At 70.2% G+C, this 56,915-nt stretch carries 49 protein-coding genes and 5 pseudogenes (1 of these 54 only partly in view); 27 read left to right on the top strand and 27 right to left on the bottom strand.

Going from position 1 to position 56,915, the window contains the following annotated elements:
- From ACFWRV_RS01715 to ACFWRV_RS01700, 4 genes and pseudogenes are all read right to left on the bottom strand, one after another.
- Window positions 1–185 (bottom strand): annotated as a pseudogene (locus ACFWRV_RS01715) (molybdopterin-binding oxidoreductase); its annotated part reaches 28 nt to the left of the window's first position; the annotation flags it as partial.
- Between the two features lie 344 nt (window positions 186–529).
- Complete coding sequence (locus tag ACFWRV_RS01710) at window positions 530–1,057, bottom strand: fasciclin domain-containing protein (protein WP_384327235.1); 528 nt, start codon at window positions 1,055–1,057, stop codon at window positions 530–532.
- An 800-nt stretch (window positions 1,058–1,857) separates the two neighbouring features.
- Window positions 1,858–2,247 carry an ester cyclase gene (locus tag ACFWRV_RS01705; RefSeq protein ID WP_260823668.1) on the bottom strand — a complete coding sequence of 130 codons (390 nt, stop codon included), beginning with the start codon at window positions 2,245–2,247 and terminating at the stop codon, window positions 1,858–1,860.
- 458 nt (window positions 2,248–2,705) lie between these two features.
- Window positions 2,706–3,614: a DUF4394 domain-containing protein gene (locus ACFWRV_RS01700; protein WP_384326798.1), complete on the bottom strand. Its 909-nt coding sequence runs from the start codon at window positions 3,612–3,614 to the stop codon at window positions 2,706–2,708.
- A gap of 542 nt (window positions 3,615–4,156) precedes the next feature.
- Here ACFWRV_RS01700 and ACFWRV_RS01695 point away from each other — a divergent pair.
- Complete coding sequence (locus ACFWRV_RS01695) at window positions 4,157–4,444, top strand: hypothetical protein (RefSeq protein ID WP_384326796.1); 288 nt, start codon at window positions 4,157–4,159, stop codon at window positions 4,442–4,444.
- Between the two features lie 412 nt (window positions 4,445–4,856).
- Here ACFWRV_RS01695 and ACFWRV_RS01690 read toward each other — a convergent pair whose 3' ends face one another.
- Both ACFWRV_RS01690 and ACFWRV_RS01685 read right to left on the bottom strand, forming a co-directional pair.
- Window positions 4,857–5,591, bottom strand: a complete 735-nt coding sequence (locus ACFWRV_RS01690) for a hypothetical protein (protein WP_384326794.1) — start codon at window positions 5,589–5,591, stop codon at window positions 4,857–4,859.
- Between the two features lie 67 nt (window positions 5,592–5,658).
- Window positions 5,659–6,471: a bifunctional lysylphosphatidylglycerol flippase/synthetase MprF gene (locus ACFWRV_RS01685; protein ID WP_384326792.1), complete on the bottom strand. Its 813-nt coding sequence runs from the start codon at window positions 6,469–6,471 to the stop codon at window positions 5,659–5,661.
- Between the two features lie 395 nt (window positions 6,472–6,866).
- Here ACFWRV_RS01685 and ACFWRV_RS01680 point away from each other — a divergent pair, with 395 nt between their 5' ends.
- The 9 genes and pseudogenes from ACFWRV_RS01680 to ACFWRV_RS01640 all read left to right on the top strand — a co-directional run bounded on the left by ACFWRV_RS01680 (window position 6,867) and on the right by ACFWRV_RS01640 (window position 19,120).
- Window positions 6,867–7,856 (top strand): ABC transporter substrate-binding protein, encoded by a 990-nt coding sequence (locus tag ACFWRV_RS01680; RefSeq protein ID WP_384326790.1) that lies wholly within the window; start codon window positions 6,867–6,869, stop codon window positions 7,854–7,856.
- Between the two features lie 56 nt (window positions 7,857–7,912).
- Complete coding sequence (locus ACFWRV_RS01675; protein ID WP_384327232.1) at window positions 7,913–8,950, top strand: FecCD family ABC transporter permease; 1,038 nt, start codon at window positions 7,913–7,915, stop codon at window positions 8,948–8,950.
- Window positions 8,920–9,765, top strand: coding sequence for an ABC transporter ATP-binding protein (locus ACFWRV_RS01670; RefSeq protein ID WP_384327229.1), 846 nt, complete (start codon window positions 8,920–8,922; stop codon window positions 9,763–9,765). The genes ACFWRV_RS01675 and ACFWRV_RS01670 overlap by 31 nt, the downstream gene beginning before the upstream one ends.
- 589 nt (window positions 9,766–10,354) lie before the next feature.
- Window positions 10,355–11,737 (top strand): YcaO-like family protein, encoded by a 1,383-nt coding sequence (locus tag ACFWRV_RS01665; RefSeq protein ID WP_384326788.1) that lies wholly within the window; start codon window positions 10,355–10,357, stop codon window positions 11,735–11,737.
- Between the two features lie 40 nt (window positions 11,738–11,777).
- Entirely contained in the window at window positions 11,778–12,800 is a 1,023-nt protein-coding gene (locus ACFWRV_RS01660; protein ID WP_384326787.1) for an LLM class F420-dependent oxidoreductase, read from the top strand.
- On the top strand, window positions 12,797–14,152 hold the full coding sequence (locus ACFWRV_RS01655) for an MATE family efflux transporter (RefSeq protein ID WP_384326785.1): 1,356 nt from the start codon (window positions 12,797–12,799) through the stop codon (window positions 14,150–14,152). The genes ACFWRV_RS01660 and ACFWRV_RS01655 overlap by 4 nt, the downstream gene beginning before the upstream one ends.
- Before the next feature lie 1,893 nt (window positions 14,153–16,045).
- A complete protein-coding gene (locus ACFWRV_RS01650) occupies window positions 16,046–16,285 on the top strand; it encodes a hypothetical protein (RefSeq protein ID WP_384326784.1) in 240 nt (79 codons plus the stop codon).
- Between the two features lie 139 nt (window positions 16,286–16,424).
- Window positions 16,425–17,778, top strand: a pseudogene (locus tag ACFWRV_RS01645) (IS1380 family transposase).
- A 778-nt stretch (window positions 17,779–18,556) separates the two neighbouring features.
- Complete coding sequence (locus ACFWRV_RS01640; RefSeq protein WP_384326782.1) at window positions 18,557–19,120, top strand: AAA family ATPase; 564 nt, start codon at window positions 18,557–18,559, stop codon at window positions 19,118–19,120.
- 33 nt (window positions 19,121–19,153) lie between these two features.
- On the opposite strand, the pseudogene ACFWRV_RS01635 reads toward ACFWRV_RS01640, so the two are convergent.
- Window positions 19,154–19,750 (bottom strand): annotated as a pseudogene (locus ACFWRV_RS01635) (cytochrome P450); the annotation flags it as partial.
- A 267-nt stretch (window positions 19,751–20,017) separates the two neighbouring features.
- Here ACFWRV_RS01635 and ACFWRV_RS01630 point away from each other — a divergent pair.
- A pseudogene (locus tag ACFWRV_RS01630) lies at window positions 20,018–20,766 on the top strand (transposase family protein).
- 33 nt (window positions 20,767–20,799) lie between these two features.
- Here the strand turns inward: ACFWRV_RS01630 and ACFWRV_RS01625 are convergent.
- From ACFWRV_RS01625 to ACFWRV_RS01615, 3 genes are all read right to left on the bottom strand, one after another.
- Window positions 20,800–21,369: an SMI1/KNR4 family protein gene (locus tag ACFWRV_RS01625; protein WP_384326780.1), complete on the bottom strand. Its 570-nt coding sequence runs from the start codon at window positions 21,367–21,369 to the stop codon at window positions 20,800–20,802.
- A gap of 758 nt (window positions 21,370–22,127) precedes the next feature.
- Complete coding sequence (locus ACFWRV_RS01620) at window positions 22,128–22,253, bottom strand: hypothetical protein (protein ID WP_307717998.1); 126 nt, start codon at window positions 22,251–22,253, stop codon at window positions 22,128–22,130.
- Window positions 22,254–22,553: 300 nt separating this feature from the next.
- Window positions 22,554–22,907 carry an ROK family protein gene (locus ACFWRV_RS01615; protein WP_384326778.1) on the bottom strand — a complete coding sequence of 118 codons (354 nt, stop codon included), beginning with the start codon at window positions 22,905–22,907 and terminating at the stop codon, window positions 22,554–22,556.
- A gap of 38 nt (window positions 22,908–22,945) precedes the next feature.
- Between ACFWRV_RS01615 and ACFWRV_RS01610 the strand changes: the two genes are divergently transcribed.
- A complete protein-coding gene (locus ACFWRV_RS01610; RefSeq protein ID WP_384326776.1) occupies window positions 22,946–23,440 on the top strand; it encodes a hypothetical protein in 495 nt (164 codons plus the stop codon).
- A gap of 226 nt (window positions 23,441–23,666) precedes the next feature.
- On the opposite strand, the gene ACFWRV_RS01605 is transcribed toward ACFWRV_RS01610, so the two are convergent.
- A complete protein-coding gene (locus ACFWRV_RS01605; RefSeq protein WP_384326775.1) occupies window positions 23,667–24,227 on the bottom strand; it encodes a phytanoyl-CoA dioxygenase family protein in 561 nt (186 codons plus the stop codon).
- Window positions 24,224–24,535: a hypothetical protein gene (locus ACFWRV_RS01600; RefSeq protein WP_384326773.1), complete on the bottom strand. Its 312-nt coding sequence runs from the start codon at window positions 24,533–24,535 to the stop codon at window positions 24,224–24,226. Before ACFWRV_RS01600 ends, ACFWRV_RS01605 begins: the two co-directional genes overlap by 4 nt.
- A gap of 150 nt (window positions 24,536–24,685) precedes the next feature.
- Between ACFWRV_RS01600 and ACFWRV_RS01595 the strand changes: the two genes are divergently transcribed.
- Window positions 24,686–25,531, top strand: a complete 846-nt coding sequence (locus ACFWRV_RS01595; RefSeq protein ID WP_384326771.1) for an AraC family transcriptional regulator — start codon at window positions 24,686–24,688, stop codon at window positions 25,529–25,531.
- A gap of 390 nt (window positions 25,532–25,921) precedes the next feature.
- Window positions 25,922–26,941, top strand: a complete 1,020-nt coding sequence (locus ACFWRV_RS01590; protein ID WP_384326770.1) for a lactonase family protein — start codon at window positions 25,922–25,924, stop codon at window positions 26,939–26,941.
- Window positions 26,942–27,127: 186 nt separating this feature from the next.
- Here the strand turns inward: ACFWRV_RS01590 and ACFWRV_RS01585 are convergent, their stop codons facing one another.
- The gene (locus tag ACFWRV_RS01585) at window positions 27,128–27,961 is read right to left on the bottom strand and encodes a phytanoyl-CoA dioxygenase family protein (protein ID WP_384326768.1); all 834 of its coding nucleotides are present in this window, start codon (window positions 27,959–27,961) and stop codon (window positions 27,128–27,130) included.
- Between the two features lie 59 nt (window positions 27,962–28,020).
- On the opposite strand from ACFWRV_RS01585, the gene ACFWRV_RS01580 reads away from it, so the two are divergent.
- Entirely contained in the window at window positions 28,021–28,887 is an 867-nt protein-coding gene (locus tag ACFWRV_RS01580; protein WP_384326766.1) for a helix-turn-helix domain-containing protein, read from the top strand.
- A gap of 123 nt (window positions 28,888–29,010) precedes the next feature.
- Here the strand turns inward: ACFWRV_RS01580 and ACFWRV_RS01575 are convergent, their stop codons facing one another.
- Window positions 29,011–30,678: a polysaccharide lyase family 8 super-sandwich domain-containing protein gene (locus tag ACFWRV_RS01575; protein WP_384326764.1), complete on the bottom strand. Its 1,668-nt coding sequence runs from the start codon at window positions 30,676–30,678 to the stop codon at window positions 29,011–29,013.
- Window positions 30,679–30,725: 47 nt separating this feature from the next.
- A pseudogene (locus ACFWRV_RS01570) lies at window positions 30,726–31,340 on the bottom strand (hyaluronate lyase); the annotation flags it as partial.
- Between the two features lie 416 nt (window positions 31,341–31,756).
- On the opposite strand from ACFWRV_RS01570, the gene ACFWRV_RS01565 reads away from it, so the two are divergent.
- Window positions 31,757–32,533, top strand: coding sequence for an IclR family transcriptional regulator (locus ACFWRV_RS01565; protein ID WP_384326762.1), 777 nt, complete (start codon window positions 31,757–31,759; stop codon window positions 32,531–32,533).
- 117 nt (window positions 32,534–32,650) lie between these two features.
- On the opposite strand, the gene ACFWRV_RS01560 is transcribed toward ACFWRV_RS01565, so the two are convergent.
- Window positions 32,651–33,595, bottom strand: coding sequence for a mannonate dehydratase (locus tag ACFWRV_RS01560; RefSeq protein ID WP_384326760.1), 945 nt, complete (start codon window positions 33,593–33,595; stop codon window positions 32,651–32,653).
- A gap of 72 nt (window positions 33,596–33,667) precedes the next feature.
- Window positions 33,668–34,384 carry an RraA family protein gene (locus tag ACFWRV_RS01555; protein ID WP_384326759.1) on the bottom strand — a complete coding sequence of 239 codons (717 nt, stop codon included), beginning with the start codon at window positions 34,382–34,384 and terminating at the stop codon, window positions 33,668–33,670.
- 446 nt (window positions 34,385–34,830) lie between these two features.
- Between ACFWRV_RS01555 and ACFWRV_RS01550 the strand changes: the two genes are divergently transcribed.
- The gene (locus ACFWRV_RS01550; RefSeq protein WP_384326757.1) at window positions 34,831–35,592 is read left to right on the top strand and encodes an IclR family transcriptional regulator; all 762 of its coding nucleotides are present in this window, start codon (window positions 34,831–34,833) and stop codon (window positions 35,590–35,592) included.
- A 27-nt stretch (window positions 35,593–35,619) separates the two neighbouring features.
- Here the strand turns inward: ACFWRV_RS01550 and ACFWRV_RS01545 are convergent, their stop codons facing one another.
- Window positions 35,620–36,408, bottom strand: a complete 789-nt coding sequence (locus tag ACFWRV_RS01545; RefSeq protein WP_384326755.1) for an IclR family transcriptional regulator — start codon at window positions 36,406–36,408, stop codon at window positions 35,620–35,622.
- A gap of 283 nt (window positions 36,409–36,691) precedes the next feature.
- Between ACFWRV_RS01545 and ACFWRV_RS01540 the strand changes: the two genes are divergently transcribed.
- The 7 genes from ACFWRV_RS01540 to ACFWRV_RS01510 are packed head-to-tail and all read left to right on the top strand — an operon-like array spanning window position 36,692 to window position 43,714.
- Window positions 36,692–38,029, top strand: coding sequence for an ABC transporter substrate-binding protein (locus ACFWRV_RS01540; protein WP_384326753.1), 1,338 nt, complete (start codon window positions 36,692–36,694; stop codon window positions 38,027–38,029).
- On the top strand, window positions 38,029–39,015 hold the full coding sequence (locus tag ACFWRV_RS01535; protein WP_384326751.1) for a carbohydrate ABC transporter permease: 987 nt from the start codon (window positions 38,029–38,031) through the stop codon (window positions 39,013–39,015). Before ACFWRV_RS01540 ends, ACFWRV_RS01535 begins: the two co-directional genes overlap by 1 nt.
- A gap of 11 nt (window positions 39,016–39,026) precedes the next feature.
- On the top strand, window positions 39,027–39,887 hold the full coding sequence (locus tag ACFWRV_RS01530; RefSeq protein ID WP_384326750.1) for a carbohydrate ABC transporter permease: 861 nt from the start codon (window positions 39,027–39,029) through the stop codon (window positions 39,885–39,887).
- A complete protein-coding gene (locus tag ACFWRV_RS01525) occupies window positions 39,884–40,897 on the top strand; it encodes a glycoside hydrolase family 113 (RefSeq protein ID WP_384326748.1) in 1,014 nt (337 codons plus the stop codon). Before ACFWRV_RS01530 ends, ACFWRV_RS01525 begins: the two co-directional genes overlap by 4 nt.
- Window positions 40,898–40,911: 14 nt before the next feature.
- Window positions 40,912–41,928, top strand: a complete 1,017-nt coding sequence (locus tag ACFWRV_RS01520; RefSeq protein ID WP_384326746.1) for a mannonate dehydratase — start codon at window positions 40,912–40,914, stop codon at window positions 41,926–41,928.
- Complete coding sequence (locus ACFWRV_RS01515) at window positions 41,925–42,998, top strand: extracellular solute-binding protein (RefSeq protein ID WP_384326744.1); 1,074 nt, start codon at window positions 41,925–41,927, stop codon at window positions 42,996–42,998. Before ACFWRV_RS01520 ends, ACFWRV_RS01515 begins: the two co-directional genes overlap by 4 nt.
- Window positions 42,995–43,714 carry an SDR family NAD(P)-dependent oxidoreductase gene (locus ACFWRV_RS01510; RefSeq protein WP_384326742.1) on the top strand — a complete coding sequence of 240 codons (720 nt, stop codon included), beginning with the start codon at window positions 42,995–42,997 and terminating at the stop codon, window positions 43,712–43,714. Before ACFWRV_RS01515 ends, ACFWRV_RS01510 begins: the two co-directional genes overlap by 4 nt.
- 64 nt (window positions 43,715–43,778) lie before the next feature.
- On the opposite strand, the gene ACFWRV_RS01505 is transcribed toward ACFWRV_RS01510, so the two are convergent.
- The 9 genes from ACFWRV_RS01505 to ACFWRV_RS01465 form a co-directional block, all read right to left on the bottom strand.
- Window positions 43,779–44,759, bottom strand: coding sequence for a sugar kinase (locus tag ACFWRV_RS01505; RefSeq protein ID WP_384326740.1), 981 nt, complete (start codon window positions 44,757–44,759; stop codon window positions 43,779–43,781).
- Window positions 44,756–45,394: a bifunctional 4-hydroxy-2-oxoglutarate aldolase/2-dehydro-3-deoxy-phosphogluconate aldolase gene (locus ACFWRV_RS01500; RefSeq protein ID WP_384326738.1), complete on the bottom strand. Its 639-nt coding sequence runs from the start codon at window positions 45,392–45,394 to the stop codon at window positions 44,756–44,758. The genes ACFWRV_RS01505 and ACFWRV_RS01500 overlap by 4 nt, the downstream gene beginning before the upstream one ends.
- Window positions 45,391–46,275 (bottom strand): hypothetical protein, encoded by an 885-nt coding sequence (locus ACFWRV_RS01495; RefSeq protein ID WP_384326736.1) that lies wholly within the window; start codon window positions 46,273–46,275, stop codon window positions 45,391–45,393. Before ACFWRV_RS01495 ends, ACFWRV_RS01500 begins: the two co-directional genes overlap by 4 nt.
- Before the next feature lie 84 nt (window positions 46,276–46,359).
- A complete protein-coding gene (locus ACFWRV_RS01490) occupies window positions 46,360–47,451 on the bottom strand; it encodes a Gfo/Idh/MocA family protein (protein ID WP_384326734.1) in 1,092 nt (363 codons plus the stop codon).
- Complete coding sequence (locus tag ACFWRV_RS01485) at window positions 47,436–48,140, bottom strand: ThuA domain-containing protein (RefSeq protein ID WP_384326732.1); 705 nt, start codon at window positions 48,138–48,140, stop codon at window positions 47,436–47,438. Before ACFWRV_RS01485 ends, ACFWRV_RS01490 begins: the two co-directional genes overlap by 16 nt.
- A 268-nt stretch (window positions 48,141–48,408) precedes the next feature.
- Window positions 48,409–49,410 carry a LacI family DNA-binding transcriptional regulator gene (locus ACFWRV_RS01480; protein ID WP_384326730.1) on the bottom strand — a complete coding sequence of 334 codons (1,002 nt, stop codon included), beginning with the start codon at window positions 49,408–49,410 and terminating at the stop codon, window positions 48,409–48,411.
- Window positions 49,411–49,432: 22 nt separating this feature from the next.
- Window positions 49,433–50,800, bottom strand: coding sequence for an FAD-dependent oxidoreductase (locus ACFWRV_RS01475; RefSeq protein WP_384326728.1), 1,368 nt, complete (start codon window positions 50,798–50,800; stop codon window positions 49,433–49,435).
- 34 nt (window positions 50,801–50,834) lie between these two features.
- Window positions 50,835–51,593, bottom strand: coding sequence for an enoyl-CoA hydratase/isomerase family protein (locus ACFWRV_RS01470; RefSeq protein ID WP_384326726.1), 759 nt, complete (start codon window positions 51,591–51,593; stop codon window positions 50,835–50,837).
- Complete coding sequence (locus ACFWRV_RS01465) at window positions 51,583–52,731, bottom strand: CaiB/BaiF CoA transferase family protein (protein WP_384326724.1); 1,149 nt, start codon at window positions 52,729–52,731, stop codon at window positions 51,583–51,585. Before ACFWRV_RS01465 ends, ACFWRV_RS01470 begins: the two co-directional genes overlap by 11 nt.
- A gap of 247 nt (window positions 52,732–52,978) precedes the next feature.
- Here ACFWRV_RS01465 and ACFWRV_RS01460 point away from each other — a divergent pair, with 247 nt between their 5' ends.
- The 3 genes from ACFWRV_RS01460 to ACFWRV_RS01450 all read left to right on the top strand — a co-directional run bounded on the left by ACFWRV_RS01460 (window position 52,979) and on the right by ACFWRV_RS01450 (window position 56,803).
- Window positions 52,979–54,073 carry a dihydrodipicolinate synthase family protein gene (locus tag ACFWRV_RS01460; protein ID WP_384326722.1) on the top strand — a complete coding sequence of 365 codons (1,095 nt, stop codon included), beginning with the start codon at window positions 52,979–52,981 and terminating at the stop codon, window positions 54,071–54,073.
- Between the two features lie 68 nt (window positions 54,074–54,141).
- Window positions 54,142–55,191, top strand: coding sequence for an NAD-dependent epimerase/dehydratase family protein (locus ACFWRV_RS01455; RefSeq protein WP_384326720.1), 1,050 nt, complete (start codon window positions 54,142–54,144; stop codon window positions 55,189–55,191).
- Window positions 55,192–55,402: 211 nt separating this feature from the next.
- Window positions 55,403–56,803, top strand: a complete 1,401-nt coding sequence (locus tag ACFWRV_RS01450) for an MFS transporter (RefSeq protein WP_384326718.1) — start codon at window positions 55,403–55,405, stop codon at window positions 56,801–56,803.
- Window positions 56,804–56,915 lie beyond the last annotated feature (112 nt).

Raw genomic sequence — 56,915 nt, 5'->3', positions numbered from 1 at the left:
GCCCAGTCCTTGACCGGCGTCGGCGTACGGTCGATGGCCGCCCCACCCACAGCCGTGAGAGGCCCGGCCTGCGGGCGGACCGCGGCGGAGACCAGCTCAGCAACAGCGAGAGCCGCGAACCCGGCAAGCAGGCCGCTCAGCGCCCCCAGCGGCAGACGGACCCAGAGTTTCGCAGATGTCGTCACACCCCAGTGTCCAGACCAACTGCGCGTGATTCGCCCGCCCCGCCAGGCCGGCCCGACGGGATGCCACCCGATTGAACGACACGAAAACACCGTTGCGGTCGGAGGCATACGCCGCAGCCGCAGGGCTGACACCCGGACGGGGCGCCGGGACGAGTAGCCGTCGGCTACCAGCGGCCTCCCGGACGGAAGCGGCCCACTGGTATCCCGTTGGGAGAATTCGACACCGCGCCCCCAGTCCCCGCTGAGGACGCGGCGTGCGGTGGCTTCGGCGTGCGTTCCGACGCAGAGGAGGCCCGCCTCCCGTCGGATGCGGGCCCTGACTGCGTCGCGTTCCCCGGAAGGTTCTACTTCGGGGTGAGGACGGTGTCGATGATGTTGACGGTCGCGTTCGCGGTGGGAACGCTGCCGCAGACGATCTTCGCCGAATCGTTGACCGTGAACGATTCGCCGGAGCCGGCGGTGGTCAGGGTGCCGCCCTCCAGGGTCTTGAAGGACCCATTCTCCAGCTGCTGCTGGGTGATCTTCTCGCCCACCACGTGGTAGGTGAGGACCTTGGTCAGTTCCGCCTTGTCCGCGAGGAGCTTGTCGAGGTCCGCCTTCGGGATTTTGGCGAACGCGTCGTTGCTCGGCGCGAAGACGGTGATGTTCTCCGCGTTGTTCAGGGTGTCGACGAGACCGGCCTTCTCCACCGCTGTGGCCAGGGTCGACAGTTCCGGGTTGTTGGAGGCGGCGGTTGCGACCGGGTCCTTCGCCATCCCGGCGAGACTGCCCTTCCCCTCCTTGGGGACGGACGCACAGGCAGGACCGTACGGATCCTGCGTCGCTGTCTGGGCAGACGCCTGCGGCGCCATCACACCCAAGGTGACGGGCAGGACCACTGCGGCGGTACCGGCTATCACGGCACGGGAGATGCGGGGGTTCTTCACGAAGGTTTCCTCCTCCGGCGAGGGCGGGTCGCCATCACGGGACCGCTGCTTTGCATGTCTGCCGGATCGGCTGATGGAAGGAGCCTCGGTGCGAACCGTCCGGTCGGCCACCGGGCCCTGCGCGGGCAGTCTCCCTGCCACCACATGCCATCTCCACCATAGAAACAGACGACACCCCGAACCGCCTCCCAAGACCACACCTCAGCCTCTACGGCCGCCCCACAGCACCCAGCAGGGCCATCACCCACAGAGAAAATTGGCGTGCCCTCTTCGCCTTGTTGCGGAGGTCGCCGACGCCCGGGGATAAGGTCTTGGCCAGTTACTTGCAGACGTACTCCTCCGAGCTCAAGCTGGCACTCCGGAGATGGTTGGCTACGCGGGCCCCGCGCCATCATCCGGCAATCAGCGAAGCCAACTTCGCTTGCGCGCATCGGGATGAGACGACGGCGCGTCAGCAGGAGTGGCAATACGAGCCTGTGTACGGTAGGCCCGCCGGTGATCCTCAGACACCGCAGTGGAGGTACCCCGACCGCGCCCCCGCGGGGTACCTCCATATCTGGGTGGTGAACCCGTGGCACCTGGCGCGCAGTGGAGGTTGGGCCCTCGCCGTGATGCCGGACGGAGTGCGACCGGCCGCTCGGTTCTCGTCTTGCCGAAGATGCCTGAGCGGCGTGGGCGCGACCCGGGCGCCACGTGCTCGGCAGCGGGAGATCGCTGTGCCGATAGGCTGCTGCTGTTCGTGCTGCTCAGAACATGCCGTTGTCGTTGGCGGCCTTGGTGGGGACGTCCTGGATGACGTCCCAGTGTTCGACGACCTTGCCGTTCTCCAGGCGGAAGTAGTCGGCGAGCGCCCGGCCGGGGTTCTCGGGGTTGCCGGGGTCGAGGTCGAGGTGGGAGTGGGTGACGACCATGTCGCCTTCGGCAATGATCCGCTTGATGTCCAGGCGCAGGTTCGGATACTCGGCGCGCAGCCAGGTGACGAACCCGATGAAGGCTTCGGGGCCGTCCTGGGCGTCGGGGTTGTGCTGGACATACACCGGGCCGAAGTGGTCGTCGACGGCCTTCTGCGGATCTCCGCCGAAAGCTGTCTCGTAGTAGTCGACGACGACGTTCTTGTTCTGCTCCTGCGTGGACATGTCTGCTCCATTTCGAGACGTGGCGCGCCGGCCGCACGGCATACGGTGTCGCCGGATACGGGATACGCCCGTGAGGTTGGTCGGTGAGGGAGCCCCGCGCCATTCGAGGACGGCCTGATGGGCGACAGGCACGCAGCGCTGGTCGAACTTTGGAGCCACAACCCGAAATGGGGCTGCTCCGGTATCACCCGGACAACAGGACCACGGTCCGGGAGCGCAGAATGCTCATTCCAGTTCGGTACCGCAGTGTCCCGCTCGCAGGTCCCAATCCAGCGCGACGCCCACGGCCTGAGCGGGAGCCGGAAGTCGGAAGAGACAGGGACCAAAGCCCTGATTCCATGCGCATGTGCCCGCGTCCATCTCCACAGGGAACCTGTCCTGGTTGACAGCGCAGCGACCGACGACCGGCGTCAGGGCGGGGTGCTGGCCCCGCCGGGCCGGCACCCCGCCTTCGGCGCTCAGCTCTGGTTCAGGGGCAGCGCGACGTCGGTGACCTGGTGGTTCCGGGGGAACGCTCCGACTGCCTCGGCCCGGCCGGTCAGCACGTTGACCTCGTAGAAGCGGTAAGCGCCGTTGACGCTCAGTGCGGCGAAGCCCTGGTTCGTGCGGGCCCGGTGGGAGAAGTAGATGTCGAATCCGGCGTTCGGTCCCCCGTTGACACCGAGGTTCCCGGTGGGGGCGAGGGTGCCGGAGTTGGCGGGCGACTGGAGCGAGACCCGGTCGTTCGTCGTGTCGATGTCGAACAGAGCCGTGGCGGTGTCCGCGTTGAGGTCGTTGTTCGTGTACGCCGCGCCGGTCACGCCCTTGGCCGATGACGGGGGCATCGTCGGGTTCGTCAGCGGGGTGTCGACGGTGGTGGTGCGCGGGGCGGCCGGGTCGTCGATGTTGTGGCGCAGGTTCTGGCCGGTGTCGCTGATGACGCGCAGGCGGTTCGCCGCCGGGTTGAAGTCGACCCCGAAGAACTTGCCGGCCAGGGCCACGGTCAGCTGGGAGACCTTGGCCGCCTTCGCGTTGCGGGTGTTCAGGGTGTAGATGCCGCCCTTGTCCCCGACCCCGTACAGCTTGGCGTTCTGCACCCGGAAGTCGATGCCCACCAGCTTGGTGTCCTTCTTGAGCCCGCTGACCTTGCCCAGCTGCCACGGCTTGGAGGGCGCTCCGGTATGGAATTCCACCAGCCGCTGACCGGAGGTCAGGCCGATCACCGAGAGACCGTCGTCTCCCGCCCGCTGCTCCCACTTGTCTCCCGGGCCGGGCCCGCCCTGTACGGCCTGCGTGGGCAGCGGACCGGCCGCCCACGCGCCTGCCGACGCCGGCACGACCATGGACACCGCTGCGGTCAGGGCCGCGACGAGAACTGCTTTGCGCATCTGTGTCTCCTACGAGGTGCGACTCCCGACCATCGGGCGTCAAGAGCGACGAGAGCACGTGCGCACCTGGGCCGCGCGTCGCACAGGCCCATCCAGCCCACACCCGCACGGGGAACCGGCCAATATTCCTGCCCGGCGCTCGCCCACAGGTCACGAGGTCTCGTCGGCCTTTGGGAGAGCGACCGCTCGCGGGCCACGGGAAGCGACCGTAGAGTGTGCATGGCCGCGTCCGACGGGCCGTGCTACCCGAGCTGCCCAAGAGCTGTGAGAACGACGCAGAGCCTGGCCGAGACCCGTGCTGCCGACTTCCGACGAGCGGCCGTCGCAATCCCTCCATGGGAGTCATGGGCCTCTGCGGTGTTCGTAGCTCGGACGCCACTCCGGGGAATGACGTGCTTGACGGGCCGTCCGGTGGGCAAGGCGGTACGGTCTCCGGCCCAGGCGGCAGCCGGAGCACCGATAGGGTGAGATGTGTGAAGGAAGCGGAGACTGGGACACGGCAGCGGCTTTCGAGTGCCGGTCGCTCTCCGAATGCTGCGTGCGTGGTCCCTGGGCGAGCAACGGCGCGGGCTGATGACCTGCTGGTGCTGATCGCCCACGGCAGCACGAACGCCCTCGCCGATCTGTACGACCTCGTCGCGCCGCTACTCCTCGCCCTACTGCGATCCCGGCATTCCACCGCCGACCAGGCAAAGGATGCCCTGGTCGGCGTCTTCGCCCGGATATGGCGTACGGCTCCCGCCTACAGCACAGGCCCCTACGCCCTGGACTGGATCATTGACCAGACGCACGGAGGTACGCGTACCGGAGCTCCCAGGCGGGCGGCGTGACGGCGTGACCTGGGAACTCCGGTAGGGCCTCGGCCTCAACCTGGCCGCTGCCACCTTCAGGCCCGAAACCAGCGTCGGACCAGAGACTCGCGAGGCGCTCAGCAGGGTTCACCTCATCAGCCCATGCTGCCACTCGCCGGTAATGCCTCCGGCCGCCCTCCACCGGGGGGCAGTTGGCCGGCCGGAGGAGGCTAGGACCTGACAGCTTGAGCCTCCCGCGTAACTCGGGGGCGATGGTCTTCCACCTACTCAGCTCACCGACGACATCGCCCTCATCACCGTCACAGGAAGCGCTCCCGTCCTGCCGTAGCACCGCCCGTGCATCTAGGTCGGCCCGACGGGCGCGGACGTGTTCGGTCCGGTGGCGAGATCGACCCCGCGTCCGAGCCGACGGGCCCTTGAACGACACTCCTCAGCGGTTCGGCGCACCGCCCAGCAGGTCGTGCAGGCGTCGGCGCGGTCCGCTCCACCGGGCATCGTGACGGGCCGCGCGAGCGGCGCTGCGGCGAGAAGCACGCGGTCGGCGCGCGTAAAAGCGGTTGGCCCACCACGAGCCGGGCCGGGCCAGCCTGACCGCCGCCACCAGACCTACGAGCGGGACACACACTCCGAGCACGGCGAGGCGCAGCTTGCCCTTGGCGACGGCCACGAGGGAGAGCAGGACGTGCCAGGCGACCGTAAGGGCGACGACGAGGCGGCCGCCCTGCTCCTCGGCCGGATCGGCGGTGGGGCCGAAGGGCAGGAATCCGAGCAGGAGCATCGCGCCCAGCGCGGTGGTGAGGACGACCGCTTCGACGCTCTTGCGGCCGTGTTCGCTCCAGTACACGTCGTCCATGTGGAGAACCAGCGCGAACTCGTCGAGCACGAGTCCTGCGCCGACACCGAAGAGCAGGGCGGAGATGCTCGGCACGAGCCCGCGGTTCGAGGACGCCGCCGTGCCGAAGCCGCCGCCGACCATGAGCAGGATGCCCGGTACGACGTGATGCAGATGGACGCCGCCCGAGGTGATGTTCCGGAAGGGACCGCGGCCGGCCCGGATGAGCCGGGTGACCAGCCGGGTGACGAGGAAGGTGAGCACGAAGGACGCGAGCGCCACAAGGAGGGGGAGTTTGCCCGCCTCGACGATCTCTCGCTGCCACCAGCTCATTCGATCCGCCTCCGACGAAGAACGACCAGTCGGCGGCTCCTGCCGCGCCGCCGACTTCTGCCGGTGATCATTCGGGTTTCCGCAGCGCCTGGAGCAGTTCGCGGGTTCGGGCGTCGGGCATGTAGGCGCGGGTGAGGGCGACGCCGATGCGCGGCAGATCGGCCTCGTCGCGGTAGAGCAGGTACAGCGGCTCGTACCGCGGATTGAACTTCTGCTTGAAGGCGTGCAGGGACCTGAATCCGTAGTACGGCTCCATGAAGACGCCGAGCTGGTCCAGGAGCCGGTCGAACGGGGTGGCCCCCTCCGACCAGGAGCTGTCGCTGTGGGCGAGCAGGGCCCCCGACAGGGACACGAACTCCGCGCCCTCCTCCTGAAAGGCGAGAAACGCCGAAGCAATCATGAACTCGACCACGGGCGGGAAAGGACCGTCCGCACGTCTGCGCATGACGTCGAGCGTCCAGCCGCGGACCCGGCCGTCGCCGGCGTACACGGGAATCCACGAGGTGACCCCGAGCACCGTCGTGCCTTCCGTCGCCAGGCCGACGCGCACGTGAGGATCGAGTGCCTCCTCGACGCCGCCCAGCGTGAACCCCATCTCCGGCAGCCCCTTGTCACCCACCCACTCCTCGGAAATGGCCCGCACCTGGTTGACGACCCCGCGCGGCTGATCGGCCAGGCGGACCAGTTCGAAACCGACGTCCAGCTTCCTGCCGCGATTCAGGGCGCTGCGCACCTTCTGCCACCGCTTGCCGGTCAGCTCCAGACCTTGGAGGGGAATCACGGTGTCCTCGGCCACCTGGACGCTGTGCCAGCCCAGCGCCTCGGCAGCCTCGGCGACCGGGCGGGTCGTGGAGAACAGGCAGGGAGGAGAATGCAGCACGGCGAGGACATCGCACGGCGGAGTGCCTTGTACTGACAGGCCGTCACGGGAAGGTGTGCTGACAAGCCCCGTGGCATCCGGGGCAGCGAGCACCGACGCGATGGGCCGGCCGGTGTGTCCTCGTCGCGGGACGAGGCCGGGGGTGGAGTTTCCCTTGTCCGCAGGGCGTAGCACGATTCACCGCGCGCGACCCCTGTGCGCCCCTATGAGCCCTCCTCAGCCCGTCCTGGCTTATTGCAATAGATATGCAGTTGGCTCTAGCTTGCAGCAGTGGCCGCAGGAGGGCGTACCGGACTGGCCGGATTCATCCGGGTCGGGCCGCATACCCCGATCGGCGCCGCCCCATCGACGTCATGCGAAGAACCTGCGATCCATCTGCGGTGAGAGGACTTTCCATGCCCCGCAACAGACCGAAATCGACACTTCCCGCACTCGCTGTCGCTTTGCTCATATCCGCCTGTGGAAGCAGTGTCACGCCCTCCGCGAACCCGTCGACGGGCCCGGCCGCCCAAGGCTTTCCGGTCACGATCGACAACTGCGGTGTGAAGACCACCTACCAGCGTCCGCCACAGCGCGCCGTGTCGCTGAACCAGCATGCGACCGAGGTGATGCTGTCTCTCGGTCTGGAGAAGTCGATGGTGGGCACCGGCTATCTCGACGACGAGATCCTTCCCGAGTACCGGACCGCCTACGACAGCGTGAAGGTCCTTTCCGAGCAGTACCCCTCCTTCGAGGCGTTGCTGGAGGCCGAGCCCGACTTGGTGTACGGCGGGTGGGCCGAAACGTTCGACGAGAAGGAGGGACGCAGCCGGGCCGCCTTCACCCAGGCCGGGATCAACACCCATCTCAACAGCGAGGAGTGCCCGACCGGTCCGGTGAGCGTGGCCTCCATGGGCGTGGAGATCCGGACCCTCGGCAAGATCTTCGGAGTCCCCGAACGAGCCGAGGAGCGGCTGACAGAGCTGCACGCCACCCTCGACAAGGTCGAGACCGGGCTCACCGGTGTCACCCCGGTCAAGCTCTTCGTGTACGACAGCGGCGACAAGACGGCGTTCACCGCGGGCGGCAAGGGCATCGGCAACGAGATGATCCGGCTCGCCGGTGGGGTGAACCTCTTCGCCGATCTGGACAAGACCTTCGGCAACGTCTCCTTCGAACAGGTGGCGCAGCGTGCTCCTGAGGCCATCGTCATCTACGACTACGGCGACCAGTCCGTCGAGGACAAGAAGAAGTTCCTGCTCTCCAACCCGGCACTCAGGGAAGTGCCCGCCATCAAGAACCGGCGGTTCGCGGTCCTGCCGCTCTCCTCCACTGTGCTCGGCGTCCGAGTACCGTCGGCCGTCGAGTCGCTGGCACAACAGCTCCACCCGGGCCGTGTGCAGTGACCGACGTAAAGGTCCCGGCTGCCGATGGGACACGCCTCGACAAGGAGGACCGGCGCATCCCAGCCCGGCGTCCCGGTGCCGCCTACGGGCTGGTCCTGACGTTCCTGGGCGTGCTGGTGGCCGGCGCGTCCACTGCGGGAATCGCGGTGGGTTCGATCAGCGTCCCGGCCGACCAGGTGTGGAGCATCCTGCTGCACCGAGTGCACCCTGCCCTCGCCGAGCCGACGTGGACGTCGGTCCGCGAGACGATCGTCATCGACGTCCGCCTGCCCCGGGTGCTGCTCGCCGGTGTGGTGGGCGCGGGTCTGTCGGTGGCCGGAATGGCGCTCCAAGCCCTGGTCCGCAACCCGCTGGCCGACCCGATGCTGCTCGGAGTGTCGTCGGGCGCGTCGGTCGGTGCGGTACTCGTTCTGGTCCTGAACCTGACCGTGTTCGGCCTGTTCACCCTGCCGGTGGCCGCTTTCTGCGGTGCCCTGGCGGCTCTGGTCGCCGTCTACTTCCTCGCCCGCTCCGGCGGGCGGATGACGACGGTACGACTGGTCCTGGCGGGTGTGGCCATGGCGGAGGTGCTGTCGGCGCTGGCCAGCTTCCTGATCGTCACCTCGAATGATCCGCACAAGACGCAGTCGGCCCTGCGCTGGATGCTCGGCGGACTGGCCGGCACGACCTGGACCACGGTGTGGATCCCCGTCGGTGCGGTCCTGATCGGAACGGCCGTCCTCCTGGGCGTCCACCGTCCGCTCAACCTCCTGCTGGCCGGGGAGGAGGCCGCCGCCGCCCTCGGTCTGGACGTCCACCGCTTCCGCGGCGCGCTGTTCACGCTGGTGGCCCTGATGATCGGCACGATCGTCGCGGTCAGCGGGCAGATCGGGTTCGTCGGGCTGATCATGCCGCACGTGGTGCGGCTGCTCGTGGGAGCCGACCACCGCCGCGCACTGCCCGCAGCCGCTCTCCTCGGGGCGGCCTTCCTGATCTCCGCGGACCTGGCCGCACGCACTCTCATGAGCCCGGAGGAGATACCGGTCGGAATCCTCACCGCCCTCGTCGGCGGCCCGTTCTTCCTCTGGCTGATGCGACGAAGGGCAGCTCGGTGACCACCCCATCGACCGACAGGTCCGGTCGTCTCGACGCGGAGGACGTGAGCGTCGTCGTGCACGGCAAGGCCCTGGTCCACCGCGCGTCACTGCGCGTGGCGCCCGGCGAGGTGCTGGGCCTGGTCGGCCCCAACGGCGCCGGCAAGTCCACTCTTCTGCGCACTTTCTACCGGGCGCTGCGGCCCACCTCCGGCCGGATCCTGCTCGACGGCGAGGACGTCTGGCGGATGCCGGGCAAGCGGCTCGCCCAGCAGCTCGCGGCCGTATTGCAGGAGGCGTCCGGAGACTTCGAGCTGACGGTGTACGACGTGGTCGCCATGGGCCGCACACCGCACAAGCGGGCCTTCGCGGGCGACGACGCCGACGACCGGGGCATCATCACGCGTTCGCTGGCGGAGCTCCGCGTGGACGTGCTCGCGCACGCGCCCTTCGACCGGCTGTCGGGCGGCGAGAAGCAGCGGGTTCTGATCGCCCGCGCGCTTGCCCAGCGCACGGGAACCATGGTGCTGGACGAGCCCACCAACCACTTGGACCTACGTCACCAGCTCGACGCTCTGCGACTTGTGCGGAGGCTCGGCGTCACCACCGTCGTCGCCCTCCACGACCTGAACCTCGCTGCGGCCTTCTGCGACCGGATCTGCGTCATGGCAGGCGGCCGTGTCGTCGCCACGGGAAAGCCCGAGCAGGTCCTTACCTCCTCCCTCCTGTCCGATGTCTACGACGTCGACGCCGAAATCATCGAGCATCCCCGCACCGGGGTGCCCTTCATCAGCGCCCTGCCCGGTTACGAGCGGCCGGTCGACGGGGCTCAGTAGGTGGAGAACCGGCCGATCGCGAGGACTGAGGGACCGGCCGGAGGAGCCGGGGCCCGCACGATAGCCCGACCGGCCGCCGCCTGCCGCGCACAAAACCGCTGCCCGCGTCCCACGCTCCTCGTTCGGAACACCAGTCCCCGACGCCGACGGTGACGGGAGGTGTCCGAAACCATCCCCACCACCCTCAGGAGGTGTTGTGCCTCCGGACGGCCGCCTTCTAGCCTTCTCGCAAGTCGTCTGCACCTGCACATGATGTGCATCAGAGCACATCATGTGCCCATCTCAAGGAGGACGCACATGGCTCACGCAGGTTGGGCAGAACCGGAAGAGCCCCAGTCGGGCTCCCTGAAGTCGCACACCCCCGCCGTCGACGCGCCGTTCGAGTGGCGTGAGGACGTGGAGGACTCGGACGACTAGCAGCTCATCTGCTAGCAGCTCATCTGCGCAACCGTGCGGTGGGAGGCGGTGACATCGCTGCCTCCCACCGCACGCCGCGTCCGGAACTCCCGCGTACATCGTCCGCACACCACCGATCGAGGAGCGTGGGGCATTGGCAACAGCATCCGGTCGAACCGCACCGGCCGGCCCCGTGAATCAGGGCGCCGAGAGCGCCGCAGGTCGTCTCGCGGACGCCGGCCTGCACCTGATCCGCCACGTCACCCAGGACCGTCCGCGGGTAGAGACAGTGCCGAGCTGCGTCTCCTACACCGCCCGGCTCTCGGCAGGCCGGGCCCTCGCACCGGCCGCGGTCGACACGGTCACCGGCGGCGCGGCCCTCGGCGACCACGATCAGGCACGAAGGGCAGCCGTGGGTGAGGCGGTCGAGCGGTACTGCGCCAACCTGGTGCCCGACAAGCTGCCCGTCGTGAGCCACACCCAACTGGCCGCCTCGGGCCGCACAGCCGTGAATCCCGGCGAATTCGCCCTGTACTCGCCGGGCCAGTACGCCAGTAGAGGCTTCCCCTTCGTCCCGATGACCCGTGACCTGCCGATCGCCTGGACGGCCGGCAGGGACCTGAGCAACGGCCGGGAGACCTGGGTGCCCGCGTCCTTGACCTACGTCAACTACTACCGGGGAGCGCGCAGGGCGCAGCCGCCCACGAACTATCCGGTCCTCGCCGGTACGGCGGCGGGGAGCAGCCCCGAGGAGGCTCGGCTCGCCGCGCTGCGGGAGGTGCTGGAGCGTGACGCGGTGACCCTGTGGTGGCTCAGCGGCGCTCCCGCCGCGCCGCTGGCTCCCACGCACCACGCGGCGCTGGCGACCGCGCTGAGCGAGGCCGCCGCTTCGGGGCTGCGTGTGACCCTGCTGCGGATCCCCTCCATGCTGGACGTGGTCGTCGCCGGTGCCTTCATCGAGGATGCCGCACGCCGGATCGTGGCGTTCGGCAGCGCCTGTCGTAACACCGCCGAAGCCGCCGCCGCCAAGGCGCTGACCGAGGCGATCGGCACGCACGAGACGTCGCTGGAACTACTCGACGACGTCAGCGACTTCTGGAGTGCGGTCCGTCAAGGACGGATGGACCGCCGGCCCTTCCGGCCGTACCGGAGCGACCGCGCCTACCGGGACGACTTCCGCCCCGACAGGCGTGACCTCAACGACGTCGGCCTCCACCTCCAGCTCTACCTGGACCCGCGCATGCAGGACGCGCGGCTGACCCGGCTCCGCACCCCGCGGCTCCCGCACGGATCGCGGCCGCCGGTCGCAGCCGGGCCGGCGGACCTCGACGGGTACGTCCGCCTCCTCACCGCACAGGGCCTGCGGGCCATCGCTGTGGACCTCACGCCTCCGCCCGTACGGGCGGCCGGACTTCATGTCGCCCGCGTCCTGGTGCCGGGGCTCTCCTGCAATGCCCCGGCCGCCTTCCCCTTCCTCGGCGGCAGCCGGCTCCTCCACGAGCCGGCCGCTCGCGGCTGGGTCCCGCCGCCGCCCGACGCGAGCACCCTGGTTCTCGACCCGCTCCCGTTCTCCTGACGAACACCTGCCCCCGCACTCGACCCCAAGGAGTCATCGCATGCGTCTCGGGCTTGCCCTGGGCTACGGCGGAGAACCCGTCGAAGAGATCCTCCCCGTCGTCCGGCACGCCGACAGGATCGGCATCGACTCGGTGTGGAGCGTCGAGGAGTACGGCCCCGACGCCGTGAGCGTGCTCGGCTATCTCGCCGCAACCACCGAGCACGTCAAGCTCGGCACCGCGATCATGCAGATTCCCGCCCGCACGCCCGCCGCCACGGCGATGACCGCCATGACCCTGGACGTGCTCTCCGGCGGCCGCTTCCAGCTGGGGCTGGGTCTGTCCGTGCCGTGGATCGTCGAAGGCTGGCACGGCCGGCCGTACTCCCGTCCCCTGCGGCGCACCCGCGAGTACGTCGAGATCGTCCGCAAAGCCGTCGCGCACACCGAACGGGTCGAACACGACGGCGACATCTACCAGTTGCCCTACCGGGGCCCCGGCTCCAGTGGCACCGCCCGGCCGGTGAAGGCCGACATGCGGCCGTTGCGCCCGGACCTCCCCATCTACCTGGGGGCGATCGGGCCGCATAACGTCGAGCTGACCGGCGAGATCGCCGACGGCTGGCTGGCGGGCCTGTACGCACCGGAACACGAGGCCGCTCTGACCCATCCCCTCGACGAGGGCCTGCGCCGGTCCGGCCGGACCGGCGGTGACATGAAGATCAGCCCCATCGTCTACGTTGCCCGCGCCGAGACGGCGCAGGAGGGCCGGGACAAACTCCGCCCGCTCTTCGCGCATCTGATCGGCGCGGTAGGGCCCGGAGGACGGAACACCTACTTCGACGTCGCCTGCCAGATGGGATACGAAGGCCAGGCCCGCACCGTCCGCCGGCACCTGTCCGACGGACGCCGCGCGGACGCGGTGGCGGCCGTTCCCGACACACTGCTCGACGAGGTCGCCCTGGTGGGGCCGCTGCCCGCCATCGTCGACCGGGTCCTGGCCTGGAAGGACTCACGGGTAGACACCCTGATCCTCCTCGACCGCGACCCCGAACTCCTGGAAGCCGCCCAGGCCGCCCTGTGAAGGACCCCGCACGCCCCACGCTCCGCGGCGCGTGGATCCTGGCCTGCCCTCTGCTCGTCGCCGGGCTGACGCAGGTCGCGGTCAACATCGTCGACACGGTGATGCTCGCCCGCGTGTCCACCGACGCGCTCGGAGCCTTCGCACTGGCCGCACCCGTGTACCTGATCGCCCTGATCGTCGTACGAGGCTGGGCTACGGCCGTCCAGGTCCGGGTGGCCCAGTGCCACGGCGCCGGCCGCCCCGGTGACGTCGGCCGCGTCGTACGCACCGGGCTGATCACCTCCGCCGCCGTGGGCGCACTCATCGGCGCCGCCCTCCACGCCGCGGCGCCCCTCGCCCTGACCGCTCTGGGCGCGGCCGACGACGTCCTCGGGCAGGGGTCCGGCTACCTGCGCGTGCTGGCGTTCGCCGTCCCGTTCGCCGCCGTGTCCTTCACCCTGCAAGCCGCCTGTGCGGGCATCGGGGCCACCCGCGCCGCGATGTACACGGCGCTGCTCGTCAACCTGGTGAACCTCCCCCTCGGCCTCCTCCTCATCTTCCGCGCCGGCCTCGGCGTCACCGGTGCCGCGCTCTCCACCCTCGCCGCGACGGTGGCGGGCACGGGGTTCCTCCTCGTGTACTGCCGGACTAGGCTGCCGCGTCCCGCACGGGAGGCGGGCGCGGCCAGGGCCGAGACCGGAAGACTGTGGCGCGTCGGCTGGCCGGAGATGAGCACGCTGGGCATCGGATACGTCAACGAGGCATTGCTAGCCGGCTTCGCCGCCCGTATGAGCACCGAGGACCTCGCCGCCTACCGGATCGTGGACAACCTGACCCTCGTCGTCTACACCTTCCTCGGCTCCGCCTCCACGGCCATCACCATCCTGGCCGGACAGGAACTCGGCAGGGGTGCCACCCGGAACGCGCGGGCCTGGCACCGGACGGGCACCAGGCTCCTCCTGCTCATGCTCGCCGTGCCATCCGCCGTGGCGCTCCTCCTCGGCCCCGTCCTGCTGGGCTGGATCACTTCCGACCCCGAGGTCGCCCAGCGTGCCTGGGGCACCACGCCCCTGGCCCTGCTCAGCATGGCACCCCTTGCGGTCGGCATGTCGTACGCCGCCCTGCTCCGCGCCGCAGGAGACACCCGGGCCGTCCTCATCGCCTCCATGACCAGCGACTACGTGCTGCTCATCCCGCTCGGATGGCTCCTCGGCATCCACGCAGGACTCGGCCTGCACGGCCTATACCTGGCATGGACCGCCTTCGCCCTCCTCTACTGCGCGCTGCTCGTTCCACGTTACCGGCGCCGGTTCAGACGGGACGAATCAGCTCATGACGCCGCACCCCTGGCCCCGCAGGCAGACCTCACCTGAGATCACAACAACGTGTTCGGCCGCTCCCTCGAAAGAGGCCGCCAGCGAGGCGACGGTCAATGCAGATGGTGGCCGGCGGGCACTGGCCCGGTCATCCCGCACCGCCACAAGCGCGGCCAGGCCGAGTGGCTGACTCCGAGCGCTGCGTGCCACGTCCGCGACCTGTGCGGCAGTCTGCGTCGGCGCGGGCTGTTTCGCCTCCGGATCCTGTGGAAGTCCGAACGCGCCGATCCCGGAGGACGAGGAGAATACCGTCAGCCCACTTTGAGCTGAGATGTTCTCTCGCGTTGGCGAGCCCGCGCCTCTTCCGCTCCCTCGAACGAGGGGCCTGCGGCCGATCCGTCCCCGCTCGGCTCATGTGGCTGGCTGCCCGTCATGGTGATGGCACCCCGGCGCAGATCCCGGGCGGCGCGGTGAAACTCTCGGATTGTCGTACCCGACAGGTTCAATGGAACCGACGAGACGCCCGACGGGAGCACCGCGCAGGGAGCCAACCTTCTTCACAAGTCCTGCGAGTTCCGGGGCTGGCTGGAGGAGCACCACGGGACTGCCTCCGAATGCCGGGTGGGCATGTAGAAGAAGGGCGCGGGCAAGCCCACGCTGAGCTGGTCGGAGGCGGTCGACCAGGCCCTGTGCTACGGCTGGATCGACGGCCGGCAGAGCCCGATCGACGGCTCCTCCTGGACGATCCGGTTCACCCCGCGCAGGCCGCGCAGCAACTGGAGCCAGGTCAACCTCCGCAAGATCGAGGAGCTGACCGCACAGGGGCTCATGCGGCCGGCCGGCATCGCGGTGTTCGAAGCCCGTGACCGGGACCGCGAGGAGAAGCCGGTCTGGGAGTTCGAGGCCGCGCAGCTGGCTCGCTTCCAAGCGGAACCGCGGGGAGCTCGTGCGAGTGAATTGCCACCAGCCACCGCGAGTGGCTCGTCACAACCGACATCGTGTGCTTCAAGGTGCAGTTGCGGCATGACCACCGCTCCCTGGAGACGCTTCGGCCCATTCCTCCACGCTCGGGTGAACCGGTCACCGATCACTCAGGACGACGCACTGTCGCACACGAGTCTTACTTCCCAGCGCTCAGGGCCGAGTTGCTCAGGAGAGTCATGTGTGCCTACAACCAATCCGTCGCGCTGAACCGCGTCAAGTACACGGGTGAAAGTATCCAGCAAGCCCGACGGGCCCTGGACTTGCTGCCTGAAACCGCAGCAGCTCCAATCCCCGCTCCAGCACACGCGGCCCAAATGCGCCTGGAGGCGCGCGTGTTCCTCGGCCTCCTAGAGAACCGCAACGTATGCACGCGCTTCCCCCTCGGCATCGTCTCAGTCCAGCCCGGTTCGAATCTGCTCACACTCCAGGTAGAAAGCGTGGACCGTGCTGCAGAGATCCTGTTCGGGCTCCTCTCCACCCTCCCTCCGGAAGGGGAACTGCACGGCGTGCCCGGCTTGCGCATCGTCAAACGCTTCCGCACAGCGATCGAACTCCGCGTACTGGGCCAGGCCACGCGGCTACGGCTGAGTGGTCTGCCCCACTCGCTGTGGCGCGAGGCGGAGCAGAACATGCTCAACAAGTGGATCGACCCGGATACCATGCAGCTCTGCTGGCGCACCTCTCGGTCAACATGGATCGCCGGCGAGCGTGAGCACTTCTCCCAGTGGGAGGACGACAACGATCTTTTCGTCCATGTCCAGCATCGCGGAGCCTGGCTGGGCAGCGGGCTACTGCGCCGCACAGCCCTCCTTCACACCGTGGCCAACACCTACCTCGCAGACGGCTACCGCGGAACGGCGTTTTGGGCACACACGGATCGTCGTGCGGTCCTCGCATGTGCGCGACCAAGGACCAGGGCCACACCACATCGCCGCAGCCCTCCTGGACCCGGTCTTCGGTCTGCCGATGCATCTCACGCGGTTTCGAGGCGACACCGACCAGAAGTACGGCAGCGACCAGCACTTCATCCTCACCGACCCCGCCAAGACGGCGCTACTCGACCTGCGAGCCTCCATCGAACGCCCCCCATCCCGCCTCTCACCCGAACTCTGGCAGAGCATCCTGCGGCGCCTCCCACACGAAGGCTTCCCCAACAACCTCTCCCCCGCCTTCCTCGCCGGGCTGTGCGGAGCAGACGGGTCATAGCCGCGCTCACACTTCTAGCCTCGGGCTTTCATGCGCCTGGTTGTCCGATGCATGATCGGAAACGCGAAGAGTGCTCCTGACCTGCAACGATGGGACTTGTCTAGGGTCCGGGTCGTCGCATGAAAGAAGCACTCCTCAGGTGAAGAAGCGTAACGGGTCCTATCCGCGTGTCCGCATCGCCGGGCGGTGGCCTCCCAGGCCGGAGGGGTGCTGCTGGTCGAGACGGTCCGCAAGGCGGGCCTGGACACCGCGATATCGGCGGCGCTGGTGCCGTGGCGGCGGCCTCGGGCGGTGCATGATCCGGGGAAGGTCCTGCTGGACGTGGCCCTGGCGGTCGCGTCGGGCGGGGACTGCCTGGCGGATGTCGGCATGCTGCGGGCCGAGCCGGCTGTGTTCGGGCCGGTGGCCTCCGACCCGACGGTCCCGTCTCGTCGACACCCTCGCCGCCTCCAGGGAGAAGGATCCGGTCGGCGCGGGCCGAAGCCCGCGCCCGCGTTTGGAAGTTGGCCGGCGCCGGGGCGCCCGATGCCGGCGGGACGGTGACCGTGGACGTCGACGGGGTGCTGGCTCTCGCGCACTCCGAGAAGGAGGACGCGGCCCCGACGTGGAAGCGGACCTACGGGCACCACCCGCTGACGGGGTTCGTCGACCACGGGCCGGGCGGCACGGGTGAGCCGGTCGCGGCCCTGCTCGGGCCGGGCAACGCGGGCTCGAACACGGCGGCCGACCACATCACCACCGCCAAGCTGGCCCTGGCCCAGCTGCCGAAGAAGTACCGGCGCGGGCGCCGGACCCTGATCCGCACCGACTCCGCCGGCGGCACCCACGCCTTCGTCGCCTGGCTCGCCCAGCGGGGCCGATGGCTGTCCTACTCGGTCGGCATGACCGTCACCGAGCAGATCCACAGCCATGTCCTGAAGGTCCCGGCCTCCGCCTGGACGCCGGCCGTCGAGACCGGCGGCGAGATCCGTGACGGTGCCTGGGTCGCCGAACTCACCGGTGACGTCCTTCACGGATCGCCGAAGCGGATGCGGCTGATCGTCCCGAAGGGACGACCGCACCCCGGAGCCCAGTTGAGGATTACGGACGCGGACGGCATGCGGCTGACGTGCTTCGCCACCAACACCACCAGCCTCCCGATCGCTGAACTCGAGCTCCGTCACCGGCTGCGGGCCCGGGCCGAGGACCGCATCCGGGCCGCTCGCGCCACCGGCCTGCGCAACCTGCCCCTGCACCGCACCGCGCAGAACCGGATCTGGCTGGAGATCGTGCAGCTGGCTCTCGACCTGCTGGTCTGGATGCCGATGCTCGCCCTGACCGGCACAGCCCGCCTCTGGGAACCCCGCCGCCTGCGGCTCCGCCTGTTCACCGCGGCCGGACAACTCGTCACCACCGGCCGCCGCCGGATCCTCCGCCTCGCCCGGCACTGGCCCTGGACCCACGTGATCACCGACGCACTCGAACGGCTCGCACTCCTGCCGAACCTCGGCTGACCAGCAACTTTCCCGTCCCTACGACAGCAACCCGACACTGGAGCAGTGGAACCCGGCGCCACCCCGAGACGACACTCGGGCCCTCAGCCTGCCCACCTTCAGCCCACGGCACGAAAACGGCCCACCGACTCCGTCGGCGGACCGTCACGAAACTTCGAGGCTAACGTCGTGAAGGCAGTCCTCGTCCTTCACGCACCAGCGTGAGGTTGAAGAGGCTCCTTGGTCTTTTCGCGCCGGGTCGTTCTGGGCGCCGCCTCTACTCGCTTGATCTCGCACGTGTCCCACCCCGCATGGATATTTCAGCCCCCGAGTCGTGGGTGAAAATCCCCGGAAGGCGGTGCCGTGTCCGACTGTGTCCGTCAAGGCGATCGGCGTCGGATGGTTGCAGAATGAGAAATGTGCGAATCGGTCATTCTTCCCTTGGTGCCACCGAGGCGACTTTCGGGGTATTTAGCGTATGGCCAATCTTCCCTTGCGCCGAGTTCACTTCTATGCCTAAGATCAAGTCCTCAACTGAAAGCGCATACATCGCGGCTCTCCTTTCACTCGGACTCGCGCCCTCATGGTGACCTGCGAGGTCTAGCGTGGCACCCCCTGGTAATCATCCGTGCCGTAGCGCAAGACCCCCACTTGGATTTGACCTGAAACCTGCGAGCTTCGTGGCACGCCCACACTTGAAAGCTTAGTTACACATGCATATTTCCTTGCCTTCTTCGGGTAATCTCATTGATCGAGAAATCTCGCTTCGTGGCCTCGCCTCGCAACCAGGAGGAAAGAAATGGAAACCCAGGGAACCGCTGAGGATTCCTTCGTTCTCCTCATCACCGGACCAGCAGGGGCGGGGAAAAGTACGCTGGCCGATTCATGGGCGAAGAGCCGGTCCACCCCGACGGTTCATATTTCTCTCGATGACGTCCGGGACTGGGTGAAATCTGGGTACGCAAACCCGGAGGACGGCTGGAACGCTGTTGCCGAACAGCAGTACCACATGGCGAGACGTTGCATTGCTCTCGCGGTTCGTGAATACATGAGTGCGGGCTATCCGTGCGTCGTGGACGATGCGATCTTTCCTGACTGGGACGCCGTGAGTCTCCGGGGGTGGGAGCGAGACCTGGGAGACATCGCCGTACGGCTGGTCGTCCTGATGCCGTCCATTGAAACTCTGGAGAAGCGCAACAGTCGGCGCACCGGCCATCGCCTTCTGTCATCGGAGACCATCGGCATTATTCGTGAACAGATGTCCGGTTGGGTGGAGCGCGACGTTCCACTCATTGACAATTCGTCGATGAGCGTGGAAGACACGGTCCGTGGGCTCGATGCGGTGCTGGGCCTTGGAGAGTAGGCCGGGTTGACGGCTATCAGCCCGTGAAATGGGTTACGCCAGGCGGGGGAGCGAGGCAAGTCCGCAGACGAGACGGGTGCGCCGCCAGTCCATTTGATCAATCGGTACGGCAGGGCGAATCCCAGAAAATCGGTTCAGCACCGCTCGCAGGGCGATCTCCAGCTCGGCCTTGGTCAGGGGCGCGCCGACACATCGGTGGATGCCATGGCCGAAGGCGAGGTGAGCAGCCGCGTTACGGTCCAGGTCGAGCTGGTCTGGCGCCGGGAACCGCGCCGGGCCTCGGTTAGCTGCCCCGAGGGCGACCAGGACCGGGACACCGGCGAGGATATCGGTACCGCCGAGCGTGACGGCTTCCGTGGTGAACCGGAAGGTTGCCGTACTCACTGGAGAGTCGAAGCGCAGCAGTTCGTCCAGCGCGGCCGGGACGTCGTCCGGATTCTCGCGGAGGCGACCCAGCTCGGCCGGGTGCTGGAGCAGCGCCAGGAGGGCGTTGGTGGTGGTCTCGTGTCCGGCCACGAGCAGCAGCACCGCCAAGGAGACCAGCTCCTTCTCGCTGAGACGAACATCTCCGTCGCAAGCCGAGATGAGCCGGTCAAGGAGCGCGCCACCGGGGCGTCGGCGCTTGGCAGCCCGACCGGCAGCCCTGGAGAAATCCAGGTTCGCTTCTCTCGACGCCTGGGCAGGCGGCTGGCGCACTACACAGCAGACCGCGACGACTACGCGGCCCGGCGAAGCCTCTACCAACGCCTGCCTGAGAGCCTCCTGCCGGCGCCCGAACACTGAGCACTTTCAGAGTGGCCACCGATCGGGTGATGGGCCAGCGTTCCGCAACGCACGAGGCTCCCGTGCCGTTGAGAGAGATGTTCGACACCTCAACTCAGCAACGCAGGAGCCTCATTGGTTCGCCGACCTGCCGCACTCGACCTGCCGCACGCCCTGGTCGAGTGGGTATCCATGCTCATCGTCACCCGTGAGGGTGACCGCCGCTGCAAGCTCCCGCCCCACCAGCGCGCCCTCGTCGGCCTGGTCTACCTTCGCCGCCACGACACGCTCGCGCAGATCGCCGCCGGCTTCGGCATATCGTCGGCACCGCCCACGCCTACGTCACGGCCGTCATCGATCACCTGTCCCGACGGGCGCCCGGCCTGCTGCGTGTCCTACGCGAGACTGATCCTGAGCACGTCCTGCTCGACGGGACGCTCGCCGAGTGCGACGGCGTCGGAGACAGCCGGAGCGACTTCTCGCAGAAGCACCGTCGCCACAGCGTGAACGTGCAGGTCATCGCCGACCCCGCAGGCAACCTGCTGTGGATCTCACCCGCGCTGCCCGGCCGCACCCACGACCTGACCGCGGCCCGCACCCACCGCATCATCCGGATCTGCGAACGCCAGGGCGTCCCCGTCCTCGCCGACCGCGCCTACATCGGAGCCGGCCCCTGGGTGACCACACCGATCAGACGGCTCCCGAACCGGGACCTCACCACGACCCAACGAACGATCAACCGGGCCCTGTCAGCAGCACGGGCACCGGTCGAACGAAGCATCGCAAGGCTGAAGTCCTGGCAGATCCTCCGCCGGGCCCGCTGCAGCCCCAACCGCCTGACCGTCAATGCCGCAGCCATCCTCACTCTGGAACGTCAACGCTGATGAAGCTCATTGCCCTTCCAGGGGGGAACCGTCTCACGACCAGACAAGTCGCCCTTCGGCAACGGAACAGACCGGATAGTCCCCCGCGCCGATCCTTGTCAGCATCTCCGCCACGGAGTCGAAGTAGTGAGCAAGTGACGCGTACTCGCCGGTGACCGTGGGCTCACCCACGAACCATCTGCCGATACGTCCGTCCCTCGCGTCGATGAACTTTCCCATCCAGCCGTCCTGGTCCGACAGGAACGGGACCCACTCGTTGCGCCAGAACGGGTAGTCCGGCTGGTCCGTCGGGTCGAATCCGCAGGACGTGGAACGGTTCGCGTAGAGCCTCTCTATCGCCCGGATGCCCAGAAAGAAGCTCCCCTCGTCGGGGAACCCATCGAAACCGCAGCATTGCACTTCGTCGTCGAAATCTTCCTCCGACAGATCCAGATTGTTCTGCAACAGCCACGTCCGCAGGTCCCCATGCAGGGAGATCCCCATCCGTTCCTCGGCTGCCGCGAGCATCTGCTCCGTAGCGGGCCCGGGCAGATCCGCGTGATCGGCCGGCGCGTGCTCCCGCAGCAGATTCATCACACGCGACCAACTCTCGGCCACACTCATCGCCCTCTGTCCTCTCCACAGGGATGCCTCCGTCCGACTACGCCACTGCAGAGGTCGGGAAGTACGGGCCGGAGAACCTTGCAGGAAGGATACTTCGAGCATGCGTTCTGCCCCTCCCTGTGATCGTCTTCCGCCCCGACATGCGGAGCCAGCCCCTCAGCGAAGTGACCGCCCGGCGGGCCCAGCCGAGGAGCTTCCGGGGCTCAAGCGAGGACGATGGGGTCACCCTGGAGTGGCGAAGCTGAAAACGCTCACTGATTCCCCGGGGGCCCACCACCGCGCTGAGAACCCCCGCCGGCTGAGGCCGACGGGGGTTCGTCCCGTCTCACGCGAGAGAGCGTTTCCTCTCACACGCATCTCACCAACAGGGTCGACGCGCCTGAACAGAATCGGCTGACCTGGCCTCTTGCATCTCACCTGGACCAGCCTGGACACCACAGGACGCTATCCACAACCTGTGCCATGTGGGACCGGAAACCGCCAACTCCTGCCTTGCAAAATCAACTCCGTCAGCCGCTGACGGGGGCAGGCACGACGCGCAGTGATCACTCAGCGTGCTGGCTATACAGCCAAACGAGCACCCGCCCGCCCCAGGCACGGCACTCGCGGCATTAGCACCTCTGGGGAGAATCTGGGGAGTATTCGAAGGCTTGGGGAGCGCGTGGGGAGAATCGGCTACATAACGCAGCACGAAACTGAAAGACAGTGAAAGACACATCCACGCAGGCCAGGGGCCCCTAGGATCACAAATCCGCAGGTCAGCGCCACCAGGTAGACAACTTCATGACGTACGTACCGAGATCGTCGGCCTCGACGATGCCGGGGAGCGAGCCGCCCTCACGCAGGGGCGTGACGTAGCGGGTCGCGGTGACTTCGGAAAGCATTCCGCCAGGTTATACGGGGATGCAACCTTTGAATCAACGGCGAGCCGAACTTCGCCGTCCGGCCGCTCGGAACCCACACCGATTTTGGGGAGAATCTGGGGAGTTTGAGCCGGTGGCTGCTCCCCCGGCGTCTCGGGTCAGCACCTACTGCTGCCGTTCAGCATTCGGCCCGCCTTCGTATACCTACCTCGCGCCTCGGCCTTACCGCAGCGGACAACCACCGTCAGCCGCTACAGCCATCACACGTTCTCCCTCAGCGCGCTGCGGCACCTCCGTACCTCCGCCCGCCACCTACGGCCTTCACCGCGCTGGTTCGCAGGGGGAGCGGTGTCCTCGGTAGTGGAGCTCGGTGGGGGCGGCCTCAGGTTGCGACGCCACCCGCAGGGCCGCTCCGATGGCACCGGCCCGGAACCCGAGGCGTGCGGAAAGGAACTCCACGTTTCCGATCAGGGAGTGACGGGGCACAAGGGCCCTGTCCACGGCCTTGCGCATGAACGCGAAAGCCGGGGCGGCACCGCCGCCGACGACGACGGTGCGGTGTCCGAGCAGGGCCAGGACGCTGCCCAGCGCGGTGCCCATGGTCTGTCCCGCGTGGTCGAGGATCCGCCGGGCGGCGGCGTCGCCCCGGCGGGCTGCCTCGACCAGGGGCGCCACACCCGCCGTCGCGTCGGCACCGGTCCGGACGTCGACCTGTGGCTCCTGCTCAGGTGGCCGGGGACCGCCACTCCCAACGCTGTGACGGCTTCGGCGTCCACCAGTTCCGCGAGAACGGCGACGACTCTGTCGGGTCCGCTGTCGGGCGTCGGCAGCGAGCCGGCGCCGATCGCAACCCCGACCCCGCCCTCCACCTAGATCTCGTCGCGCACGGCGCCCGTCTCGTCTACGACACCGTCGGGCGGATCAAGTACCGGCCCGACTCGGTCGTACTGGACCTACTGGAGACCCTGGCCTCCCACGGCAAGCTCCACCAGGTCTGCCTCGGCACCGACGTGGGCCGCAGCTCCATGCTCATCTCGTACGGCGGCGGCCCCGGTATGGACGTACTCGGCCGCGAGTTCGTCCCCCGGCTGCGCCGCCAACTCGGCCGACGCGGTCCGCACGGTGCTGGAAACGGCCCCGCAGACCGTCCTCCGGCCCGTCCCGACCACCTGAAACCCCACGCCCACCGAACGATCACCGGGTCGTAGCGGTGTTCGACGAAGTGGTCGCGGGCGTACGGGCCGCCGGCCCGGGTCGGCGATCAGGTCCTGCGCCCGGCCCGGACGATCACCGAGCCGAGGTCGTTGTGGTTGTGCAGCTCCCCGTTGTGCGCGCCCCGTCCCGTACGCCCCAGGCGGCGAGTGCGGTCAGACCGGGGACGTCGGCGTCGAACCAGTTCCCGGCACCACCCGTGCGGCGGGCCGGGCCCGTCGGTCAGCAGCTGACGTTCTTGCCCCCGCTGCCGAAGACCGCCAGCCGACGCTCCTCGGGGACCCGGACGGCGGCAGCGGGCACGTAGTGCAGTTGCAGGGCGCGCCGCCTGGTGCGGGTGCGGTTCTCGGGCGTGCCGTGGTGGAGCAGACCGTCGAAGAAGAGCGCGCCCCCGGCCGGCAGGGGCACCGTCACGTCGCTGACGGGTTCGTCCTCGCGGGCGGCGAGCACGTCGGCGTCGCAGAGCTGCCAGTCCCGCCGGCGGAAGTGCACCGCCGGACCGGCCAGGTGCGAGCCTGGACGCACGTGCATGCAGCCGTTGGCCGGGGTCGCCTCGTCCAGGGCGATCCACACACCGATGATCGGCGTCCCGGGCTCGAACGGGAAGAAGGCGTTGTCCTGGTGCCAGGGCTTCTCCCGGCCGCCGCCGGGCGGCTTGAGCAGCGCCATGTCCTGGATCATCACGACCCGGTCGTCACCGACCAGCCGGCGGACCAGGGCGAGCAACCCGGGCGCGTGCGCGACGGCGCGGAGCCGCTCGTCCAGCTCCGTGAAGCGCATCATGCGGCGCACCAGGTCCTCCGCCGCACCCCGCTCAGGTCGTGCACGCGGTCCGCCGCCCAGGCCTCGTACTGCACGTCGGCGCCGCGCGGGGCGGCCAGCACCGCGGCCAGACCGTCGAGGACCGCGGCCACCTCGGTCGGCGCGAGCAGGTCGGAGACGCCCAGGAACCCGTGCCGGCGGTAGCAGTCGACGTCGTCGTCCGAGAACCGCTCCGGTGCCGGCTGCACCGCCACGGGATGGTCGAAGGAATACAGCTCTCGCGGGTAGCCGCCGCCCTCCTCGGGGTCCAGCGTGATACCGGTGTCCATAGCCCGCCTTTCTCTGTGTCGTCGGGACCCGCTGCTCCGATCGCCGGGACCTGTGAACCCGACGCTACGAGCGGCGGGGCGGGGGGAGAATGCACCGAGCGGCCCAAAGCCTGGACCGAACCGCACCTCTCACGCCGATGGGCACCCGACATGGACCACTCCGATCCGGACGCGTGGCGCCGGCTGTGCACCATGCTGTCGAGGTCGCACGTGCCGCGGCCGACGGACGAGTGCGGCTTCGTCGACTGCGAGCCCGGCTGGATGTGGACTCCCCGGATCACGGACCACGACCTGTGGGTGGTGGTCGCGGGCCGCGGCCGTGCCGTGATCGGCGGGCGGCGCATCGCGCTCCGTCCGCGCAGCGCGCTGGTGCTGCGGCCGGGTGACACCGGGACGGTCGTCCAGGACCCGGCCGACCGACTCACCGTCGTCTACTGCCACTTCGGCTTCCACGACGGGACGGCCCCGGCCGCCCTGCCTGCCGAGTGGCTGCCCTCACGCCATCTGCGCCTGTCGCACGACAGCACCGTGATCCGGGACCTCCAGCACGTCGTCCGCCGCGTACGGGACCCGCACCCGGCCGCCGCGACGAGCAGCGCCGCCGCCCTGCTCCACGTCCTGCTGGACGTCTACCGCGAGGACGCCGGGCCGCACGACGCCCCCGACGGACACGAGCCCCGCGTCCGGCAGGTCGCCGACCGGCTCCGACGTGAGCCGGGCCTCCGCCTGCCGCTCCGCGAGGCGGCCGCCGGCGTCGGCCTGTCCCCGGTCCACTTCAGCCGTCTCTTCCGACGCTCGCTGGGCACGAGCTACCGCGACTTCGTCCTGGAGAACCGGCTCCGGCGCGCGCGTGAACTGCTGGCCGAGAGCCCGCTGCCCGTCCACCAGATCGCCGCCATGCTCGGCTACGGCGACCCGTTCCTGTTCAGCCGGCAGATCCGCCGCCGCTTCGGCGTGCCCCCCACCCGGCTCCGCCACCCGCGCGACGGCGCGTGACCCGAACGGACCGTCACCGCGCCCGTAGGTCGGCCCCGCGGGGAGTCCGGGCGGGACCACTCACGTACTGCCGTGGGAGAGCGGAGGCAGGTGTACGAGCAACTCGTCGAGTCCCTTCAGGGCGGGGTCGCTGTGGTGCGGATTGACCGTCAGACAGTGTTGGGGGGGGCGTTGTCTCGGGTCGCTGGCGTCAACGACAGGCTCATGCGCTTGAGTTGGCCGTCACCCACTAGCCGGACTTCGGCGAACCACTCGTGACAGCAGGGAGCCCGATTCGCCTGCGGTGCCGGCAGCCTGGCTGTGGTTCGCGTTCCTCGTCTCGGACGCAGCCGGTGCGATGACCGGCCCGAGGCTCTTGATCGACGGCGGCCTCACAGCGAGGCTGCCCGTATGAACGACTTCTGGATCGGTACGTACACAGGAGACCGAGGTGCCGGACAAGGCATCTACGGAGCGCGTCGCTCCGGCAACGGCACTCTGCACCTGACCGGCCTCGCCGCGCCGCAGGAATCCCCTTCCTACCTGGCCACCGGCCGCCGGGGTTCCCGGCTCTACGCTGTTGGGGAAGGTCGGTCCAGCCACGTGCGGTGCTACGCCACGGACGCGAGCGGCCTCAGGCTGCTGGCACAGGCGTCAGTGCCCGGCGGCGCGTGCCATGTCGCCGTCGCACCCGACGACCGGCAACTGGTCGTCAGCAGCTACACGGCCGGCTGCGTCTCCTTCGTACCGCTCGACGAACACGGATCGACAGGCGGACCACAGGCCGTCGCGCAGGCCAGCGGGTCCGGACCCAGGAAGGACCGGCAGGAAAGCCCTCATCCGCATGCCGCACTCCTCCTCACATCCGGCCTGGTGCTCAGCACGGATCTGGGAGCGGACAAGGTGCGCATCCACCGCCGTCACGAATCGTCCTTCGGCCTCGTGGGCGAGGTGGACATGCCGGCGGGCAGCGGGCCGCGCCATCTGATCCAGCACCCGAACGGACTCGTCTACGTCCTGTCGGAGCTCGACCACACGATCGTCGTTCTCCGGCCCACCGAAGCCGGTGGTCCGGCGTTCGACACCGCCGCGGTGTTCCCTGCCAGTCGGTTGCCGGTCGAGGCCGCGTCGCTGTCCGCGGCCATCAAGATGAGTCCCGACGGCCGGCACCTCTACACCTCGATACGTGGCGCGGACATCATCACCACCCACCGTGTCGCGCAGGAGGACGGGCGCCTCTCCGTCGTGGACGACGTGGCATGCGGCGGGGACTGGCCGCGCGACCTCTGGACGGACGGCACCTGGATGTACGTGACCAACGAGCGGTCGCATTCCGTCACCGCATTCCGCCTCAGCAGGACGAGCGGCGTTCCGGAACTCGTCGGACAAACGGACGTCCCTTCGCCGGTGTGCATCGTGGCATCCACCTGAACGCGCGCGGGGGTCTCACCTGATCCGGCACGGGGAGCAGGTTCCAGAGGTCGGCACGGACACACGAACCGCGCGCAGCGGCGATCGCGGCCCGGGCGGGCGGGTGGTCACCGGGGCGCTCGGCGGACGCCGCCGGCGAGAGGAGCGAACGGCCCGCCGAGTCCGCAGGCAGCCTCCGGAGGGCGCCTACTCGTGCTTGCGTGTCAGGGTCTGACGGCCGGAGAGGACGATGGCCGGCCCGGATGGTTCCTCGACCCATTCGCCGCACTGGCCGCCGCCCTCGCTGACGCCCAGGTCCAGAGGCGTGCCGTCCATCCGCAGCACGGGATGGTAGTACTCGGCGACGCGTTCGGCCTCGCCTTCGATGTAGTGGCCGATCAGGGACCGCCGGAAGCGGTCGGTCGTGGTGTTCGGCAGGCTGCCGTGGACCATCGACCCGTTGAAGAAGAGCACGTCTCCCGGCCTCATGACGACGGGTAGTGCCTCGTGCTGCCCGGCCAGCGGGACCTTGACGTCGGTGAAGCTGACGCGGGTGTCGGCGGACTCGGTGCACAACAGCGGCCAGCGGTGGCTGCCGGGAACCATGTGCAGGCAGCCGTTGTCCTCGTCGGAGGGGTCGAGCGCCATCCACGCCGCGATGCAGGTCCCGGGCTCGGCGCGCAGGTAGAAGTTGTCCTGGTGCAGGGCCTGGCCGCGGGAGCCGGCCGGTTTGAAGTAGAGCATCGTCTGGACCGCGTAGGGGTCCCGGCCCAGCAGGTCGTTGAGGACCTCGCGGATCCTCGGGTCGGTGAGCCAGCGCAGCGTGGTGTCGTCGTGGCGGTGCATGTGGGACATGCGCGGGTACCGCCGCAGCGGGTCCCGTTTTGACCAGGACGGACCGACCCGGTCGTGTTGTCGGGCTCCTCGGGCGCGCAGCGCCATGTAGTGCTCGATCAGGGCTGAGACCTCGGCTTCGGCGAACATGCTCCGCGCCACCGCGTACCCGTCGCGGTCGAAGGCCGCCTTGATGGAATCACTCATCGATGCCTCTCCTCAACGTGTCAGGGCGGGGCTTCCGCCTCCGCTCTCGCCCTGCCAGCATGGCTTTCGTGCCTTCCTCAGAACAGAGCCGATCCACGCACGGGCTTGATGCTTTGACTCATACGCCGCAATGGCTGGCCGAGCGAACCGGTGTGCGTCTGGTCACCGCGCCGACGTACTGGCGTTGCGAACCCTCTTGGTCGTGGCACCCGCCGCCGCTGGAGGACCATGTTCTGTGGTGTGTGCTCGGGGGCGTCGGGCATCTCGCGCTGGCCGGCCGGACTCAGGCGCTCAGCGCGGGTGTGTGCTGTGTGTTCGCGCCGGGCGACGAGCCGGTCGCCGCGCACGATCCGCAGCGGCCGCTCCTCGTGTTCGGCATGAGGTTCACGGGCGCCGGAGGCGCGCCGGCGGGCGGTTTCGCACCACCGGGGCAGTGGTGCCAGGTGCGCGACACGTCGCTGCTCAGAGGGCTCGCGCGGCGGTGCGAGACCACGCACCGCCGGGGGGACGATTTCGGCGCGCACCACGCGCGGCTCTGTGTCGAGCAGATCCTCGCGCTGCTGTGGGACGAGGCCGTGCACCCGGAGGCCGGCCCCGTGGACGCGCTCCTCGACGAGATCGGGCAGGAGATCCGGTCCGATCCCGGGCGCCGCTGGAGTGTCGGGGAACTGGCCGCCCGGACCGGGCTCTCACGCGCCCAGTTCACCCGGCGCTTCACGGCCCGGGTCGGTTCGCCTCCCGCGAGGTACCTCATCCAGCAGCGGGTGAGCCGCGCCCGGCAGCTCCTGGGGGAGACGGACATGACGGTCACTCAGGTGGCCGCTGCCCTGGGCTACACGGACCTCGCCCACTTCAGCCGTCAGTACAAGCAGTACACCGCGACATCGCCGGGCCGGGTCCGCTCGCAGCGTCAGGGGCATGACTGAGGGGAGGCGCCTGCGGCGCCGCGCTCGCGCAGCATGCGCCGGTAGATCGGCGGGGGTTCGTCGCTCTCCGCTGGACTCACGACGTCAGGTCCTTTCGTCTCGGACGGGGGTGGGGGCAGCGGTTCAGCGCAGGCGGAACCGTGCCGTGTACGTCCGGCCGTTGCTGTTGTCGACGGCCACCGAGAGGACGACGGCCGGGCTGAGGGACACGACGGTGACCCCGGGGTCGGTCGAGACGGCGGCTGCCGCGTTCGCGTCGACGGTGACCCGGACCGTCCCCGTCTGTGCCTTCGAGGCGTCGGCGACGGCGACCGTCAGCTCACCCTTCGAGACCCGGGTGACGACCGACGCCTTACGGTCCACGGTGATACCGGCGGTCTCGGGCGCTCCGGGCTCCCAGACGTTCACCATCGCGATGCCGGCCGCCGCGTGGCGAACGCCCTGCACGGCTGGGGTGTTGCTGACGACGGAGATGTCCGGTGCGGCGGCGTAGGCGCTGGTCTGCGCCGCCGACGCGGTCGGCAGCAGCACGTAGGCGTAGGTGGCGTTCGTCGGGCTGGTGCCGTGGTCGAACCAGAGGGTGATGTAACGCCGGCTGTAGACGGTGTCGTCGGGGTAGGTCCGGTTGATGTCGCTCCACTTGCCGGTGCGGTCCTCGCGGAGCGCCTTGACCGTTCCGCCGCTGGGGAAGACGTAGCCACCGACGCCGTCGATGTGCGCCCACTTGGGGTTCTTGAGCACCGTCGGGGCGCCGTTGGGGGTGCTCTGCGTGGCGGCGCTGTCGACGACGAGGCCCGTCCTGCCGTTCTGACCGGTGTTGCGGTTCTCGACGACGGTCTCGATGGTCCGGCCGTCCGTGCTGGTGATCGCGGTGCCGAGGCACACGACACGGTCGCCGACGCAGAACCACGACTTGCGTGCGCTGAGGGTGGTGCCGGCGGGGCGCAGGCCCATGCCGATCGCGCCCAGCCCGTCGACGGTCGCGCCGCCTGCGAAGACGCTGGTGGTGGTCAGCGCCTGGGCCGTGCCGAGGGTCCGGGTGTCGACCGTGGTGCCCGGCAGGCGGTAGGGGTTGATCGTCGGCCAGTAGCCGTTGGAGAACTGTGCCTGCTTGGCCGGCAGGTACAGGTAGGTGGTGCCCCAGCCGGTGTACCAGCCCTTGAGGTTCTCCGCGTTGATGGACTCGTAGGGCTTGACGATGTTCGAGGCCATGGCGATGCCGAGGGCGAACCGGGGGCGGCGGTGCACCGCGCGGGCCATGCCGGCGGAGACGACGTGGCCGACGGACTCCGCACCGGTGGCGACGCCGCTGTCCCGCACCACCGCGCGGGCCAGGGCCAGGGAGGCCACGCGCTGGCTCTGGAGCGGGTCGAAGGCGAAGAAGTCGCGGGCCTCGTCGCGAGTGATCCAGTGCTTGGCGAGTTCCCGGAGGTACCTCGCCTCGGACGCGGGGGCGACGGTGGCGAGTTGGAGCATCCCGGCGGTCAGCAGGTGCCCGGCGACATGGTCGCTGGTGAAGTTGCGGGCAGTCTCCCGTCCTCGCGTCATGTCCATCATCGCGCCGAAGTACGTGTAGGGGGCGAAGGCGTTGCGCACCCACGCGAAGACGTTGCCGGACTCGGGGCTCGGGGACTGCCACGGGGAGGTGTGGAGCATGGAGAGCAGTGAGGCGACGTTGTACAGCAGGCTCTTGCCGTAGCCGCCGTTGTAGGAGTAGTTGGCGTGCTGGACGAACGAGCCGTCCCGGTAGAAGCCGTCGCCGGAGGTGACGTACGGGAAGACGGCGCCCACCGCGCCCCGGACGGTGTCCAGGGGGTGGCGCTCCCGGTCAGCGCTCCGCGTACCGCGCCGACCGTGCACGCCCACACCAGGTTGGCGCCGGTCGCCCGGCCGCCGTTCACCTTCGAGGGGTCGGGGGCGTACGCGGTGATCGCCCGGCCGGCGGTGCTGATCTGGGTGGACGTCAGCTGGTCGTACATGAGCACGCAGAAGTCGTTCAGGGCGAGCGGGGTGCCGATCTCCCACTCCCACCAGTTGTTGTAGCGGGTGACGGTCCCGTAGCGGTTCGCCAGCAGCCAGTCGAAGGCGGAGAGCAGGTCGGCGGTGAGGGTGGCGTTGTCGTAGAGCGGGGAGCCCGGTGACCTGACGGCCAGCGCCAGGTTCCGCAGCCGTTCCATGGACTTGCGGATGTGCGAGGGGTCGGTGGTCGAGGTCAGGTCGGGCCACAGCGCGGTGCGGGTGCCGGAGGTGTCGAGGGTGTCCCGGACGGTCCTCGCGGACGCGGCCGAGTCGGCGAGGAATGTCTTCAGGACAGGGTCGGTGGCGTCGTAGGCGCCGATGAGAGTGGAGTGCCAGGCCGCGCGGAGTTTCGTGAAGTCGTCGGCCGGGGCGGCGGACGCGGGGATGGCGCGGGCGGCCAGCAGCGCCGCCGACGCGCCGGCCGCTCCGATCATGACGGCGCGCCGGGTGACGTCGGAAGCCGGTCTTGCCGAGCCGTTGTCGGGGTGCATCATGGGCCCCTTCTCTCAACTGGATGTCCGGTGGGGGGTGCTGTCGCGCCCGTGAGGGTGCCGGGGGCGCCGCCCGAGGGGAACGGGAAGCGCGGACGTCGTGCAGGGCTGGTGAGCGCGGGGCACGGTGCGCGGGCGGGGCGCCGCCGCGCGCGGGGGATGTGGCTGCGCGCGGCCGGTCAGGCCGGTCCGTGCCGGTCCCGTGCGAGGGCGCACCAACGATTCCACCAGTAGATGCACTGGATGAACGCTTGATGCACTATTTGCAGCACGCGCTCAGCCTTCCGGCGTTGCACAGCTCATGTCAACGGTCTGACGTGTGATTGTTTGCAGGTGTTCGCATGGTGCAACATGACTCCATGAGTGATGCGCCCCAATCTCCGCGGCCCGCCACACCCGGTGCCCGTACCCTCGTGCGTGGTCTGCAACTGCTCGAACTGGTCGCCGAGGCAGAGGACGGGGCGCGCGTGAGCGACCTGGCGCAGAGTCTGGGACTGGACCGCGGGACCGTCTCCCGGCTGCTGTCCACGCTGCGTGAGTGCGGCTACGTGCGCCAGCGTCCCTCCGACCGCCGGTACTCGCTGTCGAGCAAGCTCACCCGGCTGTCGCAGGGGTACCTGGGCCAGCTCGACCTGCGCATGCTCGCGCGTCCGAGACTCGCGGCGCTGCGGGACGAGGTCAACGAGACCGTCCACCTGGCGATCCGTGAGGGCAACCGGGTTACCTACATCGACCAGTTGGAGCCGGACCGGCCGGTCCGGCACAGTTCGGCCGTCGGACAGACGCTGCCCATGCACGTGACGGCGATGGGGCGCGCGGTGCTGTCCAGGCTGTCGGCCCAGGAGCGCCGGACGCAGCTGGAGCGGGCGCTCGGCGAGTACCGCTACGAGGACTTCATCCAGGACAGGGAGCGCCTGGACAAGGAGTTGGAGCTGGCGGTCGAGCGGGGCTGGGCCACGGTGGACCGGGGCGACGACGTGACGCGGGTGGGCTCGGCGATCTGCGACTCCCTCGGGAACCCCATCGGGGCGATCAGCGTCTCGGGGCCGTCGTACCGGGTGCGTCCCGAGATCGACCACTTCGGCGAGCGCTGCGCCGCGGTGGCCCGTCAGATCGCGAACGACTACAACAGCTGAACGGCCACAACAGCCGGTCGGGTCGGCACGCCGGCGGCCCCGACCGGCCGTCGGCGTGCCTCCACCCGCTCACCGGCCGCCCCGGGGGCGGGCGGGTGAGCGGGTGGGCGCGCCGGTTCAGCGGGTACCCTCCGCGAGACCGCGCAGGTAGCCGACGGCGTAGAGGCGGCCGAGCGTCTCGTAGCCGGGGTGATCGTTGGGCTCACCATCGAGGGTGGGCACGTGGTCGGAGCGCATCGGCCCGTCGAAGCCGATCTCTTGGTACGCCCGCATCGCCGCCCGCATGTCGGTCATGCCCTCGTCGTGCCAGGTCTCGGTGAACTTCGTCGCGTCGCCCTGGACGTCCCGGAAGTGGACGAACCGGATGCGGTCGGCGAACCGCTTGACGGTGGAGGGGATGTCGGCGCCCATGGTGGCGAACGTGCCCTGGCAGAAGGTGAGTCCGTGGGCCGGGCTGTCGGACAGCGACATCGCCCGCTCGATCAGGTCCGGCGTGCGCAGGATCCGGCCGACGCCCCGGTAGGGCGAGAGCGGCGGGTCGTCCGGGTGGACGGCGAGCTGGATCCCGGTCTCCTCCGCGACGGGCAGGACCGCGTCGAGGAAGTAGGCGTAGTTGGCCCACATCTGCTCCTCGGAGATCCCCTCGGGGTGGGAGGGGAGATCGGCGAGGTCGGCGGCGTCGAAGCCGGTGACGAGGGAGCCGCCGCGGCCCGGCTCGGCCATGCGGGTGCGGCCCCAGCCGAACACCATGAAGTTGTAGCAGAGGAGCGGGATGTCCAGCGCGGCCATCGTGTGCAGCAGGGTGTGGACGCGGGCGATCTCCTCGTCCCGTCCGGGCAGGCCCTGCTTCACCTTGTCCATGGGCGGCACCGGCTCCAGCACCTCGACGCGCATCCCCGCCTCCTGGACGGGGCGCACCGCGGCCCGCACCGTCTCCCAATCGACGGGCATCGAGCCGTCCGGCCCTTCGGGCAGACGCAGCACGGCGTGATCGACGCCGCACTGGCGCATCAGCCGCATGAGCCGGTCCTGTCCGGGGCGGATGTACTCGGCGATGTGCATGGTGGTTCGTCCTCCGGGAGAAAAGTCAGGGGGCGGCGGCTCCGGCCGCCCCTGCGGGGGTCGGACGATCGGTCAGAGGCGGCCGTAACGCTTGTAGACGGCGACGGGGTCCTCACCGGAGGCGAACAGGGCGCGGGTCTCGTTCTCCGTGGTGACCAGCTTCTCGCACTTCTCCAGGACGTCCACCACGCCCTCGCGGGGGACGACGACGACGCCGTCGAGGTCGCCGAAGAGGAAGTCGCCGGGGTGGACCTGGACGATCTGGGAGAGCGCGCCGCGCAGGGCGACAGGGCTCTGCCACTCGTAGTAGGACCAGCGGCGGAAGGCCTCGACGGGCGACTGGTAGCGGCAGAAGACCGGGAAGTCGTCCTCCAGGAGGAAGCCGGTGTCGCGGCATCCGCCGTCGACGACGGCGCCGATGACGCCGCAGGACTTGCCGACGACGGCGTTCATCTCACCGTAGTGGGCGGCCTGGGTGTCGAAGGAGCAGTCGCGGACGTCGATGAGGGGGACGCCCTGGGCCTTCATCTCCCCGAACATGTGGATGCGCTTGCCGCGCAGGTCCTCGTTGCCGGTGGAGTCCGGAATGCCCTTGAGGGTGAAGGCGGGGCCGGCCAGGACCATGTCCTGGCGGACCGGCTTGAGGTCGGGGGCGAGCGCCTGGTAGGGCAGGCCCTGTTCGTCGAGGATGTCGTACACCGCGCCTGAGTACAGCCGGCGGTACCGCTCGATGAGTTCCTCGACGGGCACACCGTAGCCGTAGATGGTGGCGGCAGCGGTCACGGTCATATCGGCAAGTCCTGTTCGTAGAGGTGGCCCGCGCCGCTGCGGGAGCGGTGCGGGTGGAGTGCGTGCATGTGGGCGCGCGGACCGGCCGGCGGCGGATCGGCGCCCTGAGAGGTGGAGGCGTTACGAGAACATCGACCCGGCAAGTTGCATTTGATGCAACCGTGTTGCAGGCAATGCCTATTGCAGGTCAGTACGGTCCGGGGTGTCAAGAGGTGCGTCGCGACGGAAAGCGGATCCGGCCTTCCGCCGCGAACCGATACCGCGTCAGTGGCGGATGAACGGGGCGAACATGGCGACCCTCGCCTCCACCTTGCACCCAGGAGATGACCAACGCACACTTGCCCGTGTTTCACATGATGCAATAGCGTTATCGAGGTCCCGTGCATCGCAACAGGTCAGCACGGCGCGACGCGCACAGGGGGAACGTTTTGTTGCACAAGGCGCAATTGTCATCGGAGCCGAAGCCCGCCTCCCGCACCCTGGCCCGGGGCTTCCAGCTCCTGGAGCTGGTCGCGGGCAGCCCGGAAGGGGCCGCCGTAACCGATGTGGCGGCGCGCGCAGGCCTGGACAAGGGAACCGTCTCCCGCCTCCTGTCCGCACTGCACCAGCTGGGCTACGTGGGACGGCGGCCCGGTGACAGCCGCTACGTCCTGACGAGCAAGGTGCTGGTCTGGGCGCGCAGTTACGAGAGCCGGCTGAACCTTCGGGAGACGGCCCGGCCCCATCTGGCAGCCCTGCGCGACCTCACCCAGGAGACCGTGCACCTGGCCGTCCGGGAGGGGCGGCGGCTCGTCTTCGTCGACCAGGCCCAGCCCGACCGGGCGGTGCGGCTGGCCTCGGCCGTGGGGCAGAGCCTTCCGCTGCACGTCACGGCGATGGGGCGGGCGATCCTCGGCGCCCTGCCGCCGGGGCAGAGCGCGGCGCTGGTGGGGCAGTTGACCGCCGATCCGCACTTCGCGGAGTTCGTCGTCGACCTGGAGCACGTGCGGAACGAGGTGGAGCGGGCCCGTCGCGACGGCTGGGCGACGGTGAGCCGCGACGACGACGTCACCCGGGTAGGCTCGGCCGTCGTCAACGCCGCCGGTGAGCCGGTCGGCGCGATCAGCGTCTCCGCCCCCGCCTACCGCGGCGACGAGCGCCTGGAGGAGCTGGCGACCCACTGCCTCGCCGCCGGGCGCCTGATCAGCGCGGCCCTGGCCGGGAACTGACATCCCGGCACCCGGCCCCGCCCCTCCTCAGCCGCCCAGGGCCGCGCTGATCCTCCGGCCCGCGGCCCGGCACAGTGCGGCCAGTTCCTCCACGCGGGCCTCGGTCCGGTAGGCCGGCCCCGAGATGCTGATCGCACCGACCGGCTGTCCCGTCGCATCGAGGACGGCGACCCCGACCCGGGTCACCTCGTCGTCCCGGGCCACCGTCGCCCAGCCGTCGCGACGGGCGTGTTCGACCTCGTCGCGTATGTGGTCCAGGTCGACGACGAACTCGGCGAAATGCGGATCGGAGACCAACTGCCCCATCAAGGCGTTACGTTCCTTCTGCGGCATGGCCGCAAGGACGGCGCGACCCATGGCGGTGACATGCAGGGGAAGGCTCTGCCCGACGGCCGAGGCCAGCCGCACCTCGCGGTCGGGCTCGGCCTGGTCGACGTAGACGAGCTGCCGGCCCTCACGGATGGCCAGGTGCACGGTCTCATTGGTGGCGTCCCGCAGGGCCGCAAGGTGGGGGCGGGCCGCGTCCCGCAGGTTGAGCTGGTTCTCGTAGCTGCGGGCCAGCACGAGCACCTTGCCGGACAGGATGTACCGCCGGTCGGTGGGCCGTTGACTCACGTAGCCCAACTCCTTGAGCGCGGACAGCAGCCGCGAGACCGTCCCCTTGTCGAGGCCCGATCGGGCGGCGACGTCGGTCACTCCCGCACCCTGCGGGCTGCTCGCCACCAGCTCCAGGAGCAGGAAGCCACGGGCCAGCGTGCGCGGCACGGATCTCGGCTCCGCCTTCGCCTGCGGTATCAGTTGCGCGTCACGCAACATGTCACCTCTCTTGACCAGTATGTGATCTTGCGCTTTCCTCGGTTGCATCGCTCAGTGCAACGGTATTTCATTCTGTGAAACAGAGGCAACCAGGCACTCCTCACACTTGTTGCAATATGCGCAACAACAGTCGAGGCGGTAGCCATGCGGCCGGGCCCTCCGTACAACGCTCTGAACAGGACGGACTGCCTTCGTTCAGAGGGTTGACAGCCACTCGGCGCTGCTCTGGAATGACACGCACAGTGCAACAGAGTTGTATGGAACCAAACTTGAGGAGGTTCACGTGACACAGGGATTCGATCGGCGCCAGCTCCTGCGCCTCGGTACGGGAGCGGCGGCGGGGATAGGCTCCGCGAGCCTTCTCGCGGCCTGCGGGCTCGGCGGCGGCACCAGCAGCACGTCGGGCTCGGGCGGTTCCGGCGACGGCAGGGTGACCGGCGATGTCCGGCTCGCCTGGTGGGGTTCGGACCTCCGCCACGAGGCCACCAACAAGGCGCTCAAGCGCTTCGAGCGGAAGTACCCCGACCTCACCGCGAAGGGTGAGTTCAGCGGTTTCCAGGGCTACTTCGACAAGCTCGCCACCCAGACCGCCGGCGGCAACGCCCCGGACACCTTCCAGGTCCTGGTCGAGTACGTGCCCGAGTACGCGAGCCGCAACGCGCTCCTCGACCTCAGCTCCTACGAGGGCAAGGCGCTGAACCTCGGCGACGTCGACCAGACCTCCGTGGACGGCGGCCGGATCGGTGACAAGCTCGTCGCGATCAGCTTCGGGGACAACACCCCGGCCGTCTACTACGACAAGGCGGCGATGGGCAAGCTGGGCCTGCAGGTCCCCGAGCCCGGCTGGACGTGGGACGACCTGGTGACCCTCGGCGGCGACGTGAAGAAGAAGTCCGGCGGCGACGTCTTCGGCTGTCACGACTTCTCCGGCGTCAGCTACGCCCTGGAGACCTGGCTGCGCCAGAAGGGCAAGGACCTCTACACCAAGGACGGCGGCCTCGGCTTCACCAAGGGGGACCTGGAGGAGTGGTTCGGCTTCTGGGCCGACCTGCGCAAGGAGAAGATCCTGGTGCCGGCCGACGTCCAGGCGCTGTTCAAGGGCAACAACGCCGACATCCCCATGATGAAAGGCGTATGCGTCAACTTCGTCAACTACGGCAACCTGCTGCCCGGTCTCCAACTCGCCACGAAGAACGAGCTCGTCCTCACCACCCAGCCCAAGGCCAAGGGCGAGAAGCGGGCGGGCGCCTACATCAAGGCCGCCAACTGGCTCTCGGTGTACAGCAAGGCGAAGAACACGGACGCGGCCGTCGCCCTCATCGACTTCTTCGTCAACGACCTCGAAACCGGCAAGCTCCTCGGCATCGACCGGGGCGCCCCGCCGTCGGCGAAGGTCCGCGAGGCCGTCAAGCCGACGCTCGACAAGGAAGGCAAGAAGTTCCTGGCATACCTGGAGACGGCCTCCCAGGACGTCACTCCCCTCGACGTGCCCGCCGCCAAGGGCGCCGGCACCGTCTACGCCGAGCTGATCAAGGCCGCCGAAGAGATCGGCTTCGGCCGTGCGTCCGTCTCCGAGGGCGCGGACCGTCTGTACGCCGAGGCAGAGCGGGCCCTTCGCTGATGGCCGGTACCCAGACCCGGGTGAAGCCTGCGGCCCACCGGGCCGCCGGTTCTCCCCTGCCCCACAAGACGAAGGAACGGCGCGGCAAGCCCAGGTCGGCCAGGCGGTCGGAGGCCCGCTACGCCCTGCTCTTCCTCGCCCCCTGGCTGATCGGCGTCATCGGGTTCACCGCCGGCCCGATGCTGTACTCCCTCTACCTGTCGTTCACCGACTTCGACCTGCTCTCCGATCCGAAGTGGGCGGGCCTGGCGAACTACGCGTTCATGTTCTCCGAGGACCGCAGGTTCTGGCCCTCGATGAACGCCACGTTCCTCTACGTCGTCGCCTCCGTGCCGCTCAAGCTGGCGTTCGCGCTGGGCGTCGCGATGATGCTGAACCGCGGGCTCAGGGGGCTCGGCATCTACCGGGCCGTGTTCTACCTGCCCTCCCTGCTCGGCGCCTCGGTCGCGGTGGCCGTGCTGTGGCGGCGCGTCTTCGCCGGCGACGGACTGCTCAACCAGTTCCTCGGCTGGTTCGGCCTGGACGGCCCGAGCTGGATCTCCGAGCCGGACTACGCGCTGTGGACCCTCGTCCTGCTCGCCGTCTGGCAGTTCGGCTCACCCATGGTGATCTTCCTCGCCGGGCTGAAGCAGGTCCCTGTCGAGCTCTACGAGGCCGCCGAGATGGACGGCGCGAGCAGGTGGCAGCGCTTCCGCAACGTCACGCTGCCGCTCCTGACACCGCTGATCTTCTTCAACCTCGTGCTGCAGACGATCACGTCGTTCCAGAGCTTCACCCCCGCCTTCGTCATCAGCGGCGGCACCGGCGGGCCCGCCGACTCCACCCTCCTGATGCCCCTGTACCTGTACCAGGAGGCCTTCGCCAACTTCCGGATGGGCTACGCCTCCGGCCTGGCCTGGATCCTGCTGCTCGTCATCGCCGCCTTCACCGCCGCCCACTTCGCGCTCGCGCGCCACTGGGTCTTCTACGGCGACCAGCGCAAGTGAGGACGTCCACCATGACCACACCGACCCCGACCCGGCCGGCCCGGGCGGCCGCGCGGAAGCGGCTCGTCGCACACGGCCTGATCATCCTCGCCTGCGTCGTGCTCCTCTATCCGCTGCTGTGGATGCTCTCGGCGTCCTTCAAGACCGAGGACTCCATCTTCGCCGACCCCGGACTGCTGCCCACCTCACCCGACCTGGGCAACTACGAGCGCGGCTGGAGCGGCACCGACTCCCCGTTCGGGATGTACCTGCTGAACTCGCTGCTGATCTGCGTCGGCGCGGTGATCGGCAACGTGCTGGCCTGCTCGATGGCCGCCTACGCTTTCGCGCGGCTGGAGTTCCCGTTCAAGCGCACCCTGTTCGCCATCATGCTGCTGACGATCATGCTGCCGCACCAGGTGACGCTGATCCCGCAGTACGTCCTGTTCGACTCCCTCGGCTGGATCAACACCTACCTTCCGCTGGTGGTGCCGAAGTTCCTCGCGGTGGACGCCTTCTTCATCTTCCTGATGGTCCAGTTCATCAGGGGCCTGCCACGGGAACTCGACGACGCCGCGTACGTCGACGGCTGCACACCGTTCTCGGTGTTCTGGCGGGTGGTGCTGCCGCTGGCACGTCCCGCACTCGTCACCACCGCCATCTTCACCTTCATCTGGACCTGGGACGACTTCCTCGGACAGCTGGTCTACATCTCCGACTCGAACCTGTTCACCGCCCCCCTCGGGCTGCGTCTGTTCCTGGACTCCGGCGGTGAGTCGGCGTGGGGACCGATGTTCGCCATGAGCGTCCTGTGCCTCATTCCCACCTTCGGATTCTTCCTCGCCTTCCAGAAACTCCTGATCGAAGGCATCTCGACCTCGGGGCTCAAGTGACCAACCGACTCGCTCCGCTCCACAGGGGATACAACTTCGGCTACCTCGCCCCCCGCGGCTACTACGCCTCCCCCGAGGCAGCGGCGGAGGTCGACGCGATGGCGGAGGCCGGCGCGAAGTCCGTCGCGCTGATGGTCACCGTCATGCAGGAGACCTTCGCCTCCACCCGCCTCTACCAGGACTTCGAGTACACCGCTTCCGACGAGGAACTGGCCCGCATCATCGAGCACATCCACGGCAGGGGCATGCAGGTCCTGCTCAAGCCGGTGGTGGAGTGCCAGGACAGCGCATGGCGGGGGCGGATCACCTTCCCCCGCGACGACCGGCAGATCCAGGGCCGGTACGTCGACTACTGGGCCCGGTGGTTCGACTCCTACGCCAAGGTCGTCCGCCACTACGGCGCGCTCGCCGAGCGGACCGGCTGCGCGCTGTTCTCCGTCGGCTGTGAACTGCAGGGTATGGACGACCGCATCGAGCACTGGTCGCGGATCATCGCCGAAGCCCGCCAGGTGTTCTCCGGGCCGCTGACCACCCAGGTCAACGATCCCGCCCTGGTGGCCGGCGCCGACTACGCCTGGCTGCGTGAACTCGACGTGCTCTCCATCAGCTTCTACAAGAGCTCCGCCCCGAAACCGGGCGCGAGCGTCGCGGAGATGAAGGCGCACCTCGCGCCGCAGGTCGCCGGGCTCCGGGCGCTGGCCGAGGAGTACGGACTGGCCATCCTGTTCAACGAGTCCGGCTGCCGCTCCCTGCACGGCGCGGCGACCGACCCCGGCGACTACCGGCCCTCCGGCGCCTACAGCGGCCAGGAGCAGGCCGACTTCGCCGAGGCGCTGCTGTCCTCCTTCTGGAACGAGGACTGGTGGCGGGGTCTGTACTGGTGGAAGTGGGAGGAACAGCAGCGCCGTCCCCACTACTACGAGGACCCCGCCGGCGACTCCGGCTTCACCGTCCGGGGCAAACCCGCCGCCGACGTCATCGCCCGCTGGTACACCCGCACCGACCGCTGAGGAGAGATCAGCCCATGCGCGCCGCGCTCGCCACCTTCCACCCCGCCACCACCGACCGACTCCGCTTCACCCGGCAGCTGGGCCTCGACGACGGCCTGCTGTGGGGTCCCACCCTGCCGCCGGACATCGCGAAGCTGGACTACAAGGCTCTGCTCGACATCCGTGGCCGCTTCGAGGGCGAGGGCCTGTCGCTGTACGCGATCGAGACGCTGCCCGCCGCCTTCATGCAGGACGTCATCCTGAACGGTCCCCACCGCGACGAGCGCGTCGAGGAACTGCGCCGTCTGGTACGGGACATGGGCCGTGCCCGCATCGGAGTGTTCGGCTACAACTGGATGGTCGACGGGGTGTGGCGCACCTCCAACCACCACACGCTGCGCGGCGGTGCCAAGGGCACGGTGAGCGTCGCCGAGGACCTCGCCCGCGCCCCCGTCACGCACGGGCGGGAGTACACCGAGGACGAGATCTGGGAGAACTACCGCTACTTCCTGGAAGCGGTGGTGCCGGTGGCGGAGGAGGCCGGTGTGCGGCTCGCGCTGCACCCGAACGACGCCCCGGTACCCAGCGTCGGCGGTGTCCCGGCACTGTTCTCCACCCGCGCCAACTTCGAACGCGCTCTGGCCCTGGTGGACAGCCCCGCCAACGCCCTGTGCCTGTGCCTGGGCAACTGGGGGGCCATGGGTGAGAAGATCCCCGAGGTCATCCGGGACCTGGGCCCCCGTGGGAAGATCGTGTACGTGCACTTCCAGGCGGTCCAGAACAACATCCCCGAGCACGGCCGGTTCAACGAGTGCTTCGTCGACGAGGCCGACAACGACGCCCTCGACATCATGCTCGCCCTGCACGAGACGGGCTTCGACGGGGTTTTCATTCCCGGTCACGTCCCGCAGATGGAGGGCGACGACGAGTGGCGCACCAGCCACTCCCTCAGCACGACGCCGTACACCCATCCGATGGGCGGGCACCGGGCCCGCGCCTTCACCGTCGGGTACCTGCGGGGGCTCGCCAAGGCCGTGGAGCGTCTCGCGTGAGCGCGGTTGTCAGGGGGCTGAGCTGGGACCATCCGCGCGGACATGCCCCGCTGGTGGCGGCGTCGGACGCGTGGGCGCACGCGCGCGGGGGCGTCCGGGTGGAGTGGACGCCGCGCTCGCTCGCCGACTTCGGCGGGGGTGAACTCAGCCGGTATCTGGGCGAGTTCGACCTGGTGGCCTGCGACTACCCGCTCATCGGGCGGGCCGTCGCCGAGGGGTGGTTGCAGCCGCTGAACGGGATCGCGGACGTCTTCGCCGGCCCGAGCCACGCCTCGTACACCCTGGACGGGCAGCTGTGGGCGGCCCCGGTCGACGCCGCCGCGCTGACCTTCGCCCGCCGGCCCGACCTGCTGCCCGAACCACCCTCCACGTTCGCCGAGTTGCTGGATCTCGCCGGCCGGACCGGCCGGGTCGCCGTCCCGCTGTCGCTGTTCTCGGCGGTGGCGCTGTACGCGACGTTCTGCGCGGAGGCAGACGTCGACCCGTTCGGCCACTCCCCCGGGCGTCGCCATGCCCTGGACCGAATGGCGGAACTCGCCCCGCACACCACGCGGCGCGGCTCGGTGGATCTGCTGCGCACGATGGCCACGAGCGACGAACTCCTCGCCGTGGCCTGGCCGTACGGGTACAGCACGTACAGTCTGGCCGGCGCGTTCGGCCACCGGATCGCGTTCACCGATCCGCCCTCGTCCGTGCCCGGCAGGCCGGCCAGGCCCACCCTCGGCGGTGTCGGTCTGGGGCTGCTGACCGGCGGACCGGCCCCCGAAGTCGCCGGCGAACTGCTGCGCCACCTCGTCGGGCAGGACGCCCAGCGCGGTCTGTACACCACCAGTGGCGGGCAGCCGGCGCTCGCCGCCGCCTGGGACGACCCGGGTCTCGACCGGGCCGTCCTCGGGTTCTTCACCGGCACCCGCACGTCTCTGGAGAACGCCTACGTCCGTCCCAACGCCGCCTGGTACGACCACGCCCAGCCGCGGATCGGTGCGGTGCTGCAGGAGTTCACGGCGGGTGAGCGGGTCGCCGCTGCGACCCTCTCGGCGATGGACGACATCGTGAAGGCCGTCTCGTGACGGGGTCGCTGGCGGACCGCACCGTGGTGGTGACCGGCGCCGCGCGTGGCATCGGTGCCGGCATCGCGGAGGGCTGCCTCGCGGCCGGCGCGCATGTCTGGGCGCTGGACACCGACGAGCCGGCCGTGCGCCCGGGGCGGTGGACGTCGCGGGTGGTGGACGTCACCGACGCCGAGGCGGTCGAGGCGCTGCTGGCCGAGCTGCCAGGACCGGTGGACTGCCTGGTCAACAACGCCGGTATCAACCGGCGTTCGCCCGTCGCGGACCTTCCCGACGACCTCTGGCAGGCGGTGCACGCCGTCAACCTGGCGGCGCCCGTCCGCATGGTGCGGCAGTTCCTGCCGCGACTGCGCACGCCGGGGGCCTCGGTCGTCAACGTTTCCTCGATCCGCGGCAGCGTGGCCTTCTCCGGTGACGTCGCGTACATCGCGGCGAAGGGTGGTCTCGACGCGGCGACGCGCGCGCTCGCCGTGGAGCTGGGACCGCTGGGGATCCGGGTGAACTCCCTGGCTCCCGGGGCGGTGGAGACCGAGCTCAACCGTGAGGTCCTCGCCGTGCCGGGGCACCGGGAGAACGTGGTCCAGCGCATCCCGCTGGGCCGGATCGGTACCCCGGAGGACATCGCCGGAGCGGCGGTCTTCCTGGCGGGCGACGCCTCGCGGTTCGTCACGGGTGTGGTGCTGCCCGTCGACGGCGGGCAGCTCGCCCTGGGCTGAGGCCGCAGGCCGGTGGTACTGCGTGCGTGGGCGCGGCGAACGGTGTGGTGCACGGCGCGCCGCCTCAAGTGGTGTGCCGCGCCCACTGGTCGTCGCTCGCGGCCACAGCGGCCGTCAGCTGGGGGGCGGGCGGCAGTGGGCCGTGGTCGTCGGTGACGCGCAGGGCGGAGGCGGCGGTGAGGTGGCCGAGCCGGAGGCTCGCGACGGGGTCGTCGCCGCGCAGCAGGGCGGCCAGGAAGCCGGCGGCGAACGCGTCGCCCGCGCCGACGGGTTCCACGACGTCGACGTGGGGCGCGGTGACGGTGTGCTGTCCGGTGTCGGTGAACGCGGTCGCGTCGCGGCCGCCGTCCTTCACGACGAGGACCCGCGGGCCGGGCAGCAGCCGTCGTACGGCCGCGGCGTCCGGCAGGCCGTTCCCCCAGAGGGCCTGCGCCTCGTCCAGGCCGACGAACACGATGTCCGCCAGGCCGGCGAGCTCGGCGAGGACGGTCGACGCCGAACCGTCGCTCCACAGCGCCGGCCGGTGGTTGACGTCGAAGCTGACGGCGTAGGGGCGCGCGGGGCCGCGCGGGTTCAGGGCCGCGCGGACCAGTGCCAGGCAGGACGGGGAGAGGGCGGCGGTGACGCCGGTGAGGTGGACGAGCGAGGCGCTGGTCACCGCGGCGTCGGCCAGCAGCTCCGGTGCGAGGGCGGAGGCGGCCGAACCCGTGCGGTAGTACCGGACCCGGGTGCCGTCGGCGCCGGGGTCCTTGAACATGACCCCGGTGGGACGTTCGGGGTCGGTCCGTACGGCGCTGGTGTCGACCCCGCTCGCGGCGATCCGGTTGCGCACGAGGCGGCCCAGCGGGTCGTCGCCGACGGCGGACACCCAGCGGGCGGGCACCCCGTGATCGGCGAGGTACCGCGCGACGTTCGACTCCGCGCCGGCGACGCCCACCTGGAGCGAGGTCGCCGATTCCAGCGGCACCGGACGCCCGGGCGCGAAGGCGGCCATGGTCTCCCCGACGCAGGCCACCGGACCCGCCTCCGGCCGCCAGGGGGTCACCGGTCCGCCCTCTCCGGGGCGACCGCCCGGAGGAACGCGCGGGCCCGCAGCCGCAGTGCGTCCATGTCCCCGCCGTCGGCGGCGTCGCCGAGCAGCGGCGATCCCACGCCCACCGCGACGGCGCCGGCGTCGAGACAGCTGCGGGCGACGGCTGCGTCCACCCCTCCCACGGGGACGAACGGCACCTGCGGGAACGGACCGCGAAGAGCGCGCAGATGCACCGCTCCCCCGGCACTCGCCGCCGGGAACAGCTTGACGGCGTCCGCGCCCAGCCGGAGGACCTCGACCACCTCACTGGGCGTCATGGCTCCGGCCAGGACGGGAAGACCGAGGTCCCTGGCGGCGGATATCCCCTCGCAGACGGCGGGCGTCACCACGAAGTCGGCGCCCGCCCGGTGCGCGGCGCGGGCGTCCCCCGCGGTCAGGACGGTGCCCGCCCCGAGGGGGGCGTGCGGGCCGAGGACGGCGCGCGCCTCGGCGAGCACGCTGAGGGCGTCCTTGCTGGTGAGCGACACCTCGACGAGGGTCACACCCTCGCCGACCAGCGTGATGACGGACGCGAGCGTGGTCCGGGGGTCGGTGCCGCGCACGATGGCGACCAGCCGGTGGGTGCGCAGGTCTTCGACGAGTTTCACGAGCTGTTCTCCTCTTTCCGCGGACGGCGGTTGCGGTGGGCCTCGACGCGCAGGGTCCAGCGCACCTCACCGGAGGCGGGGACGTGCGCTGCGTCCCCGTCGCCGGCGGCCGCCAGGCCGAAGACGCGCCCGAGCATCGGTTCCACGCCGACGGAGCGGTAGGGGCTGTCGGCCGGGAAGCCGCCCAGGTTACGCCACAGCGCGACGGAAACCGGCTGGTCCTCCGCCTCGACCGTGAGGCGCAGCTCGTCGTCGCCGTCGTGGACGGACACCTCGGCGGTGTCGACCACCGCGCCCACGGCGGTGCCGTCGTCGGGTCCGAGCCGGTCGAGCCGGGGGCCGTCGGCCAGGGGCCAGCGGCCCGGCTGCCACCGGTCGCCGCCGGTGGGGTACAGGCGGGTCGCGGCGCCCGGGCGCACGACGAGCCGCGCCTGCTCGGACAGGTCGAGCAGGGCGTGCGCGGCCCAGACGAAGCGGTATCCGGGGGCCGCGGTGAGCCGGTAGTCGACCACGAGCCCCGGGCCGTCGAAACGGGTCTGCCGCGACAGCCGGAAGTCCGGGCAGTCGGCGTGCTCCGCCCCGTCTCCGATGCGGTGCCAGGGCCGTGACCAGGCGTCACCGTGGTCGGGGACGCCCCGGACGGTGGGGAGGCACTCCTCCAGGCCGCCCGCGTCGACGAACGGGTCGCCCGGTGCGACGCCCGGTCTGCGGGGGTCGTCGCGGTGCCAGAGCCATTCCCGGCCGCCGGCCGTCAGGGACGTCCAGCGGCCGCCGTGTGCCGGGTCGGTGGTGACGCGAACCTCGAGCGGCAGCCCGGCCGCCGGTCCGGAAGCGGGATCGCTCGTCGGGCGGGACGGGTAGCGGGGGCGGATGGCGCGCATCGGTCTCCTTCGGGCCGCCCCGCAGAAGGGCCGCCCCTCGAAGGGGCGGCCCGGCGCGTCGGACGGGGCGGGGGTAGCGAGCGGTCAGCCGAGGGGGACGGCCACGGGGCGTGCACACGTGCTGGTGACGGTGACGGCGGCTCCGGTACGTGCGGACTCCAGGAGCGACTCCATGACGTCGAGGACGTGGTAAGCGAGGGACCCCGACGCGCGGTGCTCCTCCGTCCGCGGGGTCCGCGCCATGTCGGCGAGTCCGCAGCCCCGGCCGGCGTCGCGGTAGCCGCCCGACGGTTCCAGGGTCTCCCACGCCTGCCCGCCGAGGCGGAACAGCCGCACGTCCCCGGCGAACCGGTTGGGGTCGGGAACGATCAGGGAGCCGGTGTCGCCGTGGATCTCGATGCTGGACGCGGCGGTGGCGACCGCGTCGAAGCTCAGGACGACTGTGGCCAGGGCCCCGGAGCCGTGGGTCAGGACACCCGTGACATGGGTGTCCGTGGTGACCCGGACCGACTCGCCCCGCCGTGGCCCCGACGCGATGGTCCGGGTGGCGCGCGAGCGGCTGGAAGTGCCGGTGACCGAGGTGACGGGCCCCAGGAGGGTGACGAGGGAGGTGAGGTAGTACGGCCCCATGTCGAGCAGCGGGCCGCCGCCGGGCGCGTAGTAGAAGTCCGGGTCCGGATGCCAGTGCTCGTGGCCCGGGACCATCATCGTCGCGGTCGCCGACAGGGGGCGGCCGACGAGGCCCTCGTCGAGGGCGCGGCGCGCCGTCTGTATCCCGGTCCCGAGGACGGTGTCGGGGGCGCAGCCGACCCGGACGCCGCGGGCGGACGCGGCGGCCAGCAGGTCCCGGGCCTCGGCGGTGGTGGCCGTCAGGGGCTTCTCCAGGTAGACGTCCTTGCCGTGCGCGACGGCCCGGTGCGCCACCTCGGCGTGGGCCGCGGGGATCGTCAGGTTGAGCACGACGTCCACGTCGTCGTGGGCGACGAGTTCGGGGACGGTCAGGGCCCTGACACCGGGGTGGGCGTCCGCGACGGCCCCGGCCCGGGCGGGGTCGAGGTCCGCCACGGCGACGAGTTCGAGGTCCTGGGATGCCGCGAGCGTGGTCAGGTACTGGCCGGAGATCGCACCGCAGCCGACGATCCCGACGCCCGTGCGGGCGCTCACCGGCTCGCCCACAGCAGGCCGCGCTCCACGATCGTGCGCACGGTGGCGTCGGCCAGCACGTCGGGGCTGTGGCCGGGTGTGCAGACGAAGATCCGGCCGGCGCCCCAGGAGCGGGTCCAGATCGCCGGGCAGGTGACGGGACGGCCCCAGGGGTCGAAGTCGCGTGCCGCGAGGGTGGTGGTGGCCAGGACGTCGCAGTAGTCGTCGGTGAGCACCCAGTACTGCTCGGTGTCGAGGTCGAAGTCACCGATGCCGGTGGTGACCGGGTGGTCCGCCGCGGTGGGCAGGACGTTGATCCGGTGCGGGAGGAAGTAGTCGGTGGAGTCCGCGCAGCGCTCGTGCGGGGGTTTGCCGGGGTGGGTGGCGAACTGGCCGCCCACCAGGTGCAGGTACTCGGAGCTGTTGCGGTAGGAGTCGGCGATGCCGCCGTGCCAGCCGGCGAACCCGGTGCCGTTCTCGACGGCCGTCCGCAGACCGGCCACCTCCTCGGGTGCGATCTCGCTCATGGTGACGCACTGGAGGACCAGGTCGACGCCGCTCATGTAGCCGGTGTCGGCGTAGACCTTCGGCGTGCTCTCGATGCGTGTCTCGAAGCCGTGGTCGCGCAGGAAGGGCAGGAACAGGTCGGTCGCCTCGACCGGCCTGTGTCCCTCCCACCCGCCGCGGACCACGAGCGCCTGCCGTGGTGTCGTCTGGGTCATCGGTGGTTCTGCCTCATCGCTGTCGTGCCGCGTCGGCGTGAGTGCTCACCGGCGTCGGCTGTGCGGGGCTGACACGGTTGTCGACACGGGAGTGTCGTCCCTCTCTGTGCTTCTGCAGGTGTATTCCGTCGGGTAAAGCTTTCCACGTCGCGCGCGACCGCTCAATACCGCTCCGAGACACCGTCTCGTCCGATCGTGACGCGGGGAGCCGGCGCATCATCATGCCCTTCGGGGCAGAGGAGTTACGCCCGATTCGTCCGGCAGCGCGTCAGCGGGTGACGGGGGCGGTGGACTCCCGGGGGACGAGCCGGGGGGCGGGTTCGTCGACGACGCGGTCGGTGAGCGGGGCCCCGCCGAGGTGGTCGAGCAGCATGTCGGCGGCGACCGCGCCCGCCGCGCGCAGGGGCAGCTGGACCACGGTGACCGACGGGTTCGCGACCCGCGCGAACCAGGTGTCCTGGATGGCCACCACGGAGAGCTCTCCGGGGACGGCGACCTGCCGCCGCACGGCGTGCGAGACGGCTCCGAGGGCGGCGTTCACGCTGGCGGTGACGATCGCGGTGGGCGGGCGGCGGGCCGCGAGGAGCGCGTCGACGCCGCGCTCCCCGGCGTCGGCCTCCCAGCCGGCCGCGACCGTCCAGTCCGCGTCGACGCGCAGCCCCGCCTCGCGCATGGTGTGCCGGTAGCCGGCGGCACGGCGGCGGGCCGCGTCATGGTGCTCGGTGCCGCCGAGGAAGCCGATGCGGCGGTGGCCGAGGGAGAGCAGGTGTGCGGTGGCGACCCTCGCCGCATCGGCGTCGTCGAGCACGACGGAGCCGACCCGGGCACCGAGCGTCGAGTTGAACAGGACCACCGGCAGTTCGGTGTCGAGGATGCCGGTCAGGGTGTCGTCGTCGTGGTCCTCGCGGCGCTGCAGCAGGACGCCGTCGACGCGCCCCTGGCCGACGATGTCCGAGAGCCGGGAGTCGGCCGGGAGCTGGCACAGGAGCACCGTCATGCCGACGGGGGCCAGCGCGGACTGCACGCCCGCGTGCAGTTCGGCGAAGACGGCGTTGGTGACGTCGGGCACCACCAGGGCGATCGCGCCGGACCGCAGCGAGCGCAGGGCTCTGGCCCGGTGGTCCGGGACGTAGCGCAGGTGCTGGGCCGCCTTGATGACGCGGGCACGGGTCTGGGGTGCGACCCGTGCCGCGCTGTCGTTGTTCAGTACGCGGGAGGCGACGGACTTGGAGACGCCGGCCGCCGTCGCGACATCCTGCAGAGTGGCCACGACACCCGAAGCTAGCACGGGGTCATTCCAGGTCGCTGCCGTTGCGGGTCATCGCGGAGCGCACGTCGCTACCGGCGAGGTTCCGGTAGGACGTCGCCTTCTCCAGGGAGAGCAGGGTGGCCATCGCCGCGGCGTGCCCGTACTCGAAGCATTGCGCGGTCACCCGGGCCGAGGCGAGGGCCTCGTGGTCGGCGCTCAGGCAGCGGCCGGCGACGATGACGTCTTCGCCGGTCGCGGGGACCAGGCTGAGGTAGGGGACCTCGTAGTAGTCGTCGAGCAGCCAGTGGAGCCGCGGCCGGTCGCCGGAGTGCAGTTCGATCGGCCAGGGGACCCGGCAGATGCCGTCCTCGGGGCGCTTGCGGGCGGTGAGCACGTCGTCGTTGCGCAGCCGTTCGGCGCCGACGACGGTGCGGGTCTGGCGGATGCCCGCCTCGACCCCGGTGTCGACGACGTAGCTGGTCTCGCAGCCGGGCACGTTCTGGCTGAGGAAGCGGGCGTAGGCGCGGACCTGGCGGCGGCCGAGGATCTCCGCCTCGGTGAAGTCCTCGGGGTCGATGACGTTGAGCATGCGGCCGTCGGCGGCGGTGAGGCGGGTGGCGTTGACGAGGAGTTCGCCGGGGCGGGGGCTGGTGAAGGCGAAGATCTTCTGGCGGGGCAGGTCGGCGCCGGCGGCGCGGGCGGCGAGGATGCGTTCGCTCAGCTCGGGCGTGCAGATCGAGTCGGGGCCGTAGCCGGCTCGGAACGCGTCGGTGTCGACGCCGCCCAACCGGAAGAACATGGTGGGGTTCTGGATGACGCCGTGGTCGCCGAAGGTGGTGGCGTGCCCGGCCCGGGTGACGACAGCCGCGTCGCCCGAGGCGTCGATGGTGCGGCGGGCGCGGATCACCGCCCGCCCGGCGGCGGACTCCACGACCACGCCGCGGTGGTGGTCGCCGTCCATGAGCACGCCGGTGACGGCGGTGTGGAACAGGACGCGCACCCCGGCGGCGGTCAGGAGATCGTCGGCGGTCTCCCGCCACATCAGAGGGTCGTGGGCGACGGTCCAGGTCTTCCCGTAACGCTGCGGGGAGGTGAGGCCGCCGCGCGCGGCGAGGGCGGCGCGGAAGCGTTCGGTGAAGCCGCGGACCACCTGCTGGGGGCCGCCCGCCCGGTCCGATGCGAGGTAGAGGCCGCAGATGGTGCCGGACAGGCCGGCGACGGCTGCGCCGCCCGCGAAGCCGTAGCGCTCGACGAGCACCACCGAGCGGCCGGACTCGGCGACGACGGTCGCGGCGGCGACGCCGGCGGCTCCGGCGCCGGCCACCACCACGTCGACGTCCGCGAGGCACGGCAGGTCCACGGACTCGGCATGTACGGCGTCGGGGCGCCACTGGTCGAGACGTGGGCGCATGGCGGTACCTCCGGCGGTGGGATGGTCGGCGTGGTCAGCGTCCCTGGAACTCGGGGGGGCGTTTGGCGACGAAGGCATCGATGCCCTCCTTTCCGTCGTGACTGTCGAACAGGGCACGCAACTCCGCCTGCTCCAGGGCGAATCCGGTGTCGTGGCCGGCGCTGTGGCCGATGGCCCGCTTGGCGGCGGCAAAGGCCTGGGTGGGTCCGGCGGCCAACTCGCGGGCGTAGGCGGTGGCGGCCTCCAGCGGGTCGCCGGGGGTCACACGGTGGACGATGCCGAGGCCGTGGGCCTCGTGCGCGGTCAGGCGGCGTCCGGTGAGGACAAGGTCCTTGGCGCGGTACGGGCCGAGGAGCCGGGTCAGGTGCTGGGTGCCGCCCCAGCCGGGGATGAGGCCGAGCTTCGTCTCGGGCAGGCCGAACGCCGCCGTCTCGGCGGCGAACAGGACGTCGCAGCTCAGGGCGAGTTCGAAACCGCCGCCGAGCGCGACCCCGTTGACGGCGGCGACGACCGGGACGGGCAGTGCGGCCAGCCGGCCGCGTACCGCGTTGGCCAGGGCGGTGAAGCGGGCGAAGGCCTCGCGGTCGGCGCCGGCGTACTCGGCGATGTCGGCGCCGGCCGCGAAGGCCTTCCCGGTGCCGGTGAGGACCAGGGCGCGGTGGCCCGCGGAGCGGGTCAGCGCGTCGTCGAGGGCGTGGAGCATCGGGGTGTTCAGCGCGTTGTACTTGTCCGGGCGGTCGAGGCGCACCGTCAGGACGTCATCGTTCTCGGTCACCAGCACGTCAGCGGACAACGTCGGCTCCCTGGCTCTGCCCGAGCGAGGCGAGCACGGCCTCGGTGTCGGCGCCGAGCGCGGGCGGGACCGTGCGGACGCCGGGGCGGACGCCGTCGTAGGTGACGGGGTGCCCGAGGAGGCGTACGCGGCCGGCCTGCGGGTGGTCGAACTCGACGATCGAGCCGTTGTGCCGTACCTGCGGGTCGTCGACGACGTCGGCGTAGGTGTTGACGGGGGCGAACCACACCTTGTGTGCCTCGAAGGCGGTGACCCAGTCGGCGGTGGGCCGGCGGCGCAGGTGCTTCGCGACGCGCTCGTTGACCTCCTCGCGCCGGGCGTAGGAGTCGTCCTCTCCGACCTCGGTGAACCAGAGGTCGTCGAAGAGCCCGGCGAGGGTGTCGAGCGAGTTCAGGGAGAGGCACACCTGGCCGTCGGCGGTCTCGAAGACCCCGTAGGGCGCCTTGTAGTACATCGAGGAGACGCCGGAGGCGCTGCGTGATCCGGCGAACCCGTTGAGGTGGTAGGCGAGCGGCTCGGTCTGCAGGTCGAGCGCGGCGCTGAGCAGGTTGCTCTCGACGCGGCTGCCCCGGCCGGTGCGCTCGCGGCCGTGCAGGGCGGCGAGGATGCCCATGACGCCGAGCACGGCGCCGTGCTGGTCGACGAGCGAGGCGCCGACGGGGGTGGCGGGTATCCCGGCGGGTCCGGTGGCCGCAGCGAGGCCGGACATGGCCTGGAGCAGCACGTCCTGGCCGGGGCGGGCGGCGTAGGGGCCGTCGGGGCCGTAGCCGGAGAGCGAGCAGTAGACGAGGCGCGGGTTGAGGGTCCTGATCCGGTCCCAGCCGAGGCCGAGCCGGTCCATGGCGCCGGGCCGGAAGCTCTCGATGAGGACGTCGGCGGTGGCGAGGAGTTCGTCGAGGGTGCGCCGGGAGTCCTCGTCCTTGAGGTCGAGGACCACGCTGCGCACGTTCCGGTTGCCGGCCAGGAAGAACACACTGACGCCGTCGAGATAGGCGTCGGGGCCCGACCAGTTGCGTTCGAAGGCGCCGGTGGGCGGCTCGATCTTGATGACCTCGGCTCCCAGGTCGGCCAGGAGCTGGCTCGCGGAGGGGCCCTGCAGGAAATGGGTGAAGCTGACGACTCGGAGGCCGGAGAGCATGCGGCAGTCCTTCGCTGGGAGCCGGAGACGTGTTCCGAAGGCCGGCGCGGGGCGACGGCGGCTCCGGTGGGACACGCGCCGGGACGGGCACGGGGCGGCCGGTCGCGGACCGGAGCGGTGTGCGCCGCCCGCTGGTCGCTCCCCACCGTTGCGCAACCGATTGTGCAGGCTCCGGACGGCATGCGCAACCGATTGTTCACAGGGCTGTCATGTGCTTCACTCGGCCGAACACGACGAGAGGCCAGTGATGACTTCTGGATACGACGCCCTCGCGCCCCGGGTCGGAGCCCTGATCAGGGCCGGCACCGTGCTGCCGGCCCACCCCCTCGCGCTGGACGAGAATCGCCGGCTCGACCCGGTCCGCCAGCGCGCCCTCACCCGCTACTACCTCGACGCCGGGGCCGGCGGCTTCGCGGTCGGCGTCCACACGACGCAGTTCGCGATCCGCGGGGCCGGCCTGTACGAACCGGTGCTGCGGCTGGCCGCGGAGACGGCGGCCGAGTGGACCGACCGGCCCGTCGCCCTGGTCGCCGGGGTGACCGGGCGGACCGCGCAGGCGGTGGCCGAGGCGCGGATCGCGCGCTCGCTGGGCTACCACGCGGCGCTGCTGAACGTGGCCGCCTTCCGAGGCGCGAGCGAGAGCGAGATCCTCGCGCACTGCGAACGGGTGGGCCGGGAGATGCCGCTGATCGGCTTCTCCCTGCTGCCGGAGTGCGGCGGCTTCCACCTCAGCCACGCGTTCTGGCGGGCGTTCGCGGCTCTGGAGAGCGTCATCGCGATCAAGATGGCGCCCTTCGACCGCTACCGCACGCTCGACATCGTGCGCGCCGTCGCCGACGCCGGCGCGGCGGACCGGGTCACCCTCTACACCGGCAACGACGACCACATCCTGCTCGACCTCCTCGCCCCGTACACCGTGAGCACCGCCGACGGGGAGCGGACGCTGCGGATCCGGGGTGGACTCCTCGGACACTGGAGCGTCTGGACGAAGCGGGCCGTCGAACTCTTCGAGGAGGTCCGCGCCGCCGCCACGGGCGACTCCGTGCCCACCCGGCTGCTCGCCCAGGACTCCGTCGTCACGGACTGCAACGGGGCGGTGTACGACGCGCACCACGCGTTCCGCGGCTGCATCCCCGGCTGCCTCGAAGTCCTGCGCCGGCAGGGGCTGTTGCGGGGCACCTGGTGTCTCGACCCGGCCGAAGCGCTCAGCCCGGGCCAACTGGCCGAGATCGACCGGGTGTACGCCGACCATCCCGGGGCGAACGACGACGCGTTCGTCGCGGCCAACCTGCACCGGTGGCTCGGCGACCACGGGCCGGCGGCCGTACCGCTGGCGGCCTGACCCCGCTCCCCCTCCCCCGGCCTCCCCTGCACGACACCCGCGCGCCCCCGTACCGACCTGGAGAAGCCATGCCCGAGCGCACCCTGTTGGACCCCTCGGCGTACCCGGAGTTCTTCCGGGACGTCGAGCACCTGGAGGACTTCATGTCCCTCCCCAGTCCCGAACTGGTGAGGGATCTGGCCGAGGTTCCCGGTGACGTCATGATCCTCGGCGTCGCCGGCAAGATGGGCCTGACGCTGGCCCGGCTCGTCAAACGGGCGGACCCGGCGCGGCGCGTCGTGGGCGTCTCGCGGTTCTCCGACACGGAGAGCAGAGAGCGGCTGGAGAGCTGGGGCGTCGAGACGATCACCTGCGACCTCCTGGACCGGGCCGCGGTTCACGCACTGCCGAAACTGCCCAACATCATCTACATGGCGGGGCTGAAGTTCGACTACCGCGGGCGTGAGGACTTCCTGTGGGCGATGAACACCCTCGCCCCGGCCCATGTCGCCGAGGCGTTCGCGGACTCCCGCATCGTCGCGCTGTCGACGATCCACGTGTACCCGTGGTCGAACCCTCTGGAGGGCGGCGTCACCGAGCGCACCCCGCCGCTCGCGCGGCCCGGTGAGTACGCGAACTCGGTGGTGGGGCGGGAGCGCACCTTCCAGTACTTCTCCCGCCGGCACGGCACACCGGGGCGGCTGGTCCGCTTCGTGTACGCCGTCGACATGCGGTACGGGGTGCTCCAGGAGATCGCGCGGTGGGTGTTCGACGGCAAGGAGATCCCGCTGGAGACGGGGACCGTCAACGTCATGTGGCAGGGCGACGCGATCAACCAGTTCGCCCGGCTGCTGCGGCACTGCGAGACGCCCGCCTCGCCGATCAACATCGGCGGTCCGGAGGCGGTCAGCGTGCGGCGGGCCGCCACCGCGTTCGGCGAGATATTCGGCATCGAACCGAGGTTCACCGGCGCCGAGTCCACCTGCCTGTACGTCAACTGCGACCACGCCGCCGACCTGCTCGGGAACCCCCACGTACCGGTGAACACCATGATCCGCTGGGTGGCCGACTGGGTGAAGTCCGGGAAGCCGACGCTCGGTAAGCCGAGCAAGTTCGAGATCCGGGACGGGATCTTCTAGAGCCGCGTTCTCCCCGTCCGACACCGGGTGTCCCCGCCCGCCCGGTGGACCCGGACCTGCCCGGCCGTACCGTCCACGCCCGGCACCGGGTGTCCCCGACCGCCCGGTGCCGGTGTTCGTCCTGCCCGCACATCCCGCTCCCCCACCTCCCCGCACCCCCCACACGCAGGAACGTCACGTCCGCCGCTCGACCTCCATCGTGGGAGTCCCCGTGTCCGAACACACCGTCCCGCTGTCCCCACCGTCACCCCTGTCCGAGCCGGCCGGCGCCACGACCGACATCGCCGGGCGGATGGAGCGCCTGCCCACGTCCCGGTGGCAGGTCAAGGCCCGCGTGCTGATCGGCACCGCGACGTTCTTCGACGCGTTCGACGCGCTCGCGATCGCCCAGGTGCTGCCGGTGCTCGTCCCGCTGTGGGGGCTGAGCACCGGACAGACCGGGCTGCTCATCTCCATCGGCTATCTCGGCCAGTTGCTGGGCGCGCTGCTGTTCTCCGCGATCGCCGAGCGGCGCGGCCGCGTCGTCGCGATGGTCCTCTGCATCCTGACCTTCGCCTCGATGAGTGTCGCGTGCATGTTCGCCTGGAACGTCGAATCGCTGCTGCTGTTCCGCACGCTCCAGGGCATCGGCCTGGGCGGGCAGGTGCCCATCGCCGCCGTGTACATCTCGGAGATCACCAAGGCACACGGCCGCGGCCGTTTCGTCCTGCTCTACGAGCTGGTGTTCTCCGTGGGTGTCGTCGCCGCCGGCGTCGTGGGCTACTACGTGGTGCCGCACCTCGGCTGGCAGTACATGTTCCTGGCCGGAGCCGCCCCGCTCCTGATGGTGTACACGCTGCGGACGTGGCTGCCCGAGTCGCCCCGCTGGCTGTCCTCCGTGGGCCGCCACGAGGAGGCCGACGCGGCCATGTCGCACATCGAGGACAAGGTCGCGAAGGCCACCGGCGCGCCCCTGCCCCCGCCGCCGCCCGCGGTGCCGGCCGGCCGCGCGGCGGACGGGTCATCGTGGCGGGAGCTGTTCCGGCCGCCCTACCTGCGCCGCACGCTGGTCGTCTGGTGCATCTGGTTCGGCTCGTACCTCGTGTACTACGGCATCAGCACCTGGCTGCCCACCCTCTACCGCACCACGTTCGACCTTCCGCTGGGCACCTCGCTGAAGTACGGGCTGATCAGCAACTGCGTCGGATTCTTCGGCGCGGCCCTGTGCGCGCTGACCATCGACATGCTGGGCCGCAAGACGTGGTTCGCCATCGCGCTCGGCGGGTCCGCACTGTGTCTGGTGCTGCTCGCCCTGTCCGGCGTCGACACCCCCTCCGACGTGCTCGTCTTCGGCAGCGGCGCCTACTTCTTCGCCGCGGCCGCCGCGATCGGGGTCTACCTGTACACGCCCGAGCTGTACCCGACCCGGATCAGGGCGATCGGTGTCGGGACGGCCACCGCGTGGCTGCGGCTCGCCTCGATGGCGGGCCCGCTCCTCATCGGCGGGCTGATCGCGCACGGTCTGCCCGCCATCTTCGTCGTGTTCGCCGTGGTCGCGGGAGCCGTCGCGATCGTGACGGTGCTGTTCGGCGTCGAGACCAAGGAGCGGGTACTCGAAGAGGTGTCGCCGTAGGCACGCGGTGCCCGACGGGCCGCCCGCCCCGCCCCGGGGAGGCGCCCGCGGGCCCGGGTCATAGCACCCTGTCGACCATGTAGAGGGTGACCAACGTGCCCGCGCAGTCGGG

The organism is Streptomyces sp. NPDC058576 (genome assembly GCF_042718715.1).
Classification (GTDB): domain Bacteria; phylum Actinomycetota; class Actinomycetes; order Streptomycetales; family Streptomycetaceae; genus Streptomyces.
The sequence above is the reverse complement of the archived record's forward strand: the minus strand, read 5'-3'. Positions and strand labels throughout refer to the sequence as shown.

What these genes read in the sequence shown, in the direction of transcription:
- ACFWRV_RS01690 (WP_384326794.1), bottom strand. Translation starts at nt 5,591, where the DNA reads ATGAGCTGGTGGCAGCGAGAGATCGTCGAGGCGGGCAAACTCCCCCTC.
- ACFWRV_RS01465 (WP_384326724.1), bottom strand. Translation starts at nt 52,731, where the DNA reads ATGCTCTCCGGCCTCCGAGTCGTCAGCTTCACCCATTTCCTGCAGGGC.
- ACFWRV_RS01700 (WP_384326798.1), bottom strand. Translation starts at nt 3,614, where the DNA reads ATGCGCAAAGCAGTTCTCGTCGCGGCCCTGACCGCAGCGGTGTCCATG.
- ACFWRV_RS01545 (WP_384326755.1), bottom strand. Translation starts at nt 36,408, where the DNA reads ATGTTGCGTGACGCGCAACTGATACCGCAGGCGAAGGCGGAGCCGAGA.
- ACFWRV_RS01485 (WP_384326732.1), bottom strand. Translation starts at nt 48,140, where the DNA reads ATGACCCAGACGACACCACGGCAGGCGCTCGTGGTCCGCGGCGGGTGG.
- ACFWRV_RS01590 (WP_384326770.1), top strand. Translation starts at nt 25,922, where the DNA reads ATGAACGACTTCTGGATCGGTACGTACACAGGAGACCGAGGTGCCGGA.
- ACFWRV_RS01555 (WP_384326759.1), bottom strand. Translation starts at nt 34,384, where the DNA reads ATGACCGTGACCGCTGCCGCCACCATCTACGGCTACGGTGTGCCCGTC.
- ACFWRV_RS01520 (WP_384326746.1), top strand. Translation starts at nt 40,912, where the DNA reads ATGCGCGCCGCGCTCGCCACCTTCCACCCCGCCACCACCGACCGACTC.
- ACFWRV_RS01625 (WP_384326780.1), bottom strand. Translation starts at nt 21,369, where the DNA reads ATGAGTGTGGCCGAGAGTTGGTCGCGTGTGATGAATCTGCTGCGGGAG.
- ACFWRV_RS01565 (WP_384326762.1), top strand. Translation starts at nt 31,757, where the DNA reads ATGAGTGATGCGCCCCAATCTCCGCGGCCCGCCACACCCGGTGCCCGT.
- ACFWRV_RS01650 (WP_384326784.1), top strand. Translation starts at nt 16,046, where the DNA reads ATGCATCTCACGCGGTTTCGAGGCGACACCGACCAGAAGTACGGCAGC.
- ACFWRV_RS01455 (WP_384326720.1), top strand. Translation starts at nt 54,142, where the DNA reads ATGCCCGAGCGCACCCTGTTGGACCCCTCGGCGTACCCGGAGTTCTTC.
- ACFWRV_RS01475 (WP_384326728.1), bottom strand. Translation starts at nt 50,800, where the DNA reads ATGCGCCCACGTCTCGACCAGTGGCGCCCCGACGCCGTACATGCCGAG.
- ACFWRV_RS01580 (WP_384326766.1), top strand. Translation starts at nt 28,021, where the DNA reads ATGGCTTTCGTGCCTTCCTCAGAACAGAGCCGATCCACGCACGGGCTT.
- ACFWRV_RS01660 (WP_384326787.1), top strand. Translation starts at nt 11,778, where the DNA reads ATGCGTCTCGGGCTTGCCCTGGGCTACGGCGGAGAACCCGTCGAAGAG.
- ACFWRV_RS01535 (WP_384326751.1), top strand. Translation starts at nt 38,029, where the DNA reads ATGGCCGGTACCCAGACCCGGGTGAAGCCTGCGGCCCACCGGGCCGCC.
- ACFWRV_RS01605 (WP_384326775.1), bottom strand. Translation starts at nt 24,227, where the DNA reads ATGATGCGCTTCACGGAGCTGGACGAGCGGCTCCGCGCCGTCGCGCAC.
- ACFWRV_RS01460 (WP_384326722.1), top strand. Translation starts at nt 52,979, where the DNA reads ATGACTTCTGGATACGACGCCCTCGCGCCCCGGGTCGGAGCCCTGATC.
- ACFWRV_RS01495 (WP_384326736.1), bottom strand. Translation starts at nt 46,275, where the DNA reads ATGCGCGCCATCCGCCCCCGCTACCCGTCCCGCCCGACGAGCGATCCC.
- ACFWRV_RS01595 (WP_384326771.1), top strand. Translation starts at nt 24,686, where the DNA reads ATGGACCACTCCGATCCGGACGCGTGGCGCCGGCTGTGCACCATGCTG.
- ACFWRV_RS01530 (WP_384326750.1), top strand. Translation starts at nt 39,027, where the DNA reads ATGACCACACCGACCCCGACCCGGCCGGCCCGGGCGGCCGCGCGGAAG.
- ACFWRV_RS01705 (WP_260823668.1), bottom strand. Translation starts at nt 2,247, where the DNA reads ATGTCCACGCAGGAGCAGAACAAGAACGTCGTCGTCGACTACTACGAG.
- ACFWRV_RS01585 (WP_384326768.1), bottom strand. Translation starts at nt 27,961, where the DNA reads ATGAGTGATTCCATCAAGGCGGCCTTCGACCGCGACGGGTACGCGGTG.
- ACFWRV_RS01600 (WP_384326773.1), bottom strand. Translation starts at nt 24,535, where the DNA reads ATGGACACCGGTATCACGCTGGACCCCGAGGAGGGCGGCGGCTACCCG.
- ACFWRV_RS01620 (WP_307717998.1), bottom strand. Translation starts at nt 22,253, where the DNA reads ATGCTTTCCGAAGTCACCGCGACCCGCTACGTCACGCCCCTGCGTGAG.
- ACFWRV_RS01560 (WP_384326760.1), bottom strand. Translation starts at nt 33,595, where the DNA reads ATGCACATCGCCGAGTACATCCGCCCCGGACAGGACCGGCTCATGCGG.
- ACFWRV_RS01680 (WP_384326790.1), top strand. Translation starts at nt 6,867, where the DNA reads ATGCCCCGCAACAGACCGAAATCGACACTTCCCGCACTCGCTGTCGCT.
- ACFWRV_RS01640 (WP_384326782.1), top strand. Translation starts at nt 18,557, where the DNA reads ATGGAAACCCAGGGAACCGCTGAGGATTCCTTCGTTCTCCTCATCACC.